General features: G+C 70.1%; 54 protein-coding genes and 5 pseudogenes (2 of these 59 only partly in view). 17 read left to right on the forward strand and 42 right to left on the reverse strand.

Going from position 1 to position 56,307, the window contains the following annotated elements:
- Window positions 1-545 carry the beginning of an arabinosylfuranosidase ArfA gene (gene arfA / locus ACWCQS_RS27065; protein WP_451006854.1) on the reverse strand. It extends 976 nt beyond the left edge of the window, so 545 of the gene's 1,521 nt are visible here — the first part of the coding sequence; the start codon lies at window positions 543-545; the stop codon falls past the left edge of the window.
- 398 nt (window positions 546-943) lie between these two features.
- On the opposite strand from arfA, the pseudogene ACWCQS_RS27070 reads away from it, so the two are divergent.
- The 3 genes and pseudogenes from ACWCQS_RS27070 to ACWCQS_RS27080 form a co-directional block, all read left to right on the forward strand.
- Window positions 944-1,540, forward strand: a pseudogene (locus ACWCQS_RS27070) (toxin-antitoxin system, toxin component family protein); the annotation flags it as partial.
- A 125-nt stretch (window positions 1,541-1,665) separates the two neighbouring features.
- Window positions 1,666-2,889 (forward strand): MAB_1171c family putative transporter, encoded by a 1,224-nt coding sequence (locus ACWCQS_RS27075; RefSeq protein WP_451006855.1) that lies wholly within the window; start codon window positions 1,666-1,668, stop codon window positions 2,887-2,889.
- Window positions 2,882-4,282: an FAD-dependent oxidoreductase gene (locus ACWCQS_RS27080; protein ID WP_451006856.1), complete on the forward strand. Its 1,401-nt coding sequence runs from the start codon at window positions 2,882-2,884 to the stop codon at window positions 4,280-4,282. The genes ACWCQS_RS27075 and ACWCQS_RS27080 overlap by 8 nt, the downstream gene beginning before the upstream one ends.
- A gap of 44 nt (window positions 4,283-4,326) precedes the next feature.
- On the opposite strand, the gene ACWCQS_RS27085 is transcribed toward ACWCQS_RS27080, so the two are convergent.
- Together ACWCQS_RS27085 and ACWCQS_RS27090 are read right to left on the reverse strand one after the other, a co-directional pair.
- Window positions 4,327-5,175: an SMP-30/gluconolactonase/LRE family protein gene (locus ACWCQS_RS27085; RefSeq protein ID WP_451006857.1), complete on the reverse strand. Its 849-nt coding sequence runs from the start codon at window positions 5,173-5,175 to the stop codon at window positions 4,327-4,329.
- Window positions 5,172-5,945, reverse strand: a complete 774-nt coding sequence (locus ACWCQS_RS27090; protein WP_451006858.1) for an IclR family transcriptional regulator — start codon at window positions 5,943-5,945, stop codon at window positions 5,172-5,174. Before ACWCQS_RS27090 ends, ACWCQS_RS27085 begins: the two co-directional genes overlap by 4 nt.
- A gap of 152 nt (window positions 5,946-6,097) precedes the next feature.
- Between ACWCQS_RS27090 and ACWCQS_RS27095 the strand changes: the two genes are divergently transcribed.
- Complete coding sequence (locus tag ACWCQS_RS27095) at window positions 6,098-6,655, forward strand: hypothetical protein (protein ID WP_451006859.1); 558 nt, start codon at window positions 6,098-6,100, stop codon at window positions 6,653-6,655.
- A 1-nt stretch (window position 6,656) separates the two neighbouring features.
- Here ACWCQS_RS27095 and ACWCQS_RS27100 read toward each other — a convergent pair whose 3' ends face one another.
- Window positions 6,657-7,487, reverse strand: a complete 831-nt coding sequence (locus ACWCQS_RS27100; RefSeq protein ID WP_451006860.1) for an oxidoreductase — start codon at window positions 7,485-7,487, stop codon at window positions 6,657-6,659.
- 94 nt (window positions 7,488-7,581) lie between these two features.
- Between ACWCQS_RS27100 and ACWCQS_RS27105 the strand changes: the two are divergent.
- Window positions 7,582-8,466 (forward strand): annotated as a pseudogene (locus ACWCQS_RS27105) (LysR family transcriptional regulator); the annotation flags it as partial.
- Here ACWCQS_RS27105 and ACWCQS_RS27110 read toward each other — a convergent pair.
- Window positions 8,360-9,352 (reverse strand): ATP-grasp domain-containing protein, encoded by a 993-nt coding sequence (locus ACWCQS_RS27110; protein WP_451006861.1) that lies wholly within the window; start codon window positions 9,350-9,352, stop codon window positions 8,360-8,362. The pseudogene ACWCQS_RS27105 and the gene ACWCQS_RS27110 sit on opposite strands and share 107 nt — an antisense overlap.
- A 137-nt stretch (window positions 9,353-9,489) precedes the next feature.
- Between ACWCQS_RS27110 and ACWCQS_RS27115 the strand changes: the two genes are divergently transcribed.
- Genes ACWCQS_RS27115 through ACWCQS_RS27125 form a run of 3 tightly spaced genes read left to right on the forward strand, consistent with a single transcriptional unit; the run spans window position 9,490 to window position 13,380 of the window.
- A complete protein-coding gene (locus tag ACWCQS_RS27115; protein ID WP_451006921.1) occupies window positions 9,490-10,512 on the forward strand; it encodes a MerR family transcriptional regulator in 1,023 nt (340 codons plus the stop codon).
- Between the two features lie 44 nt (window positions 10,513-10,556).
- The gene (locus ACWCQS_RS27120) at window positions 10,557-12,044 is read left to right on the forward strand and encodes an acyl-CoA synthetase (RefSeq protein WP_451006862.1); all 1,488 of its coding nucleotides are present in this window, start codon (window positions 10,557-10,559) and stop codon (window positions 12,042-12,044) included.
- Entirely contained in the window at window positions 12,037-13,380 is a 1,344-nt protein-coding gene (locus tag ACWCQS_RS27125) for a carboxyl transferase domain-containing protein (protein ID WP_451006863.1), read from the forward strand. The genes ACWCQS_RS27120 and ACWCQS_RS27125 overlap by 8 nt, the downstream gene beginning before the upstream one ends.
- A 1-nt stretch (window position 13,381) precedes the next feature.
- Here the strand turns inward: ACWCQS_RS27125 and ACWCQS_RS27130 are convergent, their stop codons facing one another.
- The gene (locus tag ACWCQS_RS27130; RefSeq protein WP_451006864.1) at window positions 13,382-17,008 is read right to left on the reverse strand and encodes a S8 family serine peptidase; all 3,627 of its coding nucleotides are present in this window, start codon (window positions 17,006-17,008) and stop codon (window positions 13,382-13,384) included.
- A gap of 212 nt (window positions 17,009-17,220) precedes the next feature.
- On the opposite strand from ACWCQS_RS27130, the gene ACWCQS_RS27135 reads away from it, so the two are divergent.
- The 4 genes from ACWCQS_RS27135 to ACWCQS_RS27150 all read left to right on the forward strand — a co-directional run bounded on the left by ACWCQS_RS27135 (window position 17,221) and on the right by ACWCQS_RS27150 (window position 20,566).
- Complete coding sequence (locus tag ACWCQS_RS27135; RefSeq protein ID WP_451006865.1) at window positions 17,221-17,652, forward strand: CU044_2847 family protein; 432 nt, start codon at window positions 17,221-17,223, stop codon at window positions 17,650-17,652.
- Window positions 17,653-17,713: 61 nt separating this feature from the next.
- Entirely contained in the window at window positions 17,714-18,988 is a 1,275-nt protein-coding gene (locus ACWCQS_RS27140) for a hypothetical protein (protein ID WP_451006866.1), read from the forward strand.
- Window positions 18,989-19,151: 163 nt separating this feature from the next.
- Window positions 19,152-20,189, forward strand: a complete 1,038-nt coding sequence (locus ACWCQS_RS27145) for a rod shape-determining protein (RefSeq protein WP_451006867.1) — start codon at window positions 19,152-19,154, stop codon at window positions 20,187-20,189.
- Between the two features lie 74 nt (window positions 20,190-20,263).
- Complete coding sequence (locus tag ACWCQS_RS27150; RefSeq protein WP_451006868.1) at window positions 20,264-20,566, forward strand: hypothetical protein; 303 nt, start codon at window positions 20,264-20,266, stop codon at window positions 20,564-20,566.
- 400 nt (window positions 20,567-20,966) lie between these two features.
- Here ACWCQS_RS27150 and ACWCQS_RS27155 read toward each other — a convergent pair whose 3' ends face one another.
- On the reverse strand, window positions 20,967-21,749 hold the full coding sequence (locus tag ACWCQS_RS27155; RefSeq protein WP_451006922.1) for a DUF2397 family protein: 783 nt from the start codon (window positions 21,747-21,749) through the stop codon (window positions 20,967-20,969).
- 135 nt (window positions 21,750-21,884) lie between these two features.
- On the opposite strand from ACWCQS_RS27155, the gene ACWCQS_RS27160 reads away from it, so the two are divergent.
- Together ACWCQS_RS27160 and ACWCQS_RS27165 are read left to right on the forward strand one after the other, a co-directional pair.
- Window positions 21,885-22,139, forward strand: coding sequence for a type II toxin-antitoxin system VapB family antitoxin (locus tag ACWCQS_RS27160; protein WP_451006869.1), 255 nt, complete (start codon window positions 21,885-21,887; stop codon window positions 22,137-22,139).
- On the forward strand, window positions 22,136-22,549 hold the full coding sequence (locus ACWCQS_RS27165; protein WP_451006870.1) for a PIN domain-containing protein: 414 nt from the start codon (window positions 22,136-22,138) through the stop codon (window positions 22,547-22,549). Before ACWCQS_RS27160 ends, ACWCQS_RS27165 begins: the two co-directional genes overlap by 4 nt.
- A gap of 64 nt (window positions 22,550-22,613) precedes the next feature.
- Here ACWCQS_RS27165 and ACWCQS_RS27170 read toward each other — a convergent pair whose 3' ends face one another.
- On the reverse strand, window positions 22,614-24,296 hold the full coding sequence (locus ACWCQS_RS27170) for an SWIM zinc finger family protein (RefSeq protein WP_451006871.1): 1,683 nt from the start codon (window positions 24,294-24,296) through the stop codon (window positions 22,614-22,616).
- Window positions 24,297-25,302: 1,006 nt separating this feature from the next.
- Here ACWCQS_RS27170 and ACWCQS_RS27175 point away from each other — a divergent pair.
- A complete protein-coding gene (locus ACWCQS_RS27175; RefSeq protein ID WP_451006872.1) occupies window positions 25,303-29,142 on the forward strand; it encodes an alpha/beta fold hydrolase in 3,840 nt (1,279 codons plus the stop codon).
- Between the two features lie 76 nt (window positions 29,143-29,218).
- Here ACWCQS_RS27175 and ACWCQS_RS27180 read toward each other — a convergent pair.
- Window positions 29,219-29,374: pseudogene (locus ACWCQS_RS27180) on the reverse strand (IS256 family transposase); the annotation flags it as partial.
- A 203-nt stretch (window positions 29,375-29,577) separates the two neighbouring features.
- Here ACWCQS_RS27180 and ACWCQS_RS27185 point away from each other — a divergent pair.
- The gene (locus ACWCQS_RS27185) at window positions 29,578-31,065 is read left to right on the forward strand and encodes a hypothetical protein (protein ID WP_451006873.1); all 1,488 of its coding nucleotides are present in this window, start codon (window positions 29,578-29,580) and stop codon (window positions 31,063-31,065) included.
- Window positions 31,066-31,209: 144 nt separating this feature from the next.
- Here ACWCQS_RS27185 and ACWCQS_RS27190 read toward each other — a convergent pair whose 3' ends face one another.
- From ACWCQS_RS27190 to ACWCQS_RS27320, 27 genes and pseudogenes are all read right to left on the reverse strand, one after another.
- A complete protein-coding gene (locus ACWCQS_RS27190; RefSeq protein ID WP_451006874.1) occupies window positions 31,210-31,683 on the reverse strand; it encodes a hypothetical protein in 474 nt (157 codons plus the stop codon).
- A gap of 169 nt (window positions 31,684-31,852) precedes the next feature.
- Complete coding sequence (locus ACWCQS_RS27195) at window positions 31,853-32,935, reverse strand: DUF4192 domain-containing protein (protein WP_451006875.1); 1,083 nt, start codon at window positions 32,933-32,935, stop codon at window positions 31,853-31,855.
- A complete protein-coding gene (locus ACWCQS_RS27200) occupies window positions 32,932-33,444 on the reverse strand; it encodes a hypothetical protein (RefSeq protein ID WP_451006876.1) in 513 nt (170 codons plus the stop codon). Before ACWCQS_RS27200 ends, ACWCQS_RS27195 begins: the two co-directional genes overlap by 4 nt.
- Window positions 33,441-34,451, reverse strand: a complete 1,011-nt coding sequence (locus ACWCQS_RS27205; protein WP_451006877.1) for an N-6 DNA methylase — start codon at window positions 34,449-34,451, stop codon at window positions 33,441-33,443. Before ACWCQS_RS27205 ends, ACWCQS_RS27200 begins: the two co-directional genes overlap by 4 nt.
- Window positions 34,452-34,541: 90 nt before the next feature.
- A complete protein-coding gene (locus tag ACWCQS_RS27210) occupies window positions 34,542-34,844 on the reverse strand; it encodes a hypothetical protein (RefSeq protein WP_451006878.1) in 303 nt (100 codons plus the stop codon).
- Between the two features lie 60 nt (window positions 34,845-34,904).
- A complete protein-coding gene (locus ACWCQS_RS27215) occupies window positions 34,905-35,543 on the reverse strand; it encodes a hypothetical protein (protein WP_451006879.1) in 639 nt (212 codons plus the stop codon).
- 297 nt (window positions 35,544-35,840) lie between these two features.
- Complete coding sequence (locus ACWCQS_RS27220) at window positions 35,841-36,026, reverse strand: hypothetical protein (protein WP_451006880.1); 186 nt, start codon at window positions 36,024-36,026, stop codon at window positions 35,841-35,843.
- A 36-nt stretch (window positions 36,027-36,062) separates the two neighbouring features.
- Window positions 36,063-36,470 carry a hypothetical protein gene (locus ACWCQS_RS27225; protein ID WP_451006881.1) on the reverse strand — a complete coding sequence of 136 codons (408 nt, stop codon included), beginning with the start codon at window positions 36,468-36,470 and terminating at the stop codon, window positions 36,063-36,065.
- Between the two features lie 37 nt (window positions 36,471-36,507).
- On the reverse strand, window positions 36,508-37,002 hold the full coding sequence (locus tag ACWCQS_RS27230; RefSeq protein ID WP_451006882.1) for a hypothetical protein: 495 nt from the start codon (window positions 37,000-37,002) through the stop codon (window positions 36,508-36,510).
- A 59-nt stretch (window positions 37,003-37,061) separates the two neighbouring features.
- Window positions 37,062-37,394: an HU family DNA-binding protein gene (locus ACWCQS_RS27235; RefSeq protein WP_451006883.1), complete on the reverse strand. Its 333-nt coding sequence runs from the start codon at window positions 37,392-37,394 to the stop codon at window positions 37,062-37,064.
- 149 nt (window positions 37,395-37,543) lie between these two features.
- The gene (locus tag ACWCQS_RS27240; protein ID WP_451006884.1) at window positions 37,544-37,963 is read right to left on the reverse strand and encodes a hypothetical protein; all 420 of its coding nucleotides are present in this window, start codon (window positions 37,961-37,963) and stop codon (window positions 37,544-37,546) included.
- A 19-nt stretch (window positions 37,964-37,982) separates the two neighbouring features.
- Complete coding sequence (locus ACWCQS_RS27245) at window positions 37,983-38,708, reverse strand: hypothetical protein (RefSeq protein ID WP_451006885.1); 726 nt, start codon at window positions 38,706-38,708, stop codon at window positions 37,983-37,985.
- 27 nt (window positions 38,709-38,735) lie between these two features.
- Window positions 38,736-38,891 carry a DNA cytosine methyltransferase gene (locus ACWCQS_RS27250; RefSeq protein WP_451006886.1) on the reverse strand — a complete coding sequence of 52 codons (156 nt, stop codon included), beginning with the start codon at window positions 38,889-38,891 and terminating at the stop codon, window positions 38,736-38,738.
- A gap of 830 nt (window positions 38,892-39,721) precedes the next feature.
- Window positions 39,722-40,225 (reverse strand): annotated as a pseudogene (locus ACWCQS_RS27255) (DNA cytosine methyltransferase); the annotation flags it as partial.
- Window positions 40,226-40,283: 58 nt separating this feature from the next.
- On the reverse strand, window positions 40,284-40,427 hold the full coding sequence (locus tag ACWCQS_RS27260) for a hypothetical protein (protein ID WP_451006887.1): 144 nt from the start codon (window positions 40,425-40,427) through the stop codon (window positions 40,284-40,286).
- Window positions 40,428-40,433: 6 nt separating this feature from the next.
- A complete protein-coding gene (locus ACWCQS_RS27265; RefSeq protein WP_451006888.1) occupies window positions 40,434-41,054 on the reverse strand; it encodes a hypothetical protein in 621 nt (206 codons plus the stop codon).
- A gap of 89 nt (window positions 41,055-41,143) precedes the next feature.
- Complete coding sequence (locus ACWCQS_RS27270) at window positions 41,144-41,422, reverse strand: hypothetical protein (RefSeq protein WP_451006889.1); 279 nt, start codon at window positions 41,420-41,422, stop codon at window positions 41,144-41,146.
- Between the two features lie 76 nt (window positions 41,423-41,498).
- Entirely contained in the window at window positions 41,499-42,440 is a 942-nt protein-coding gene (locus ACWCQS_RS27275; RefSeq protein WP_451006890.1) for a helix-turn-helix domain-containing protein, read from the reverse strand.
- A gap of 88 nt (window positions 42,441-42,528) precedes the next feature.
- Window positions 42,529-43,671: a PD-(D/E)XK nuclease family protein gene (locus ACWCQS_RS27280; RefSeq protein ID WP_451006891.1), complete on the reverse strand. Its 1,143-nt coding sequence runs from the start codon at window positions 43,669-43,671 to the stop codon at window positions 42,529-42,531.
- Window positions 43,672-43,730: 59 nt separating this feature from the next.
- Complete coding sequence (locus ACWCQS_RS27285) at window positions 43,731-44,711, reverse strand: recombinase RecT (RefSeq protein WP_451006892.1); 981 nt, start codon at window positions 44,709-44,711, stop codon at window positions 43,731-43,733.
- A 16-nt stretch (window positions 44,712-44,727) separates the two neighbouring features.
- Entirely contained in the window at window positions 44,728-45,072 is a 345-nt protein-coding gene (locus tag ACWCQS_RS27290; RefSeq protein WP_275560772.1) for a hypothetical protein, read from the reverse strand.
- 106 nt (window positions 45,073-45,178) lie between these two features.
- Window positions 45,179-45,382: a hypothetical protein gene (locus tag ACWCQS_RS27295; RefSeq protein WP_275560771.1), complete on the reverse strand. Its 204-nt coding sequence runs from the start codon at window positions 45,380-45,382 to the stop codon at window positions 45,179-45,181.
- Window positions 45,383-45,471: 89 nt separating this feature from the next.
- A complete protein-coding gene (locus ACWCQS_RS27300) occupies window positions 45,472-46,044 on the reverse strand; it encodes a hypothetical protein (protein ID WP_451006893.1) in 573 nt (190 codons plus the stop codon).
- 156 nt (window positions 46,045-46,200) lie between these two features.
- On the reverse strand, window positions 46,201-46,332 hold the full coding sequence (locus tag ACWCQS_RS27305; protein ID WP_451006894.1) for a hypothetical protein: 132 nt from the start codon (window positions 46,330-46,332) through the stop codon (window positions 46,201-46,203).
- A gap of 33 nt (window positions 46,333-46,365) precedes the next feature.
- Complete coding sequence (locus ACWCQS_RS27310; RefSeq protein ID WP_451006895.1) at window positions 46,366-48,780, reverse strand: NACHT domain-containing protein; 2,415 nt, start codon at window positions 48,778-48,780, stop codon at window positions 46,366-46,368.
- The gene (locus tag ACWCQS_RS27315) at window positions 48,777-49,133 is read right to left on the reverse strand and encodes a trypco2 family protein (RefSeq protein ID WP_275560767.1); all 357 of its coding nucleotides are present in this window, start codon (window positions 49,131-49,133) and stop codon (window positions 48,777-48,779) included. Before ACWCQS_RS27315 ends, ACWCQS_RS27310 begins: the two co-directional genes overlap by 4 nt.
- A gap of 340 nt (window positions 49,134-49,473) precedes the next feature.
- A complete protein-coding gene (locus tag ACWCQS_RS27320) occupies window positions 49,474-49,926 on the reverse strand; it encodes a hypothetical protein (RefSeq protein WP_359586453.1) in 453 nt (150 codons plus the stop codon).
- A gap of 80 nt (window positions 49,927-50,006) precedes the next feature.
- Here ACWCQS_RS27320 and ACWCQS_RS27325 point away from each other — a divergent pair, with 80 nt between their 5' ends.
- Complete coding sequence (locus tag ACWCQS_RS27325) at window positions 50,007-51,125, forward strand: DUF4062 domain-containing protein (RefSeq protein WP_451006896.1); 1,119 nt, start codon at window positions 50,007-50,009, stop codon at window positions 51,123-51,125.
- A gap of 192 nt (window positions 51,126-51,317) precedes the next feature.
- On the opposite strand, the gene ACWCQS_RS27330 is transcribed toward ACWCQS_RS27325, so the two are convergent.
- From ACWCQS_RS27330 to ACWCQS_RS27355, 6 genes and pseudogenes are all read right to left on the reverse strand, one after another.
- Window positions 51,318-51,563 (reverse strand): hypothetical protein, encoded by a 246-nt coding sequence (locus tag ACWCQS_RS27330; RefSeq protein WP_451006897.1) that lies wholly within the window; start codon window positions 51,561-51,563, stop codon window positions 51,318-51,320.
- Window positions 51,564-51,899: 336 nt separating this feature from the next.
- A pseudogene (locus tag ACWCQS_RS27335) lies at window positions 51,900-52,790 on the reverse strand (peptidoglycan-binding protein); the annotation flags it as partial.
- Between the two features lie 146 nt (window positions 52,791-52,936).
- The gene (locus tag ACWCQS_RS27340; RefSeq protein WP_451006898.1) at window positions 52,937-53,374 is read right to left on the reverse strand and encodes a hypothetical protein; all 438 of its coding nucleotides are present in this window, start codon (window positions 53,372-53,374) and stop codon (window positions 52,937-52,939) included.
- Window positions 53,375-54,478 carry a hypothetical protein gene (locus ACWCQS_RS27345; RefSeq protein ID WP_451006899.1) on the reverse strand — a complete coding sequence of 368 codons (1,104 nt, stop codon included), beginning with the start codon at window positions 54,476-54,478 and terminating at the stop codon, window positions 53,375-53,377.
- Window positions 54,479-54,480: 2 nt separating this feature from the next.
- Entirely contained in the window at window positions 54,481-55,407 is a 927-nt protein-coding gene (locus tag ACWCQS_RS27350; RefSeq protein WP_451006900.1) for a hypothetical protein, read from the reverse strand.
- Between the two features lie 13 nt (window positions 55,408-55,420).
- Window positions 55,421-56,307: the 3' portion of a hypothetical protein gene (locus ACWCQS_RS27355; protein ID WP_451006901.1), read on the reverse strand. 70 nt of this gene lie beyond the right edge of the window; 887 of the gene's 957 nt are visible here — the last part of the coding sequence; its start codon lies off the right edge, out of view; its stop codon occupies window positions 55,421-55,423.

Here is a 56,307-nt window from a genome sequence, read left to right on the forward strand (position 1 = left end):
CAGGGGCCGTCCATCTCGTTGCCGAGGCACCACAGCTTGATGCCGAAGGGTTCCTTGTCGCCGTGTGCCGCGCGGAGGTCGGAAAGGGCGGTCCCGGCGGGGTGGTTGGCGTACTCCTGGAGTTCGAGGGCTTCGGCGACGCCACGGGTGCCGAGATTCACCGCCATCATCGGCTCGGCCTCGGGCCCGAGCTTCTTCAGGAACGCGATGAATTCGGACAGGCCGAACCGGTTCGTCTCGGTGGAGTGCCAGGCGAGGTCCAGCCGGCGGGGGCGGTCCTCGACGGGGCCGACGGAGTCCTCCCACTTGTATCCGGAGACGAAGTTGCCGCCGGGGTAGCGGACGGCGGTGACGCCGAGTTCGCGTACGAGGTCGAGGACGTCGGTGCGCAGGCCCAGGGCGTCTGCCGTGGGGTGGTCCGGCTCGTAGATGCCGGTGTAGACGCAGCGGCCCAGGTGTTCCACGAAGGACCCGAAGATCCGGGCGTTGACCTGGCCGACGGTGAAGGCGGGGTCGAGGGTGAAGCGGGCGGTGCGCTTGCTCATGGGGTCCTTTCGAGTCACTTCGGAACAGGCCAGTCGGAACGCCGGCTCAGTTGGTTCCGGCCCGGTTTCGGGGTGCCGTTGTCGGCCGCGTCGTAGTAGTGGTAGGCCAGCCACGTCTTGCCGTGCGTCCGGCCGTGGGATTTCTTCGCCTCCTCAAGCCAGGTTGTCCCATACCTTGCCCCCGCCGTCCCAGTTGTTCGGCATGGTTTGCTCGGCTCGCTGGTTCGATATTTCGAATGTCGCCCGTAACTTCGAACGGGACCGTAGATTCGAAGCGCTTCCGCGTCAATGGGTGGGACACAAGCTCATAGGTGGTTTTCCCTTCGACCACGGTCACTGCATCCCATGACGGGGACACGCCGAGACGCGTAGGCTCTGCCCAGCGGAAGGGGGAGGCGATGGGCATCGCGGGAGCGCGTGAGCAGGCGACACGCCTGGCCGCACGGCTGCGGCGCGCCCGCCCGGGCTCGGCGATGCGCTCGCTGGCCCGCGACCTCGCCGCCGCCGTCCACGCCCGCCCCGAAACGCCCGGCGGCGTACGGGAGTTGTGCCGGGCGCTGGGCGAGGAGATGAGCGGACTGCGCGGCGGACGGCCGATCGAGGTGCGCTTCGAGCGCTTCCCGGACGAGATCGAGGTCACCGGGCTGTGGCTGGAGTTCGCCGAGTTCGACCTGGTGATCGTGGAGGAGCGGGCCGAGGCCGTGCAGCAACTGGTGATCCTGGGCCATGAGTTGTGGCATCTGCAGAACGGGCACCGGCATTCCCACCTGGCCGGGGACGCGGCGGCGCGGGCGCTCGCCGACGCACCCGGCTGGCGGGGCATGCCCCTCACGGTGGCCGCCCGCAACGGCTCCCGGGCGGCCGACGAGGCCGAGGCCGACGACTTCGGGCACCGCCTGGCCGCCCTGTTCCGGCCGCACCTCACCGGCTCCCGCGCTGTCCTCGGCCCGGCGGGGCGGTCCCTCAGCCCGGTGCAGCGGACCCTCGGCTATCGACGCGACCGGGCGAGTGACCCGAAGGGGCGCGGGCGCGTGAGCGGCCTCCCGGCACCGGCGGCCGGCGCCCCGGAGGTGAGCCGGGTGCCGGACGACCGAGCGCCGAAAGAGGGGGGAGCCGCGCGGTGACCCTGGCGTTCGATCTCTCCGGACTCCTCGACGAGGTCTCCGTCTCCTTCTGGATCCCCACGGCCGTCCTGACCGCCGCCCTGGCCATCAAGCTGCCCAGCATCATCAAGCTGTGGCGGGACCCGCTGCTGCGCGCCGTCGGCGGTCTGCTGCTGTTCGCCTGCGCGGTGTTCGTCTTCGCGGCCCCGCGGACCATCGCCTGGACCAACCGGGTCACCGGGGTGCCGAACATCTCGGCGCCCTGGGTGTACTCCCTGATCACCGCGCTGTGCGCGTCCTGGCTGCTGCTGATCATCGCCTGGCGCAACGGCCGCTCCGACTCGGCCCAGACCCGCCGGGTGACCCGCTGGGTCGTGGCCGTCTACGCGGGCGTGGTCGTCGCTCTGTGGGTGCTCTTCGCGCTCGCGGACGTGCCCGTGGAGCGGCTGCGGGACCTGGACACGTACTACGCCAACACCCCCTTCATGCGCGAGGAGATCCTGCTCTACCTCGTCGCGCACACCGTGGCCTGCTCGATCACGGCCCGGCTGATCTGGAACTGGATCCGCACCGACGGCCTCGACGCCTGGCTGCGCTGGGGGCTCAGGCTGCTGGGCGTCGGCTATGCCACGAACCTGTTCTTCGACGCGGCCAAGCTCACCGCCGTCGTGGCCCGGTGGACCGGCCACGACCTGGACTGGCTGAGCACCAATGTGGCGCCGGCGGGCGCGTGTGTCTCCGCGACCCTGGTCGCGGTGGGCTTCATCGTCCCGCACGTCGGCCAGTATCTGCACGAGCGCTGGCACGTCCGGCTGCGCCACCGCGCTCTCGGCCCCCTCTACCGGCTGACGCGGACCGTCACGGGCGAGCGCGAGCCCTTCGCCCCGCACGCCCCCGCCGAACTGCGCCTGATCCGCCGCGAGACCTTCATCCGCGACGCCCTGCTGCAACTCTCCCGGCATCTGGACGAGGACCTGCGCGAACGGTCGTACCGGGCCGCCCTCGCCCTCGGCTTCGAGTCCTGCCGGGCCAGGGCCCTCGCCGCCGCCGTGACACTGCTGGACGCGGCCGGCGGCGGGCGGCCGCGGGCCGACGGCACCGGCTCCCCGTCCGGTCCCGACACGGCATACCTGCTCCAGGAGATCCAGGCCGTGTCCGAGGCCCTCCGTCGTCCCGACGAGATCACGGCGGTTCGCGCCCGTGCGGCCGCCCCGGCAGAGAGCGTGCCCGCGCATGAGTGACCGCCCCTCCCCCGCCAGAACCGCCGTCGTGCTGGGGGGATCCCACACCGGCATGCTCGCGGCGCGGGCGCTCGCCGAGTTCGCCGACCGGGTCGTCGTCGTCGAGCGCGACGCCCTGCCCGGCGGCCCCGAACCCCGCAAGGGGCTGCCACAGGCCCGGCACGCCCATATGCTCTGGTCGGGCGGGGTGCGGGCGGTGGAGGAGCTGCTGCCGGGCAGCACGGACGCGCTGAAGGCCGCCGGGGGCCGCCGGCATCCGTTCACCACCGGCGTGGTCGCCCTCTCCGCACAGGGCTGGTTCCGGCGCTGGCCCGAGTCCCACCATGTGATCCTGGCCGGCCGCGACCTGCTGGACGCGACGATCCGCGCACAGGTCCTCGCCGACCAGCGCATCGAACTCCTCGACGGCACCGAGGCGCTCGGCCTCACCGGCACCGGCGCCGCGGTCACCGGCGTACGCGTCCGGACGCGGGACGGCGCCGAGCACACCCTCCCGGCCGGCCTCGTGGTCGACGCCACCGGGCGCGGCTCCCGGGCCGCGCGCTGGCTCGCGGACCTGGGGCTGCCCGCGCCGCAGAGCCGCGAGGTCGACCCCGGCCTGGTCTACGCGAGCCGGCTCTTCCTCGCCCCCGAGGCGGCCCGGGAGGGCTTCCCGGTGGTCAATGTGCAACCCGATCCGCGCGGCGACGGGCCGGGCCGCTCCGGCTTCCTGCTCCCCATCGAGCACGGCCGCTGGATCGTCACCCTCGCCGGCACACGCGGCGGCGAACCCACCGCCGGGAACGAGGACTTCATCCCCTTCGCCCGCGAGAAGCTGCGGCATCCGCTGATCGGCGAACTGCTGGACCGCGCCGAGCCGCTGTCCGACGTCACCCTCACCCGTTCCACCGTCAACCGCCGGCACTTCTACGAGCGGATGCCGGCCTGGCCCGAGAACTTCACCGTCCTCGGCGACGCGCTCGCCGTGTTCAACCCGGTCTACGGCCATGGGCTGGCCGTCGCCGCCCAGAGCGCGGTGGGGCTGCGCGAGGTGATACGGCGGCACGGCTGGAGCACGCCGGGGCTGGCCCGCCGTGTGCAGCGGGCGGTGGCCCGTCCAGTGCGTGCGGCATGGGATCTGGCGCTGGGTCAGGACGTGTTCTACCCCGGCGCGACGGAAGCCGGTCCCACCCTGCGGGACCGGCTCCTTTCCGCGTACGTCGGCCGGCTGATGCACACCGCGACGGGGAACGGGCGCGTGGCCCGCCGGGTGACCGACGTGACGTCACTGGAGCGGAGGGCCGAGGTGTTGCTGGCACCGAGCGTGCTGCTGGCGGCGGCGGTCGGACCGCTTCGGCCGCCGCTGGCGGCTCCGCCGATGACCGCGCAGGAGCGGAAGGTGGCGGGCGTCTAGCCGGCTTCCGGGTGCGGGTGCGTGGTGGGTCGCCCGCCGCCGGTTCAGCCCTCGAACGCCGGTTGGGGCAAGCCCTTCCCCGCGTCCGGAATCACCAGCACCGAGCCCGAGAGCGGGTGCGGCGCCGGCAGTCCCGTCCGCGCCGTGGTGATGTACAGGTCGGTCAGGTCGGCGCCGCCGAACGCGCAGGCCGTCGTGCGTGGGGTCGGCAGCGGGATCACCCGGTCCAGGACACCGGCCGGCGTATAGCGCCGTACCGCTCCCCCGTCCCACAACGCCACCCACACACAGCCCTCCGCGTCGACCGTCAGGCCGTCCGGGAGGCCCGCGCCCTCCTCGATCTCCACGAACGGGCGGCGGCCCTGGACGCGCTCGCCGTCGTGGTCGAAGACGTCCACCCGGCGGGTCGGGGTGTCGACGTAGTACATGAGGCGACCGTCGGGGCTCCAGCCCGTGCCGTTGCTGACCGTGGCGTCGGACAGGACCGTCCGAACCGTGCCGTCGCCGGTCAGCCGGGTCAGCGTGCCGCCGCCCGGCGCCTCGTCGTACCGCATGGTGCCCGCCCACAACGAGCCGTCGGGCGCCACCGCGGCGTCGTTCGCGCGGCGGCCCGGGACCGGCTCGTGGTGCAGCCAGCGGAACGTGTCGTCGGGGTCCAGCAGGCCCACGCCGTCCCGCAGGTTGAGGACCAGGCCGCCGCCCGCGCGGGGCTTCACCGCGCCCACGTGCTGCTCCGTCGTCCGCACCGTGCGCCGGCCCGTGACCGGGTCGTAGGTGTTGACGCGCATGCCCAGGATGTCGAGCCAGATCAGCCGGCCCGTCGCCGGATCCCAGGTCGGGCCCTCGCCCAGCTCCGCCTCCGCCCGTACGGCGACCTCGTATCCGGCGCTCACGCCGCGCTCCGGTGGCCCAGCCGCTCCGACAGCTCGGCCGCGCCCTTCGCCGACAGCTGCTCCAGCTCGGCCCGGCGCTCGTCGCTCCAGCGGATCATGGGGACCGAGATGGACAGGGCCGCGACCACCTGGCCCGTGCGGTCGCGCACGGGGGCGGCCACACAGCTCACGTCCGGGTTGGACTCGCGGCTCTCCACCGCGATGCCCCGCTGCCGGATCTCCGCGAGCGCCTCGCGCAGCGCGGTGGGGTCGGTGATGCTGTTGGGGGTCATCGCGGTCAACTGGGCGTCGTCCGGGATCCGTGCCGCGAGCTCCTGCTCGGGCAGCGAGGCCAGCAGCATCTTGCCGACCGAGGTGCAGTGGGCGGGCAGCCGGCGGCCGGCGGCGGAGACCATGCGGACGGCGTGCGTGGAGTCGACCTTGGCGATGTAGATGACGTCGGTGCCTTCGAGGATCGCCACGTGGACCGTCTCGTCGCAGGTCTCGGCGACCGAGCGGGCCACCTGCTGGCCCTCGGCGGCGAGGTCGAGCTGCTCGGCGTAGCGGCTGCCGAGCTGGTACGGGCGTACGCCGAGCCGGTAGCGTCCGGGCTGTCCCGGCACGGGCACGATGTACGACCGTGCGGCGAGCGTGGTGACCAGCTCATGCACGGTGGTGCGCGGCAGCTGGAGCTTGCGCACGATGTCGGGGGCGGAGAGCGTCCCGTCCCCGTCGAGGAACAGCTCAAGAATGTCCAGAGCCCGGGTCACGGCAGGCACGAGGCGTCCCACGTCCGGCCCCCTCCCTTGGGTCTAAGCGCCCGTTCGACACCTCGCCACCGAGATGTTCGAGATATCAACAGGCGATCGGCATGACGAACACAGGCTAGTCATGGAGGGTTGCGCGGGCAATGGCCCGGAAGCAGACCGTGCACCATGGGGGCATGGATCTCGACTTCCAGCTGGTCCTGCTGCGCCGCATGGCCGACCACAACCCGGATCTGGTCGAGGATGCCCGGCACCGGCTCGGGGTGTCCATCGCCGAGATGCGGGAGACCAACAAGCGCTGGCAGGCGATGGTCCGCTCGCCGAGGGCCCGCTCCGCCGCCGCCCGGTACCGCTCGGTCCTGGGCGAGCCGGAATCCGTCCTCCCCCGCCGGCTCGGCGACGTCGACTGCGAGGCCCGGCACTGGGCCCTGCCGCTCTGGCCCGACCTGCGCTTCGAGGTGCTGGTCGGGCCGGACGGGGCGGTGTGGAACGAGTGGCTGGTGCGGGCGCCCGGCGCCCCGGCGCCCCGGCTGGAGACCCTGGACGACCTCGTTCCCTGGTCCTGCACGGTGGACGAGGCCGCCGGCGCCTTCGCTCCGGCCCGCCCGCTGGAGGGCACCGCGCCGACCCGGTGGGGCCTCGCCTTCACCGCGCCCGGCCCGGACGGCGTACCGCACGAGGTGGTCGCCGAGTTCACCTGGGGGCTGCTCCAGCGGACGGCCGTACTGACTTAGCTCAAGCGTCGAAAGCGGTGGCCCGGGTCCGCTTCTCCCAGGCGGTGACCTCCTCGCGGACCTGGTCGAGGTGGCCCAGGACCGCGCTCACTCCGTCGTCGCCGAGCGGCAGCCGCAGCGGGGTGTCGTCGGCCTCCAGCGCGGCCAGGATCAGGGCGGCCGCCTTGGCCGGGTCGCCGGGCTGGCTGCCGTGGCCGCCGGCGACGGCGCCGCGGGTCTCGCCGACCTTGGCGTACACCCCGCTGTCGGAGCCGGCTCCGGCCCGGCCGGCCTCGAACAGCGAGGTCCGGAACGCGCCCGGCTCGACGATCAGCACCTTGACGCCGTACTCCCGCACCTCGTCCGCGAGCGCCTCGGACAGGCCCTCCAGGGCGAACTTCGTCGCGCTGTACGCCCCGAAGCCTGCGAAGGACATCTGGCCGCCCATGCTGCTCATCTGCACGATCGCGCCCGAGCGCCGCTCCCGCAGGTGCGGCAGCGCCGCCCGGACGAGCGCCGCCGGGCCGAAGAAGTGCAGGTCGAACAGGTCGCGCAGCTCGGCGTCGGTGGTCTCCTCGACGGCGCCGACGTAGGTGCGGCCCGCGTTGTTGACCAGCACGTCGATCCGCCCGTGCCGGGCCACGACATCCCGGACCGCCTCCTCGGCCGCGGCCACGTCGGTGACGTCCAGCCGCAGCGCCTCCACCTGGTCGGGATGGGCGGCCACCAGGTCGTCCAGGGCCTCCGGGCGCCGGGCGGCGCCGACCACGACATCACCGGCGGCGACGGCCGCCTCGGTGATCGCCCGCCCGAAACCGCTGCTCGCCCCGGTCACCAGCCAGACCTTGTTCATCACGACTCTCCGTAGCTCTCGTCGGGTTCGACACGAACAACACTGCGGCCGCGTGCCGTTGCCCGTCCAAGACCCTCGGTGATAACCAACGGCTATGACGATGGACGTCCACGCCCGCGATCTGCGCTACTTCGTCGCGGTCGCCGAGGAGTTGCACTTCACCCGCGCCGCCGAGCGGCTGTACGTCTCACAGCCCGCGCTGAGCAAGCAGATCCGGGCGCTGGAGCGGCAGTTGGGGGCGGAGCTGTTCCGGCGCGACCGGCACGGGGTGGCGCTGACGGGCGCGGGCGAGGCGCTGCTGCCGCACGCGCGCGGGGTGCTGGCCGCGTGGGAGGCGGGCGCGGCGGCCGTGGAGGCGGCCAAGGCGGCCGGGCGCAGCACGCTGGTCGTGGGCATGAGCACCAGTCCGGGCCGGGGCGGGCTGCTGCCGGCCATCCGCTCCCGCTTCACCGCCGCGCATCCGGAGACGATGGTCCGGCTGCGCCAGATGAGCTGGGACGATCCGACGGCGGGCCTGGCGGACGGCAGCGTGGACGTCGCGTTCGTATGGCTCCCGCTGCCCGAGGAGGAGCGCTACGCCTGGACGGTGGTCGCCGAGGAACCCCGGCTGCTGGCCCTGCCCGAGTCCCACCCCCTCGCCGCCCGTCCCGAGATCGACTTCGCCGACCTGCTGGACGAGCCGTTCCTGGCCCTGCCCAGGAGTGCGGGCCGACTGCGCGACCACTGGCTCGCCCTGGACGCCCGCGCCGGCCGTCCGCCCCGGATCGGCGCGGAGGTCTCCGGGGCGGAGGAGACGTACGAGGCCCTGGTCGCGGGCCTGGGCATCTGCCTGGTGGCAGCGGGCAACGCCCCGCTGATCAGCCTGGGCGGCGTCACCACCCGCCGGGTCCGGGGCATCGGCCCGAGCCGCTATGTGCTGGCCTGGCGGAGGGAGGACGGACACCGCCCGCTGGTGCGGGCGTATGCGGAGGCATGCCGAGAGACGGTGCGCTGAGCTGGGCCACGGCCGCCAGCACCGCCTCCACAACCCGCTCCAGCGACCCCGGATGCAGCCACAGAAACAGATTCGGCTCCACCAACTCGAGCTCCATCAGCCGGGGTTCCCCCTCCTCCCCGTCCACGAGATCCACCCGCGCGTACAGCAACTCGGAACCACCGGGCACCACGCCCAACGCCTTCTCGGCGACCGCCAGTTCGGCCTCCGTGGGCCGCCAGCGCTCCAGGTCGGGATGCGCCACCTTGTCCGCGTCGTACGGCGTCCCGGGCGCGAGCACCGCGCCCTTGCGGCTGGCGTGCAGCAGCCGGCCGCCGAAGAACTGCAGGGCCCGCTCTCCGCCGGCGTCGATGCCGCGCATGTACGGCTGGACCATCGCGGTGAAGCCCTCGGCGTGCATCCGGGCGAGCTGCCGTACCGCCGTCTCGCGCTGGTCGGGGGTGTAGCGGGCGGCGAACCGGGCGCCGGCGCCCGAGGTCGGCTTGATCACGTACTCGTGGTCGCCGGGCAGGTCGGCCGGCTCGCCCGGTGCGAGGTAGCGGGTGGGGACGGTGGGCACGCCGGCCGCCGCCAGCTCGCCGAGGTAGCGCTTGTCGGTGTTCCAGCGCACCACGGGCGCCGGATTGGCGAGCCGGGTCAGCGCGCCGACCCGGTCCACCCAGGCCCCGAACTCCGCGGCCCGCCAGCTGTAGTCCCAGGTGGAGCGTATGACGACGAGGTCGTAGCGGCCCCAGTCGGCGTCCGGGTCGTCCCAGTACCGGGCCTCCGCCTCGGCCCCCGCGTCCTTGAGCGCCCGCACCAGCTCCGGCAGATCGGTGTCCTTGCCGGGCTCGGCGCCGGGGTCGTAGGTGGCGAGGGCGATGCGGGGCACGGCGGACTCCCTGTCGTACGACGGTTCGGATCAGCAGCGAGGCTAACAACCGGCCGGGAACCGTAGCACCGCGGTTGACCTTCACCTTCGGGGAAGCCCCAGCATCGGTGGCGAAGGACGAGGAACGCGAGGTGCTCATGGAGCTGCTGACGATCGGCGCCTTCGCGAGGGCGAGCCGGCTCTCGCCGAAGGCGTTGCGGCTGTACGACGAGCTGGAGCTGCTGCGGCCCGCCCGGGTCGACCCGGACACCGGCTACCGCTACTACGCCGTCGAGCAGATGCGGCAGGCCCGGCTCGTGGCGTGGCTACGGCGGCTGGGCATGCCGCTGGCCGAGATCCGCGCGGTGTGCGCCCTGGACCCGGGGGATGCCGCGCGGGCGATCCGGGCCTACTGGGCGCGGGTCGAGGCGGAGACGGCCGTACGGCGGGATCTCGCCGCGTTCCTCGTGGACCAGCTGGCCGACCAGTCGAGAAGGGACCACACCATCATGCTGGAACTGCGCTGTTCCGCCCACTCCGACCGCGGGCTCGTCCGTCCCGCCAATCAGGACACCGTGTACGCGGGCCGCAGGCTGTTCGCCGTGGCCGACGGTTTCGGCCCGGCGGGGGCGCCGGCGAGCGGGGCGGCCGTCGAGGCGCTGAGGTTCCTGGACGAGGCGGAGGAACTGCCCGCGGACAGTGTGCTGAGCGTGCTGGAGGACGCGGTGCGCTCCGCGGGCGAGGCGGTGTGCGACGTGGCCGAGGGCACCCAGGAGATCGGCACCACGCTGACGGCACTGCTGTGGACGGGTGCGCGGTTGGCGCTGGCCCACATCGGGGACTCACGGGCGTATCTACTGCGGGACGGGGAGTTGATCCGCATGACGCAGGATCACCGGGTGGAGCCGGAGTCGTTGCTCCTGCTCAAGGCGCTGGCCGGCGGGATGGATCCGGTACCGGACGTGCGGCTGCAGGAGGTCCGGGAGGGGGACCGGTATCTGCTGTGCTCCGACGGGCTGACCGAGGCGGTGCCCGAGGAGCGGATCAAGGAGCTGCTCGGCACGGAGGGTGCGGCGCGGGCTCTGGTGGAGGAGGCCAATGCGGCGGGCGGTCCCGACAACGTGAGCTGTGTCGTGGCCGACGTCGTTCTGGCCAGCCATGCGCCGGTGAGTGTCGGCTGATAGGAAGGGTGGCGACGGTCGACCGACAGTTAGGAGTGCGCCGCGTGTCCTCCCTCTTCCCCGCTCTGGCGGACGGTCCGGGCGAGCGCAGCGAGATGGGGGTCCCCCCGGACGAAGTCTGGGGCAGGATCGCCCTGCGGTTCGGCGAACGGTCGTTGACGTACGGCGAGCTGGCCGGGGCCGCCGGTGCGCTCGCCGCCCGGCTGCGCGGTGCCCGCCGGGTGGCCGTGTGGGCCACGCCGGAGCTGGAGACCGCCGTCGCCGTGACGGGCGTGCTGCTCGCCGGGGCGGCCGCGGTGCCGCTGAACCCGAAGTCGGGCGAGAAGGAACTCGCGCACATCCTCTCCGACAGCGCACCGGAGCTGGTCCTGGCGGCGCCGGGCGCCCAGCTCCCTGCCGCATTGGGTGCGTTGGAGCGGATCGACGTCGACGCGTCCGCCGCGTCCGGCGCCGTACCCGAGGACTCCGCCACCGACGAGGACCCGGCGCTGATCGTCTACACCTCCGGCACCACCGGCCCGCCCAAGGGGGCCGTCCTGCCCCGCCGGGCCCTCGCCACCACCCTGGACGCGCTCGCCGACGCCTGGCAGTGGACGGAGGCGGATGTGCTGGTGCAGGGGCTGCCGCTGTTCCATGTGCACGGGCTCGTGCTGGGCATCCTCGGCCCGCTGCGGCGCGGCGGCAGCGTGCGGCACCTGGGGCGGTTCGGCACCGAGGGCGTGACACGGGAGCTGAACGCCGGCGCGACCATGCTGTTCGGGGTGCCGACGATGTACCACCGCATCGCCGAGGCCCTTCCCGGGGACCCCGAGCTGGCCAAGGCGCTCAGCAGGGCCCGGCTGCTGGTCTCCGGCTCGGCCGCGCTGCCCGTGCACGACCACGAGCGGATCGCGGCGGCTACCGGTCGGCGGGTGATCGAGCGGTACGGCATGACGGAAACGCTGATGAACACCAGTGTGCGGGCCGACGGGGAGCCGCGCGCCGGCACCGTGGGCGTGCCGCTGCCCGGTGTCGAGCTGCGGCTCGTGGAGGAGGACGGGACGCCGATCACCGCGTACGACGGGGAGAGCGTCGGCGAGATCCAGGTGCGCGGCCCGAACCTGTTCACCGAGTATCTGAACCGCCCCGACGCCACGGCTGCCGCGTTCACCGCCGACGGGTTCTTCCGCACCGGTGACATGGCCGTCCGCGAGCCCGACGGCTATGTGCGGATCGTCGGGCGCAAGGCCACCGACCTGATCAAGAGCGGCGGGTACAAGATCGGGGCCGGTGAGATCGAGAACGCGCTGCTGGAGCACCCGGGCGTGCGGGAGGCAGCCGTCACCGGGGAGCCCGACGCGGACCTGGGCGAGCGGATCGTCGCCTGGATCGTCCCGGCGGACCCGGGGGCGCCGCCCGCAGCCGAGGAGTTGGCGGACCACGTGGCCCGTCGCCTCGCCCCGCACAAGCGCCCTCGCGTGGTCCGCTACCTGGACGCGCTCCCCCGCAACGACATGGGCAAGATCATGAAGCGGGCGCTGGCCGATGGCTGAGCGCCGCTCGGCCCGGAAGGTCCTGGCCCTGGTCGCGGACCCGGAAAGCTTCAGCGAACTCGCCCCTCCGGCGGGGAGGCCGAAGCCGGACGGCCCCCTCGGCTGGCAGGGCTACGATGCCTCGCGCGCCCGTGCCGCCGAACGCACCGGCGAGGAGGAGTCGGTCGTCTGCGGCACCGCGAGCGTCGCGGGCACCCCGGCCGTGCTGATCGCCTTCGAGTTCGGCTTCCTGGGCGGCTCGCTGGGCGAGCGCACCGGAGACCGGCTGGAGGCGGCGTACGCCCATGCCCGGGCGCACCGGTTGCCGGTCGTGCCGTTGATCGCGACCGGTGGCAGCCGGATGCAGGAGGGCATGCTCGCCCTGAGCCAACTCCAGCGCGTGGCCCGGCAGTCCGTGCTCACCCGGGAGGCGGGCCTGCCGCAGATCGCGGTGCTGCGGGACCCGACGACCGGCGGCGGATGGGCCACGCTCGGCGCCGGTGCGGACGTCGTCCTGGCCCTGCCGGGCGCCCAGGTGGGCTTCGCCGGCTCCCGGGTCCGGCCCGCGGACGCCGACCCCGCGGCCTACACCGCCGAGGGGCAGGTGGCGGTCGGGTCGGCGGACGCGGTGGTACGGCCCGAGGAGCTGCGGGAGACGCTGGGACAGTGGCTCCGGCTGCTCACCACCCCCGCCCAGGAAGCCCCCGCGCCGGCGGCCCTCGGCACCCCGGACCTGCCCGCCACCGGCTGGGCGGCCGTCCGCCGGGCACGCTCCCCCGAACGCCCGCGCGCACGGGCCTACCTGGATGCCTACTTCACCCAGCGCCGCGAGATCAGCGGGGACCGGTGCGGGGGTACGGACACCGACGGCATGCTGTGCGGCTTCGGTGCGCGGAACGGCCGTACCGTCGCGTTCGCCGCGCAGACCGGAACCGCGACCCGGCCCGCCGGGTACCGCACCGCCGCCCGGCTGATCCGGCTCGCCGACCGGCTCGACATCCCGGTGCTGACGCTGGTGGACACTCCGGGCGCGGCCAATGACGCCGAGGCGGAGCGGCAGGGGGCCGGCGCGGCGATCGCGGAGGTCTTCGGGGCGGTGGCCTCCGCCCGGGTCCCGATCACCACGCTCGTCATCGGCGAGGGCGGCTCCGGCGGGGCCCTGGCATTGTCCGCACCGGACAACACCTGGGCCACGCCGGACAGTTACTTCTCGGTGATCGCCCCGGAGCTCGCGGCCGCCATACTCAAACGGCGGGAGGAGGACGTGGAGGCGACCGCCGAGCAGCTGCGGATCCGGCCGCAGGATCTGGTGGAGCTGGGGGTGATCAGAGGGATCGTGCACCACCCCCGGCCGTAGCTCACCTCACCTCCACCGCCCCGATGATCTCCTGCGTCACCGCCCCGCCCTTGTCGTCGTGGGCCGAGGCCCGCAGCGAGACGGAGGACGCACCGCGCGGCACGGTCAGCGTGCCGTGCCAGGAGGTGTCTGCGCCGTTGAGCGGGACGGACGTCCAGGTGCCGCCGTCGTCGTACGACACCTCCAGCCGGCCCCCACCCAAGGTGCCGGTCCCCGCGGCCTGCGCCACATACGACGCCCCGAGCCCCACCGGAATCCGCTGCCCGCCCCGCACGGTCCCCGCGAGGTCGGTCTCGATGTCGTACGCGAGGTTGATCAGCGGCAGGTAGGTCCAGTGGTCCTCCGCGGTGGCGGCCGACAGGAACGTCCACTCGGAGTGCCCCCGCGAGCCCAGCGGCCAGCGCGCCGAGTCGAGCGCGGTGTCGGTGACGACCTTGTAGGTGTGCTCGTCGGCGGGCGCGTCCCAGACGTACGCGGCGGAGCTGTTGCCCTTGTCGACGAGTGTGCCGTCGAGGTACACGGCGGTGGTCTGGCTCATGCCGCTGTCCGTGCTCCACACGTCGCCGAACCCGGTGTGGTCGGGCCCGGAGTCGCCCCAGCCGGGGGTGTTCAACTGGATCTGGTTCCCGGCGCGTTGCTGCCCCCAGCCGAGCCCGGTGCCGAGCCACGGGTGCCACACGGGCCGGAACCAGTTCAGCGCCGGATGCGAACCGCCCTCGTACCGCACCAGTCCGCTGCGCTCCTCCAGGGTGCCGTCGCCGATCGCGACGGACTCGTGCCACAGCTGGCCGGGGCCGGTGGAGACGTGGTCGGTGCGCTCGGCGGGCAGGTGGACCCGCTCCTGGAAGCCCAGGCCGATCGGGAAGGTGTCGGTGAGGGAGTAGCGGAACTCGCCGCCGTCCGTCGGCCGGGCCGCGTGGAACTTCACGTGGACGGCGGCCAGTTGGCGGTCAGCCGGGCGGTAGGTGAGGTCCCGGTCCGGTATCGCGTCCCGGTGTCCCTCGGACAGGTCGTACACGTACGGGGAGTCGGCCGTGCCGGTCATGTCGACCGAGCGCATGGCACGCAGCCGGGCGGCGTCCGCCGTGCTGACCGTGGCGATCTGCAGCGGCCGGTCGGCGTTGTCCTCGGTGCCCCACCAGGCCATCAGGCGACCGGGGGTGTCGTCGGTGACGAACAGCGCCCTGGCGCCGGCGTCCTGCGCGGCCTGGGCAAGCGCGGCCGGGTCGGCGCCGGCGGCGAGGTGCGCGAGGACCGCCTTGCCGGAGACTCCGGTGAGGGGTCCGTCGCCGGAGTCCACGAGCGGCAGCCTGGTCCGGCCCTCGATCAGGGTGCCGCCCGGCTGGACGGTGGCCTCGCCGACGCCCTTGACCTCCAGCTCCGGCTCGGCCAGCCGCCACACGGTGCGGTACTCGAAGCCGCCCTGGGTGATCTTGGGCGTGGGTGCGGCGAAGACGCTGTCGTAGGTGAGGGGCACCTGGACGGCGTCGAAGAGGTCGGCGCCGTTCGCCTGCCGGTCGTACTCCATGAGGAGCTGGTGGGTCTCGGTGCGGCGGTGGACGTCGGCCCTGATCTCGCGCAACCGCCGTCCGTCCAGGGTGACGTCCTGGTCGTGGTCGAGGGTGATCTCGGGTGCCGCGAGAAAGCCGAGGCCGAGGGAGTCGGTGCCGTGGCTGCCGCGCACGTCGAGGAAGGTGGCGAGGGAGTAGGTGCCGGGCTTGAGGCGCAGCCGGAGCGTGCCGGAGTCGCCGACGTGGGCCGGCTGGGCGTCCTCGCCCGCCGCGAGCCGCTGCAGGGTGAGGTCGGCGGCGGTGGGCGTGCCGGAGCGGTCCTTGACGTGGACGGTGAGCGTGTACCGCTCGTCCTCCTTGACCAGCCCGAACGCGGTGTGCGCGACGACATCGCCGGAGAGGCTCGTGGCCACGATCTGCCCGCTGGTCTCACCGACCGGCGCCTTGGCGCCGTCCCCGGTGACCGTGGTGGAGGCGGTGCCGTGGGCCGGGACGGTGAGGGAGGTGTCGGCGAGGGTGGCGACTCCGTCCGGGGCGCCGGTCACGGACAGCTTCAACTCGACCGGGGTGCCGGAGGAGTTGGTGTAGGCGACGGTCCGGGTGACGGGCTTGTCCTGGTCGTACGGCCAGCTGTGGAAGCCGAGGTCGGTGCTTCCGGTGGCGGTGACCCGGGCCCTGACGGCGTCCGGCACGCTGACCCGGCCCGCGCCCAGCAGGTAGGCGGACGCGTCGAGTTGTTCGGAGCTGGACATCAGCGCGTCCTTCAACCGGGCGCCGGTCCAGTCGGGGTGCTCCTGGGCGAGCAGGGCGGCGACCCCGGCGACGTGCGGGGTCGCCATGGACGTACCGCTCATGGAGGTGTAGTAGCCGCTGCCGCCGGTGAGTTGGGAGCGGGCGGCGAGGATGTCGACACCGGGGGCCGATATGTCGGGCTTGAGGGCGTTGTCGCCGTAGCGGGGTCCGGCGCTGGTGAAGTAGGCCGGCTGGTCGGCGGAGTCGACCGCGCCGACGGTGAGGGCGGCGTCGGCGGCACCGGGCGAGCCGATGGAGGACGGGGCGCCGGTGTTGCCGGCGGCGACGACGAAGAGCGCGCCGGTCTCCTTGGAGAGGGTGTTCACCGCCTCGGCCATCGGGTCGGTGCCGTCGCTGGCCTCCGTCGATCCCAGGCTCATGGACACGATCCGGGCGTGCACGTCCCGTGCCGCCCACTCCATCCCGGCGATGATCTGCGACTCGCTGCCCGAGCCCTGGTCGCTGAGCACCTTGCCGACGGCGAGCGTGGCCTCGGGCGCGACCCCCTTCTCCGTGCCGTCGGAGGCGGCGCCGCTGCCGCCGACGGTGGAGGTCACATGCGTCCCGTGCCCGTTGCGGTCGGCGACCTCCTCGCCGTCGACGAAGCTCTTGGTGGTGCTGACCCGGTCCTTGAGGTCGGGGTGGCTCAGGTCGACTCCCGTGTCGAGTACGGCGACGGTGACCCCCTTGCCCGTCAGCCCGGCGTCCCAGGCCGCCCGGGTGCCGATCTGGGCGTTGCTCTCGGCCATGTCGGCCTTCACCCTGCCGTCCAGCCACACCTTGTCGACGCCGTCGCGGTGGGTGAACGACCGCCAGAAGGTGCGCCCTTTGCCGGCCTCGACCGCAGCGCCGCGCAGGCTGGGCAGGCTCCGGGTCTGCTCGGTCCCGGCCGGGGCCGCGGCCCGCGCGCTCCTGCCGTAGGTCACGATCAGCGGGGTCGCGGCGGCCTTGGCGTCGGTCAGCCCCTGCCGGATCAGTCCGCTCACGTCGAACAGCCGCCGGTCCAGCGTCCCGGCCCGCAGATACGGCAGCGCCTCGTCCGGTACGACGCTGATCTCGCCGTCGCTCCGCTGCGTCCGCACGGCTCCGGTGGCCCCCTTGGGCCGCTGCACGGTGACCGCCTTCTTCCCGTGCCCGAGGTCGGTGACGGTCACCTTGTCGCCGGTGACGAGAGTGACGGTGGTGGCCGTGGTTGCGGGGGCCGGGGAGTGCGGGGCGGTGACGGGTGTCCTCGGGGCGGCGGCGGCCGGGCCGTTCGGCAGCAGGGCACCCAACAGCCCCACCGCCACCAGGGCCGCCGAGCGTCTGACTGGTCCTGTGGTCATCCACGCCTCTTCTCGTGTGGGTTCGAGCGTGTCGCGTGCTGTGACGAGTGTCATGTGTCCTGTGGTGCAGGGGTGTTGCGCGGCACTGGCGGGAAGGTGCCGTGACGGCTTCCCGCCAATTCCGGTGCCCGGCAGGGCGGGAGGAGCGGACAGGTCCGGTCTCCCTCCGTGACAATGGAGTTGGCCGATGAGGGAGAGGACGGGGGCTGGTCATGAACAGGCTGGTGGAGTTCACCACGGAGGACGGTGCCGTGGTCGTCGTGGAGACCGCGGACCCGGCGGGCGGCACCCGCCTCGTCTCACGCGGTGACGGACCGGCCGCCCAGGCCACGCGCACCTTCGAGGGCGCCCTGGACAGCGTGCGCGCGGCGGCCCACTCCGCCCTGCGCACCTTCCGCGACGGAGCCCTGCGCCCGGACTCCGTGGAGCTGGAGTTCGCCGTGAAGCTGACCGCCGAGGCGGGCGCGGTCATCGCCAAGGGCGCGGCGGAGGGGCAGCTGGTGGTGCGGCTGGGGTGGTCGGCGGAGCGTACGGCGGTGGAGCCGCGGGTGGCGTCGGTCGCGTCGGATGTGCCGGACGCGTCGGTCGCGTCGGATGTGCCGGACGCGTCGGTGAGCAGCCCGGAGCCGGCGTCACGGCCATAAGAGGTGCTTCCTGGCACGCCCGCATCGAGTGCGCGGGGCGGTGGCCGGCGCGGGTTTCCTGGTGACGCCCACCACCGTGCTGACCTGCGCGCATGTCGTGCAGGGCAGTGAGCCGGGGACGCTGACGGTGTCGTTCCCGCAGCGCCCCGACCTCGGTGGGCTGCCCGCGACGGTGGCCGTGTACGGCGGCTGGCGGGGCGGCACCACCGACCCCGGCGACCTGGCCGTCCTCCAACTGGCCCGGGACGTACCGCCGGCACCGGCCCGGTTCGCCCCCCCCCTGGACGCCGAACGGACCCTGCCGGAGCTGGCGTTGGAGGCGTACGGCTTCCCTGAGGGGTACGACGAGGGGCAGCTCGCCTGGTACGACGATCCCTACGACGGCCTCGACGACGAGCCGCCGCCCACGTACCGCACCATCGCCACCTTCGAGTTCGCCGACGGCCCCCGGCACCCGGACACCGTGGCGGCGCTCGGCCGGGCGGTCACCCGGCTGCTGACGGCGAGCGGCCTGGCCCCCGACGGGTACGAGCTGACGGCAACGGACCGCGGCTGGTCGGTGGAGACGGCGCGGGACGTGCCCGGGCTGCCGCTGCTGCATGCCACAGTGGCGCACTTCGAGAGCGAGGTCGTGCACCAGGGGGGCCGCAGATGGCTGGTGACCTTCTCCTGCGTCTCGGACGACGGCCTTACGGAGACCCCGGACCCGGTGGCCGTCCGCAGGACGCTGGACGCCTCCGAGGACCGGCGGGGCATCGTGGCCGTACCGCAGACGCTGCGGGACGAGCTGGACGAGGATCCCGACCTGGCGCCCTGGCTGCAGTCCCTGCGGCCGGGCACCGACGCGGGCTGGTACCGGCTGTGCCGGCCGGCGCACGCGCTCTTCGACGGCACGCACTCGCTTCCGCCCGTCCTCGGCCCCTACCCACTGCCCTCCGGTGACGTCTTCCCCGAGGGGACGGGCGAGACCAGGGCCGTCGTCCACCGGTCCGACGCCGGGGAAGCCGGCCTCACCCGGCGCCCGGGAGTCACCGAGTACTTCGAGGTCGACCTCACCGAGCGCCGCCTGCACCTGGACGAGACGGAGTCGTCCTTTCGGGCCACCGGCACGGCGATCTGGCGCGTCAGCGACCCACTCCAGGCCGTCGTGCACTCCGACGCCGCGTCGTTCCTCGAGCTCATCAGGGAACTCGTGCGCGGACGGCTGCGGCACCTGGCGAGCACCCGTCCGGACGCCGCGTCGGGGTCTCGCCTGTCACTCGCTCCCATGCCGGCCGACGCGGTTCCCGGCTGCACGTTCCGGTGGGACCTCACCATCACGCGGACCCGTCCCTGACCACGCGACACACCGCACCGCCCCGGAAACCCCCCATTCAGCGGCCCCCCGCCCGGCCCCCTCCAGAAGGCGTGTGCCGCCGGCCCGCGCGCAGGATGCAGTGTGAGGAAGACACCCGCCGACCGGGCGGGCGCCCAAGGCCCGTGCACTCGGAGGATCCGCCGTGACCGTCAGTCTGGAGCAGTTGCGCCGCTGCCACTTCGCCGTCGACCTGGGTGCCGCCCGCACCCGTGTGTATGTGAAGGGCGCCGGCCTCGTCGTCGACCAGCCCTCGGTCGCCGCCGTGAACACCCGTACCGGGGCGCTCATAGCCGTGGGCGAGTTCGCGGAGAAGATGACGGGACGGACGCCGGGGTACATCCGGGTCGCCCGGCCCATCTCCGGCGGCACGGTGGTCGACATCGAGATGGCCCAGCGCATGCTGCGGCAACTGCTCGGCGACAAGATGCGCCGTAGCCTGCGCCGCAATCTCCGGCTGCGCGCGGCGGCCTGCACCCCGCACGACGCCGACCCGCTGGCCCAGCGGGCGACCATCGAGACGCTGGTCGGGCTGGGGGCCAGAAGGGTGGAGCTGGTGGACACGCTGATCGCCGCCGCGGTGGGGTGCGGGCTGCCGGTGGAACGCCCAGAGGCCACGATGATCATGGTGTGCGGGGCGGCCGCCACCCAGGTGGCAGTCCTCTCGCTCGGCTCCATCGTCACCGCCGAACGGATCCCGGTGGGCGGTGAGGCGGTGGACCACGCGATCGTGCAGCTCCTGCGGCACGAGCACGAGCTGATGCTGCCCAGCCAGTCGGTACGGCCGCTGCAACTGGCTCTGTCCGGCAACGGGCTGACCGCGCAGGGCCCGGAGACCACGGAGATCCACGGCAGGGACGTGGCCACCGGGCTCGCCCGCAGCGTGCACGTCGACACCGCCGCCGTGCGGGACGCGATCCAGACCCCGCTGACCGCCGTGCTCGACGGTATCGGCAAGGTGTTGCGCGAGTGCCCGCCCGACCTGGTCGCCGACCTCGCCGACAGCGGGATCACGATGGTCGGCGGCTCGGCGCTGCTGCCCGGCTTCGACCAGATGCTGCGGGAGGCCACCGGGATGCCGGTGTACATCGCCGAGCGGCCCGACATCTGCGCAGCCGAGGGCCTCGGCGCGATGCTGGAGGGCCGGGTCGAGCCCCTGGTCCTGAACCCGCTGGCGGCCTGAGGCCGACGCCCGTCGAAACCAGCAGCACCGCGACCACCCCGACCAACGCGCCCAGCGCCGACCCTGCCTGCCGGATGCCGTTGAGCGCGCCTTGGCTCGTCGCCGCGTACTCGGCCGGCGCCGCGACGGCCACCGACGCTGCCGCCGCCGGAATGGACGGCGTGCCGGTCGCGGCCGGCGCCAGTTCCGCGGCCACGATCAGCGGCAGCGGTGGACGCCCGCCCGCCGCGCAGGCCGGCAGCGCCCCGGCGAGAACGGCGGCGGCTCGATGCCAGCTCTGCTCCGCCTCCTCGACCACGGACGCGGCATCACCCTGCTCCCCCCGCCTGACGGTCGCACGGGAGCTGACGGAGGATGAACTGGCGAACTGCCCCTGAGCGAACGCATCCGCCGGGTCGCCATCACCGCCCAGTGGCACCCCCGCCTGGCGACGCCGAACGCACCGTACGAACCCTGCTCGGCCTCGCGCACCGCGCGGTTCCGCTACCGGAGGTGACGGAGGCACAGCGCGCGTCCTGACGCACGGACGGGTCCGGCGGTCAGTACGGCAGGATGCGCCCCGACGGCGTCCTGCGGTCGATCTCCCGGTCGCGCGGGGCGATGGGGCGTCGGATGACGCGTACCCGGATGCGACGGTCCATGACGCCCTCCCTCTGCCGAAGCGGCCCGGCGGTCGACGCCGGTAGGGGGTGGGTGCCCAGGACGGGGACCGTTCAAGCATGTACGGGTCAACCAGCTGGCCGAATACCGCTGTCGGCGAACACGGGGGCCGGGACGCTATCGGGGTGCGTACCGGCCGAGGACGTGGTCGAACCGGGCCAGCCACTCGCCGAGCCGGGCCGACCGACGGGCGTTCAGCTCGCAGTCGTACACGCCGCCGCCCCACAGCCGTACGACCACGGTGAGATGGTGCCCGCGCCGGGTGCGCCCGACATGCGCGATCTCCGCCCACTCGAAGTCAGCGGCCACGCCCGCCACTTCGAGGACGATCCCGGTGGCGTTCACGACGACGCGTGACTCGCCGTCGGCGAGTTCGACCTCCGGGACGACGTACGGGACCGGCGGGCCGAACCCGGGGACGGGCTCCGCGGCGAGCACGAGCAGCGCCCGCAGGTGCGTGACGATGTCGTGCAGCGCCACCGCCTGGAGTGCTCCGCGCCGCCCCAGCGCCTCGTCGTACACGGACAGCGCCTGCTCGGCGGCTTCGCCGCCCTGGGTGAGCTGATAGATGAAGCGTCTGCGGTAGAAGTCCTCGACCGCGGTGACCCGGGAGGTGTCCGGATCCGCCCGCAGATTGCCCCATCCGACGAGGCTGTCCAGCGCCTTGACGACGGCGTCGGGGCCGGCGGGGCGGTGCTCCGGCGGCAGCGCGGCGTGCACGTCCTCGGGCCGCAGATGCACCGCGAACCGCTCCTTGGCCGTCAGGAACACGCGCATCACCTGGCGGTAGAGGGTGGCGTTGGGTGCGGTGAGGTGGGCGAAGGGGGGCGTACGGGGTCTCCGTGGAGGACCCCGCAGAGTGGGCGGCGTCGGCGGGGCCGACGCGGTCCGGTTCGACAGGGCGTGACGTCATCGTCCCGGCATTCTTCCCAATCGGTGCTTGCGACGGCAATCGCGGCCCCCGTCCTCAGCCCTCGCTCAGACATCAAGGATCATGTATATTGATATACGACTACGTATACACAGGGGGCGCCCATGAGCCGCACCGTGATCGATCTCGACGACGAGGCGCTGGAGGCCGCGGCCAAGGAACTCGGCACCACGACCAAGCGCGACACCATCAACACCGCCCTGCGGGAGGTTACGGCTCGCTACCGGCGACTGCGCGCGCTGACAGAAGCCCGCGAGCTGGTCGCCGAGGGCGCACTGGACGTGAACGTCCTCCTCGACAAGAGCGCATACCGGCCGGCCGGCGGGGCCGGTGTCCGTGACGCAGGAGCAGATGCGTGACCGTCGCCGACTACCTGATCGACACCTCCGCCCTCGCCCGCGTCCTGCTCGGCCGGACCACGGCCGAGTGGGACGACAGGATCGGCGCGGGACTCGTCGCCCTGTGCGACATCACCGAACTGGAAGTCCTCTACTCAGCCCGTTCGGCAGCGGATCGGGAGCGCGTGAAGCGCGCGCTGAACGCCCACTACACCTGGTGCCCCGTGCCCGACGGCATCTACCGGCGCGCACGCGTCGTCCAGGAACTGCTCACCGCCAAGGGCGAGCACCGCAGTGCCGGCCCCGTCGACCTGCTGGTCGCCGCTGCCGCGGAAGAGGCGGGGCTGACACTGCTCCACTACGACCGCGACTTCGAGACGATCGCCCGTACGACCGGACAGCGGGTAAGGACGATCGATCTCAAGGACTGATCGATCTCAAGGACTGACAGACGCCGTCCAGCACGCAGTGAGCGGGCGCCGGGCCCGCCCGCCTTCACAGCCCATGCCGGTCGAGGATGCTCATCAGCTTGCGCCTGCGTTTCAGTTCCGCCCGCAGGCCGGCGAGATGTGCGGTGAACGCTTCCTCGGTCCCCAGGGCACGATGGCACTCACGTGCACCCAGCAGCAGCCGTGCCAGGTGCTCGTAGGCGCGGTCCCCGGTGGGCTCCTTCGATCGATCGACCAGCCGCAGGTACACGCCGAGCGCCTCGGCCGGACGTGTCTGGCGCGACAGGTCGGCGAGCTGCTCCCACTGCCGGTCGTCGGCGCGGCCGGCGGCCTCCCGCCAGGCGGCGTCCAGGTCGCCGTCGTCGAGCAACGCGTCGATCAGCAGGGGCCCGCCGTACCGGCCGCCGCGCGCACGACGGGCGTCCTTCTCCAAGGCGGCCAGCGCCGCCGCGCGCTCAGCCTCCCAGCAGTCCGCAGCCCGGGCGGCGGAGCGCAACTGCCGGTAGGCGGCCAGGGACCGCTCGACACGGAACCGGTCCCGCCGCACCGCGACCACGTCGTCCGCCCGCCCCGCCTTCGCGTACCGGGCGCACACATGGTCGACCAGACGACCGTCGATGTGTGTTCCGGCGGCGCAGTCCCGCAGCCCCCGCTCCGCCCAGGCGAGTGCCTCGTCCGAGCGGCCCGCCGATTCCAGTTCCTCGGCGATGAGCAGATGTGTGGCGCCGGACGGGTCGAGGTCCTGAGCGTGCAGCGCGACCAGCGCGTCGGCATCGCCCTCCGCCTTGAGCAGGCGTTCCATCAGGTACCGCGCCGCCCAGCCGGACGGCCCGCGCCGGAATGCCTCGGTCGCCAGCTGCCGCATGCGGGCCAGTCCGCTCTGCCCCAGCACGTCGGCGTAGTCGAGCGGATCCAGGTCCGTCACGTCGGTACTGTCATCGAGCACCGAGCCGGCCAGCCACTCGGCCAGCCGCTTCGGATCAGGGCGGGCGACTCGGCAGGCCTCCAGATGGGCCTCGGCCACCGCGGCAGCGGCCTGCCCGACCACCCCGTCGGAGTCGTCGATCTCCCCGTACGCCTCCCCCAGCGCCCGGAGCGCCTCCTGTGCCAGACCGACCACCTGCGCCGCCTGCCCGTCGGCGGTCAGAGCGCGCAGCGCGGCCGCCGCCTCGTCCACCTGTCGCCCATATCCCGCGGCATCCGCGTACCCGACGTACCCGTACCGGGCGAACGGCCGAGGATCGATGAGCGCGATGATCCGGCCCCGGACCGCACCGAAGTCGGAACGAGCAGCGGCGGCTCGCAGCTCCAAGCGCCGACGCAGTTCCCGGTCCTCGGCGATCTGCTCCCGCACCAGCGCCAGGAGTTCGTCACGTGACAGCGCCGAAAGCCACGCCTCCAGGCCGGAAGCTCGTGCCCGCGCTTCGGCCCGCTGGCTTGGAATCACCGTCGCCCGCTGCAGCACGGTCAGCCCGACCGCAACACAGTGCTTGCAGAAGTTGCTGTCCTGCCCGTACGGGCAGTCGCACCACCCAGAGATCCCCTCGTCCCCGCCGAAGTTGAGCTCCACCTCGTAGGCGTCCGTACCGTGCACCACGGCGGTGACCGAACTCTCCCCCACCTCAAGACCGTTCACCGCGTCCAGGTAACCCAGCCCCCGCTCGAACGACCGAGCCCCGGCCAGCGCCCGCAGATCGTCCTCGCCGAACCCCACAACGTTCCGTGCCACACCGGCTATTCAACCGCGGAGCGGCACATCAGGGAGCCCAAAGACCCCGGTCGACCCGGATCGGCGGGACACCACCGTCGCCGGCTTGCCTCGGTGACGCTCTCCCGCCCCGTCGACCCCGACACGCGGGCGCCTCGCACTCCGGCTCTGAAACCCCGCGTCCCCTGCGCGTCCCCTGGCCCCGCTTCCGCGGCGACCCGCTGCCTCTGCAGCCACTGCATCACCGCAGGTCACAGCCCCAGCAGCAACTGCTGACCCAGACGCACGCCGAAGTAACACCCAACGGGGTCACTCCGTCGGGTCAGAGTCCCGAATCCGGCAGCCCCAAAGTGCATTTCCACAGGTCAGAACGTTTCTCTGACCTGCACTTGGTGGGGCGGGTGGGACTCGAACCCACGGCCGACGGATTATGAGTCCTTTTCGAATCTTCCGTGATCTTCTCGATTCTTCCTCGATGACACTGTTTCCGCAGGTCAGAAGGCCATCGCCGTTCGCCTCCCTGCGGGGGCTTCCTGGCCCTTCCTGATCCTTCCGTCCACTGCGCGTCCACTACGAGTCCACGCGCGCCCCTCCTGAAAGGCATCGGCAACTCGACCGAGAACATCGATGCAGGCTGCGGCCCCGGCGCGCCGAGAGATATGAACCCCCACGCAGCGGAGTGCCTTACCGACGAGAAAGACCTCGCCCTCTTCGCCCGAGGGTTGAGCCGCGCGGCGTTTTCGCAGGTCAGCCGCCTATGCACAGAGTAGCGCAGTCACCCCTCCAAACGACGCGGGCGTAGCAGCCTGCGATGGCGTCCCACCGAGTGGTGTAACAGCGATCTCCGTATAGCCCCTGGTCATGGGGACGGCCACCGCGCCTCGGCTCCGACGCCGAGGCGGCAGCCGTGGCGGCGGAGGAGGACTTGTTGTGGTGCCAAGCTCCAGCTCAGCGCCCATCTTCCGGCACATCCACCTCCAAGAGGGTAAGTTGTGAGGTGATGCCCCGATATGGAGGATTTTGCGATATGCCAGGCAAGCAACTCTGTGTCGTCTTCGTACATGGATTCATCTCGTCCTCCAATGTCTGGGGCCCCTTCCTGCGCTTGCTGGAGGATGACCAGGATCTCGACTTCGTCAGGCCCCTCCTCTTCACTTACGACACGCGGTTGTGGCAGCCGGACCCGAGGAAGCAGATACCAACCTTCGACACCACGGCTGACAACCTCGCGCAGTACCTGAAAAGTACGGCGGGCGACTGCGGGCGGATTGTGCTGGTTGCTCACAGCCAGGGCGGCCTAGTGGTCCAGCGTTACCTAGCCCGCATGCTGGGTAGAGGACGGGGTGAGGACCTCAGGCGTATCCGCCGGGTCATCTTGTTTGCCTGCCCGAACAATGGGGCGGAATTCGGGAAGGCGTTTCAACGCGCGTTCCTGCGTAAGAACCCTCAAGCGGACCAGTTGCGCCCGCTTGTCGAACAGGTTAGCGACACCCTGGGGATTGTTATCAACCAGGTCGTCCACGCCCAAGAAGTATCCGGCCACAGCTGTCCGATCCCGTTCACGGTCTACGCTGGGGAATCCGACAACATTGTACCGCCGGCCTCAGCAAGGAGTGTCTTCCCGGATGCCTGGACCCTTCCCGGTGACCACTCCTCCGTCGTGAAGCCCGACTCGCACGAGCACCGTGCATACGAAGCTTTGAAGCAGGAGATCTTGGACTCGGCCGACCGCGGGCCGCCCGTGGCGAAAGATTGGAAGGACCTCCCGGCGAAACCCCCGCAAGAGGTCGATGGGCTGCTGGCAGCGTTGGAGAGTATCGAAACTCTGCCGTACCACCTTTCCGGTTCCCGGTCACTGTCGGATGTCTATGTCCAGCAACAGCTTCGGTACCTCGACACCCCGTCTTTGGCCACGCTTGAAAGAGGAGAGACCGGCAAATGGGGCCCGCCTCGCCTGGCAGGATATGCCGTGGATACCCACGAGCACCTCGTAGTCGTAGGCGGATCGGGCCAGGGTAAGTCAACCCTCACTCTGAGGTTGGCCGCTGAACTCAGCGCAGCGTGGCGGAGCGAGGCCCGCCGCATTGCTCCACCAACGCGTGTCCCGGTGATACCGATACGAGTTCCTGCAGATGCTCTCCTCGCCACTCAAGGCGACTCGAAATCGGCGACCTGGACGGAGTCGCTAGTCCTTGCGTCCAACCGTGAGCTTAACTTGCGCCAAAACGCGGCACTCTCGAATGAACTGCTCAAGAAACCGATATGCGGGGCTCGTTGGCTGATTCTGGTGGACGGGCTTGACCGGATCCGTGATCCGGAGGCTCGAAGTCACTTCATTGATGTTCTTGTTCAGCATATGCAGGTAACGGATAGCCCGTATCGACTGTTGATAACAACCCAGCCTCTTTCTTTTGAGGAACTTCAGCGTCTTGAAGAGGGAGGCGCTGACTGTCTTGCCTTGGATGGATTTGAAACCGAAGGCGCATTGACGGACTTCGCCCGTCGCTGGTTCAGGCAACATGGAGGCGAGGTGGAGGCGCAGCGTTTCCTGCGAAGCATCGACACCGCTGGCCTACGCGAAGTGGTGCAAATTCCCCTGTTGGCAGCAGCTGCCGCCGTTCTATTCGATCCGCATCGACAACTACCCCACACCAAGCACGACCTCTACGACGACTTCATCAGTCGAATATGGGAACAGCAAAAACTCGACAAATCGTTCGCGCTCCTTCGGCAGCGGCTAAATGGGATCTCAGGAGGTAAATCACTCGCTGCATGGATCAAGAAGAATATGGAGCCGCTGCTCCGGCATCTTGCGCATCTCTCAGTAACGACAAACGAGCCGCTAGTTCCCGCCGCTATGGACTGGATCAGCAGAAATGGCCCAACAATCTCACGAAGGCCCCACGAGTGGAACGCGCTGATTTCAGAGATGCTGACCAGTTCTGGATTGCTTGAGCATCGCGGGTGGGATCTCCAATTCTTGCACGAAGGCATCGCAGAACACCTAGCCACCGCAGCCGCCGCGAACACCTTGCCGGCACAATTTGACCCATACCATCTCGATTGGCAGCAATGTATTCACCAAGCCCTGGGACACACCAATCCCGCACTTGCTCGCTCTGTCCTCATTCACCATGCTCGCCAAAACGAAAGCGGCGATGATTTGCTGTCGTGGCTGTCAAGAGGAAATGACCGATACCAGTGCCTTGCGCTAGAATTGCTGGCTGAGGGAATACCTGCCCAACCTGCACACCTAGACGCAATTCTCCCCCTAATAAGACACTGGATCTGCTGGGCTGACGACACCGCCAGCCGTGGCCTGCCGCTACTCGCCTCCTTTCCAGACAACTCCAAAATCCCGCCCCTCCTCCAATCGATCGCCACTGACCCGACTGTGGACGCTGCCTTCAGGATCGAGGCTGCAGACACTCTCGTACATGCTCGCCCGGACCTGAGCCCTGAAATTGCCAACGCCTTGCAGCAGCTCATCGACGAGCCAATCGCCAGCTCTGGCGCTCAGGCAACGGCGGCTCACCTCCTAGCGCAGCTCGGTCCGCAGTACGAGGGAAAAGTGGTCGAGGCGTTTCGGACCTCAGTTGCAGAGGGAATCAACTGGGAGGCAAAAAAACTAGGTCTAAAAGCACTGCGCCCCCTTGTCGCTCAGCGGCATCAGGAAGCTGCCGAGGTTCTACTAGAGTTTGCCTGCAATCGTGAAGACTACCTCGACTTTGGTGGCGTTCGCGAAGGTGCTGTGAATGCGCTTCTCCCCGTCATTGATGAAGTACATTTGGATCAAAGACGATTGGCTGCGGCCCTGATCGAGATCGGCTACTGGGAGAGTGCAAGCAACCTGCTGAGGAGGCTAGCTGAGAGTGCCACGCCTTCCTTGAGGGAGGGGCGTCCTGTAAAGCGGACCGGTGAGGTCGAGGAGCCGGGAGACGAACCACTCGCCGCTGTCTCAGATCTACTAAATGAAGCAGAGGAGGAACTCGCACCTGATTCATCCATTTCCGAGCGCAGGGTGGCTCGGGCCCTTCGAGAGGTGGTCGAGCACCACGAGACAGATGCAACTCACCTCCTCCGAGTAGCCGTACTCCTGGACAAACTGCAGGAGATTCGCCCCTCCTTCAAGGAGCTATACACTGCTCACCCTCAGCCCACCTTCGTTCAGCAGCCACCGGAAGAGCATCACCAGCGTCGTCAAGAGGTAATAAATGAGATTACACGCGAGATCGATGAGGAGATCGCCGCTGACGATTTTGTCGCCTGGCAGGCCCCTCTCCTCGAACTCGCCCATCAGGCATTGGATCGGCATGCACCGGACGGCATTATCGTCAAAGCATTTCGGCACATAACCAGACTGCATGGCGTAAGTTCGGAGATACTTCTCGAAATGGCCAAGATGTGGGCGGATCTGGGGGCAGAATATTATCTAGAGATCGTCAGCGTGGTCAGGCGAATCATTGGACGCCAAGTGGACGACCCTTACGTTCGGATAGAGGCCGCTCAGGTGCTGGCGCAGATCGGCCCCCAATACGTCGATGAGGCTGCCGCAGCGTTGCGCCAGGCCAGTCTGTCACCGCGAGTCACACCGTTTGATCGGTACAAGGCTGCAATAGAGCTCGCCTGTCTTGGGCCGCAATTCTCCGACGACGCGATTACGGCGCTATGCATGGGGATTTCTGATTCTCCCCACTTTCACGATCTCCAGTTGAACGGTGCTGTCAGAATCCTTCTCATGTGCAGTCCGGAACATCCCAAAGTGCGGTCTGAAGTTGAGAAAGGACTTCGAATGCTTGAGTCTTACCACGATTGGGGTTGGTGGGCGGCACCGCGACGTCAATATTTTTACCCCGAGTCTGCCTGATAATCAGGGGCACTTCGTGGGGTCTCAACTGTTCCCAGGGCGTGATTTCAGGATCGTGTCACATCGGGTTGTGAAGTCACTGGCCGAGCTGATTCGGTTCTGACTGTGGAGGAAGCCGGCGGTCGTCCTCGCTCGGTTTGGGGTTGAGGAGTTCTGCCAGGACCGCGGCGGCGAGCCGGTCGAGAGCGGCGGGGTTGGGGAAGACCTGGACAACGTCGGCCCGTCGTGCGGGTGACCTCCCCACGTTCAGGGAGCACTCAAGGACAGCGGGTGCACGCCTCGGGCAGACACCCGCGCATTCGCGACGCTCGACCGGCTACACGACTCGGCGGGACGCCATCCAGCCTGCCGCCTGGTGGCGCCCGGGCAACTCTTGTCGAGAGCACCGCGACGGCCGCTATTGTGAGCCACCTCATTTGCCGGTGAACTTGTGGCATGCACCGCTGGACAGCGTTGAACGACCGACAGCTCACACTCCTCAGAGACATCGCCGATGGAAAGGATCCCAGCGCCCAGGACCCGGGCATGCGGCGGTCAACCTATGCGCTGCGCGATCGAGGTCTGGTGACGGTCAGCCGTCAGGGTGGCGGTTGGCAGACGCAAGTCACCGAGGCCGGTCAGTTCTACTTGAAGCGCGGTCATCATCCCGAGCATCCGACACTCGGCGGCGATCCGGGTGAAGCGTCAAAGACGTCGGTGACCGTGGCTACGGGCACAGGCCGTGATTCCAAGACGACAACTACACCGCGCCGGCGCAGGGGCACGACCGCGCAGAAGAAGCCGCCGACGCCCTACAGCGAGAGGCCCATCCCTGCAGCGCGCCGGGCGCAGGCAACCAAGCTCGTCGAGCGATTGATCGCAGAGCGCCATATTGTCATCTCGGAGCCGGACGAAGCAGAGATCACCGAGTGGCGGCGTGTCGTCGACTTTGCCAAGCGGCATGGACTTGCTCCGCCGGGCAAGCGCATCGAGAAGCAGCGACTGTGGAATGCGGGTCGGGACCTGCAAATATCCCTGGTGGATGGCCCGCACGCCAACTCGGGCCGCAGGTCCTCAGTGGACAACCCGCGAGTTCCAGTACCTGCGCAGCTGCGCTCACCGCACCGGGTCGTGGCGGGGTTGCGAGATAGTGAGCGCCGGCTTCTCATGCCACCCGCCCTGCGACGCCGAGCTCTGCTACTGCTCCAGGGACTGGCCGCAGAGGCTGAGCGCCGGGGGTACAAGGTCCAGGAGCATCCCGCCCCAGAGCGTGACAATCGTTCAGCGCACTACTACAACGGCCGGTACTTCCCGGCGAGCTGCCGAGAAGGAGTGCTGGACATCGTCATCGATGGCTTCACCTGCAGCGTCACGATCAAGCAGGAATTTCCCCAGTCTGCTGACCCAGATCGCTCTCAGCAGCTTGCCCTGGACATCGGTTACAGCCGATCCCATAGGCAGCACCACTGGGGCGACCGCAAGCGGTCGAAACTCGAAGACGTCCTGGGGATCGTGCTTCGGGAACTGGAGAGCCGCGCGGTCGAGGAGCGGCAGAGGGAGTTGGATGAGAAGCGAGCGAAGGAAGAGCGCCGCGTCCGATGGGAAGCGGCCATGGCTGCCGCCAAAGACAAGGCTGCTCAGGCTCGTTTCGGGACGATTCTCCGTGAGCAAGCAAAGCACTGGCAGGAAGCGCAGGCGCTCCGCCGGTATTGCGACGCTCTGGAGCGCCGGCTGGATTCAGCGGCGGAAGGAGATCCAGACGTCGAGTTGGCGCGTTCCTGGTTGCGGTGGGCACGCGACTATGCGGAGGCTCTCGACCCGCTGACGCAACTGCCGACCATGCCGTCCGGGCTTGCGTTCGAGCCTGAAGACCTCAAGCCCTACCTCAAGGGGTGGAGTCCGTACGGACCAGAAACGCACACATCCCTGTGGAACTCCGTCTGACGGGAAAGGCGCGGTAACGCGAGCGTTGTCTTTACCTCAAAGCGACGGGCAGGGCTCCACCCTCTCATCCGAGAGTGGAGCCCTGCGGATTCTCGCAGGTCAGCGGCGTGTTACACGCTACTCGTTGTTGTTCCGTTCGTGTTCCTACCTCCTCCCATGTCGTGCAGCGGCGGCCACTTCTTCGGCCAGGCGCTGCTGAGCGCGCCGGAGCCGTGCTCTGTGCTTCTTCAGGGCACGGCGAGTGTTGGCAAGAGCCTTGACCTGCCGCGCTTCCAGTTCCTCGAGGCGAGCAATCTGCCGTTCGGAGTACGCGATCTCCTCGGCTCGAAGCGTTGCCGCTGCGCGGCGCGGTGCAGCAGGTCTGTTCGGGCCAGGCTTCTTGCTCAACTGGGCTCGGGCGAAGTCGAGGAACTCGGCGCGCGGGACGTACTTCACGCGCCGATCACCGATGCCCGTGAGAAGGGCGATCTTGGGGAAATTCGAGTGGCGCTTGGCCCAGTTGCTGACAGCCGAGCGACTGACGCCGACGAGGGCTGCTCCTGCAGCGAGGTTGATCAGCTCGTCCTCGCGGCCCTTGTACTCAGGGCGGAGCCATGTGACGGCCTTGGGGTCGCTCACATTTCCTCGCTCTCGTCTGCCGCGGGCAGCGTCTGGCTGATTACTCTTCGAGACTCCGTCCTCGGGTAGATGGTCTGTCGGGCGATAGCGCCGCGCGGTTCGTTCGTGTGGATCACGGTTCGTTTCGGGTCGGGGCGGCTCCGGCGTACGGGCCGGGCCACGGTGGCGGTCAGAGGGTGCGTAGCGCGGCTTCGTCTTCGGCTTGGTCCTGGACGGCCGTGGTGCGGAAGACCTCGAGGAAGCGGTCTACCGGCACGTCCTGGTTGAGTCCTTGGTGGAGGTGCTGGGCCAGCAGGTAGTTGCTGTCGATGGTCATGGCCTCGCGGAGGGCAAGGCGTGCGGTCGGGGTGTCGTCCTGTCGCCAGGCGACCCAGGCGAGGAGGGTGAGGAGGGCGGGGGCGAGTTTGGTGTAGGGCGGCACGCAGCGGCGTGCGAGGTCTGCCCAGAGCTGCCGCTCGTACGGCAAGTCCTCTTCCGGTCCCCAGGAGAGGGCGCGGTCGCGGGCGCGCCGGTCCTGGAGGCCGAGGATGATGCGGGCGGCGGGCTCGTCGGTGATGGGAGTGCCGTTGCGCAGGTCCTTCAAGGCCCCGTCGATGATGTTGAGAGTGCCTTGCCGGGCGATGAGTCGGCCACGGGGAGTGCGGCTGTTGGTGAGGAAGTCGGTGCTGGCCTCATCGAGGGCTCGCCGGTAGCGGGCCGCGTTGGTGTGGGTGGGCCGGTACTCGCTGGCGATCTCGCTGCTGGGGCGGCCGGGTATGCGGCCGTGGGCGCGGAGTTGGGCGGTGACGCTCTCGGGGTGGTCGCCGGCGGGCAGGGGGTCACCTTCACAGCAGCCGGGCCAGTGGCAGGTGTAGTCCCACCACTGGTTGCCGACGATGCCGAGGACGAGCTTGACCGGTGCGTGGCCGAGGTCGACGAAGGCGTCGATCATCCAGTCGGCCATGTGGCCGAGGAGGTGTGCGGTCGCTTCCGGGCTCTGTCCGGGCTGGGGCGTGCGGTAGAGGCAGACGACGACGTCAAGGATGTCGATTCCGCGGTCTCGGGTGGAGTGGATGAATTCGGGGGCGACGGCTTCTGCGATGAGGCGCCATTGTGTGGGGTCTTCGGGGAGCGGCAGCGCCATGACGGGTCCGGCGAGGCCGACGTTGGTGATGCCGTGCGCCACGAGGGCGTTCTCCGGGGTGTAGCCGAGGAGGAACGGCATCAGTTCGAGGAAGTCGCTGGGGCTGGCGATGCGCAGCGGCTCGGTCATGTCGTGGGTCCTTCGGTTGCGGTGTCAGCCTTCTGCTCGTCGGTGGTTGTGCTGACGTGCTTGGGCTTGCGGGTGAGTGCTGGAAGCAGGTGGTCGCGGACGAGCGCGGCGAGGTCGGCGGCCAGGTCCTTGCTGCGGCGTGTGGCGAGGACGGCGTGCCAGGTGCGGCCGGGCTGGAGCCGGGCGTCGTTCGCGGCTTGGGCTTTGGCCTGCTCGATGTCGGTGCCGTCGGGGATCGGCGGCAGGTCGGGGCCTGCGGTGATCCAGGTCTGGATGGCGAGGCCGCGGGGCTGGATGCGGAGGCCGAGGCGGTGGCCGTCGGGGTGGTGGTAGCTGGCGGTGCGGTCGGGTGTGTGGGTGTCCTCCTTGTGCCAGGGGGGTTCGAGGGCGGGGGTGATCTGGTCGAGGGGTGGCGCGTCGATCTCGTCGGTGGGCGCGGCGAAGGACGGGCGCCGACGGCGTGGTGCCGGTGTCGTGCTGGGTCGGGCGAAGTCGTCGGGTTCGGTCACGCGGCTGTCTCTTTGCTGGGCATGAGCTGGTCGAGGAGAGCGAGGGCGCGGCGGTGGGCGACGATCGTGGTGGCGGTTTCCATGTACCGGTCGCGCTGCTCGAAGGCTTCGGCGGCTTCGGCGCGGGCCTTGGCGTAGTCGTCTTCCGGTGCGAGGGAGTCGGCGCAGCCGATGAGGCAGCCGGGGCCGAGGTCCCAGATGATCGCGTTGACGGCGGCGCACCCGGCGGACAGGGAGTCGACGTCGTTGCCGTACCAGTGGAAGTCGTGGGGGTTGAGGCCGAGGTCGCGCAGGCGCTGGGCGACGGAGCGGAACATGCCGCCCGATCCGATGGCGGGTTCCCGGAAGGACATGCCGGGCTGGGCGAATTCCTTGGCCAGCGTCATGTTGGCCATCAGGTCGGTGAGGCACGCCGGCGTGTGGTACTCGCCGCGCCACTTCTTGTCGCTCTTGTGCCGCAGGCCGGTGAGCAGGGGGCTGAGGACGTCGGCCTCGGCGCGTTGTCCGGGGTCGTCGTGGCCGGTGAGGTCGAGTAGGCCGGTGTTGATGGCGGCGTGGGTGACGGCGTGGACGGCGCGGAGCTGCTGGCGGTCGGGGGCGGGGTTCCAGGCCCAGTCGTGGAGGCGCGTCGCGCGGTTGATCAGGTCGGGGCGCTTGATCCAGTGGCCGAGGTAGATCTCCTTGAGCAGCTGCGGGAGTTGTTCGGGCTGAAGGTTGAGCAGCCAGTCCGCCAGGCCGGGGACGTTGCGCAGCAGGCAGAGCCCGGCGACCGTGCCGAGGGGTACGTCGATGCTGCTGCCGCCGAAGGACTGGTACCAGGCGTCGAGGACGTTCTCCGCGATCTTGCGGGCGTGCTCGTGCGGGTCGCGCGGGGCAGCGTAGCGGCGGGCGGTGATCTTTCCGGTGGGGCGCGCCTTCGACTTGGGCGGGGGCTTCTTCACCCACGAGGGCGCGGGCCGCGCGGCGGTGGCCGGAGCTGCCGCGCGGGGCAAGAAGTCGTCGGACATGCGGGGCGGAATCCTTTCTGCGGGCGCGCATGGGGCCGCCCCGGTGCGCGGTGCGCAGCCGGGGCGGCGTGGGCGGGTGGAGGGGTTGGTTCAGCTGGTCTGCTGGAGGGAGCGGAGCGTGGCGAAGATGCCGCGGACTTCGACCGCGTAGGCGGCTTCGGGGTGTCCGGCCTGGCGCAGGCCGCTGATGAGGAACATCAGGGCCGCCTCGTCGGCGTCCATGTCGCCGGTGAGCTGTTCGAAGCTCACGTCACGGAGTTCCTCGGGCCGGTTGTCGTAGCCGACGCGGAGGGTCTGCTCGATGTCGGCGAGGGTCGCGGCGGCCTGTTCCTCGGTGAGGCCGAGGAGAGCGGACCAGGAGGCGAGGGTGGCTTCGTCGACGGGGAGTATCACGAGTTGTGCCTTTCAAGAGGGGGTGTGCCCGGCTGCAGGTGCGGCCGGGCACGGACGGGGTCAGGAGGCCGGGGTGGCGGGGAAGGGGTTGCCGCGCTGGTCGGGGTGGCAGGCGGCGTACAGGTCGCCGGGGAGGCGTTCGGGGATGACGCCCCATCCGGCCCAGCGCATGACGGCGAGGTAGCCGAGGTCACCGCCCGCGAAGCCGGTGCGCGCCTTGGCGCCTGGATCGGGCTTGATGAACACCCAGCCGGGGAAGTGGCCGGTGTCGTCCGGCATGACCTGGAAGCCGGGGCGCAGTTCGTGGACGCCGTCGGTGTGGATAGGCGGCATTCCAGCGGCGGTCAGGATGCGCACGGCCTCCTGGACCTGCGGGTGGCCGTGGTACTCGGGCAGGGTGCCGACGCCGGTGTGCGGGGGCTGCTCGTAGGGGAGGCGTCCGGCGGCGGCCTTGTAGACGTCCATGAGGAGTTGGGCGTCGTCGCGGCGGCCGGCGTGACGCATGGCGATGTTCGCGACGATCGCGAGGGAGTGCCGGTCCTGGGTGAACAGGCGGCGGAACTGTTCGAGGCTCATGCCGGTGGTCACCTGCACGCGGGCGAAGGTGCGTGAGGCGACGCGGACGGCGTGTGCGACGTGTTCGGGGCCGAGTCCTATTTCGTGGGCCAGTTGGCGTACTCCGGGTGAGTAGTCGGTCATCGGGTTCTCCAAGAGGCGCTTGCGCGTATGGGTGCGCCCCCGGCGTTGGCCGGGGGCGCGGGATGTTGGTGGGGTTCGGGGATGGTTAGCGGCGTCCGCCGCATCCGGCGTGGCCGCAGCCGCCGCAGAAGCCGCCGCTGTTGCACTCACAGCCGCATCCGTGGTTCTGGGTTTCCATTCCAATTCCCCTTCCTCTTCGGGCATTTCCCGAATTCGTTACTTATATCTTAATGGCAAATACCCCAAAAGCAAGGTACACGCAAACGAATGTGCACTTAGTTTCCGCAATTCAATTCCCTAATTTGCGGCCACGGGAATGAGATCTGGCCAGCGCACCGCTTCCAGGGCCCGCCGGTGGCTGTCCGGCACCGGAACGGTGGGATAGCCGAGCCAGTCCAGTCCCATCGCGGCAAGGATCGTGGCGTCCACCTGGTCGTAGCGGCCCGGCCCTTCGCACTCCACGCCGTACCGCTCGACCGCCACCGCCCGCACCATGCCCTTTGCGATCCGCGCCCGGTCCTAGCGCGGGTAGTCCTGGGCCGGGTTCGCCCGACCGGTCGCGTAGATCGTGCGCCCGTGCGGCGTGACGACGGCGTACGGGATGCGGTTGCGCCACAGGTGCTGGGTGATCAGCCACCACAGTCCGGCCAGCTCGTGGTGGCCGGCCTGACCGCCCTGGGCGTACGCGGCGCCCTCGACCACCACCAGGTCCGCGCCGTCCCGCACGCTCAGCGCGACGGCCGTCAGGAGCCAGTCCAGGCGCTCGTGGCTGCGGCGGCGTCCGGGCCGGTAGGCGCGCGCCCAGTCGGTTCCCGCGATGCCGGTCGAGGTCAGCGACAGGTCGAGGCCGATGACGCGCGGTTGCCACTCCCCCGAGTCCTGGATGCTGGGCAGGGTCACGGGGGCGCTCTGCAGCTCGGCGGTCACGCGGCACCTCCCGCCGGCCGGATGACCTCGATCATCATCACCGGCCGCCCCCGCCGGTCGCCGCGCGGTGCTTGGTGATCAGCCGGTCGGCCTCGGTCATGGCCGGGCGCTTGTTGCGGTGGGCCCACTCGCCGTCGTAGCTGCCGAGCGGTCCCCACAGGTACCAGCCGGTGTCGTGGTAGCCGTCCTTCGGGTTCCGGCGGCGGTAGCTCAGCTCCCACCAGCCGTCGCGCCAGCGCCACAGGCGCTTGGCGGACGCGTCGCTCACCCAGCCGGCCCGCTCGGCCAGGGACTGGAAGCGGGCCAGCTCCGTGCGCAGCATCGCCGCTTCGGCCGCGGCGTCCAGGTCCCGGGTGCGTTCAGCACCGCCCCGCGTGTACGCGGGCGAGGTGGGGCGAAGGCCGAGCTGCCGCACCGCATCGTCCCTCTGGCGGGCAACGCGCCGCAGCAGGGCGGCAGCGCCGGCTACGCCGCGCTCCTCCAGCCACCTCACGGTGGCGTCGATCTCGACCCCCACAGAACGGTCGTTCATCTGTCGATCTCCTTCGGTGGGCCGCCCGGCACACGACGACGGCCCGTGGTGTGCGGCGGTTACGGGCGGGCGGCCTTGGGGTCCTTCTGGATGCAGTTGCCCGAGGCGGGCATGGCACGGCGGCCTGCGACGAGGTCCTGGAAGCGGACGCCGGGGCGGAACTTCACCACGCGGCGGGCGGCGATGTGCACCGGCTGGCCGGTCTGCGGGTTGCGGCCGGTGCGGGCCACGCGCACCGCGGGGGTGAGGCTGCCGAAGCCGGTGATGGAGACGGCTTCACCGGCGGCGACGGCGCGGACCATGGTGTCGAAGGTGGTCTCCACGGCCAGCGTCGCCTGGGCGCGGCTCCCGAGCACCTCGGCCACGACCTTGATGAGCTGGGCCTTGTTCACTGCGTCTTCCTTTCGATTCGCGGGCTGCGCCGCAGGAGTTGAGTGCGGGCGCGCCAGGCGGCAGGCAGGGGCCTCAGCGCGAAGCCACATTCCTCCTCGCCCTCACACGCCTTGACTGGGGAGGCTTCTTCGCTTTTCACAGATGTCATCTATTTCTTGTCCGTGGGGTTGGCACGCTTGCGGGCGCGGCGCGTTTGCTGGGCGAGCCGTCCGGCTTCCCGGCACAGGGAGCAGGCGGGCTCTCCGCGTCTGTTGTGGGCACGGGCTCCGGCTTCGGTGCCGTGGGTGATCGGGCGGCGCCCACGTTCCCGCAACTCTCCGGGCCGTGCGCCCTCGCAGGCGGCGAGAACCTGTCCGTTACGCCAGAGCCGCCCGCCGCACACGCCGTCGAAGAGGCTCTGGCTGGGCAGAACCAAGTCGATGCACTGCGATCGGAACGGGCAGACCTGGCAGACCGAGAGGAGCTGGAGGACCAGCGGCTGTGTCGGGGCTCCGGCCGCCGTCTCCTCAGACGTGAAGCGGGAGTCCCCGGCGCAGGGGGCCTCAACGACCCACCCGTTGCCGCTCATCTGCTCCTCCTCCCGTGCGCTAGGCGGTCGGCGGCAGCGGCATCAGGCGCACCTGATCGCTGGTGCCAACGCCGTGCGGGTGGGCGTAGTCGCCGGGCAGGGGCATCAGGTGCCGGTCGGCCAGAGCCGGGAGGGCGAGCACCTGTCCGAGGAGCCGGGTCAGGGCGGTGTCGCAGGCGGCCGACCACTTCGGGCGCGGCGCACGGCCCGGCGTGCCGTCGTCGACGACGCCTTCGAAGACCTCGATGATCCGGCCTCCCCTGCGGCCGTCGATGGCGGCGGCGGTGGCCTCGGGGTGGTGCTCGCGTACCAGCTGAGCGATGCGCGCGGCCCGGTCGAGCGGGGGGAGCTCGTTCAGCCAGACGTTTCCGTCGCTGGCGCTGTTGCGCCGCACGGTGGCCCAGGCCGGGGAGTCGTAGGGCTCCAGGGCGGTCTCGACGTCGGATTCGATCTCTTCGGCGAGCTCCGCGAGGGGGTGCTCTTCATGGCTGGCCTCCCAGAGCCAGGGCAGGCCGCCGAGCGGACTGGTCCGCTCGCCGAGCACGCCCAGCAGGTCCAGCTCCCGCGTCTTGCCGTCGTAGGCGACGCCGATGTAAGCGGACTCGGGGCACGCCTGGCGGACCTTGGCCGCTACGTGGTCGAGGACGGTCAGGCAGTACGCCTTCTGGATGCGGCGTCGCTCGGCGTCCAGCTCCGCGCGCTGTTGCGCGAAGACGGCTATCTGATCGGAGGTGACAGGGGTCATGACGGTGTATTCCTTCTTCTTGGTGGGTCAGGTCAGGACGGGCTTGAGGCGCTCGCCGATCCAGCGGGCGACGTTCACCGACACGGCGTTGCCGGCCTGCTGGGTCTGGGCGGCCTTGGAGCCGACGACTTCGTAGGTCCCGGGGAACCGCTGGGCCGACAGCTGCTCGCGTGGCTGGAGCATCCGGAAGTAGCAGTCCTCGATGGCGGGCGCGCTGCGTAGGACGGCCGCCGAGTCGCGGGTGGACAGGGTGTGCAGCGGCTCGGCCGCCGTCTTCGGCGCGGCCTTCCGGTATGGGATGACCAGCGTGTTGCGCGCCCGCGAGCGGATGTCACCGTCGGGCACGACCAGGCCGTGATGGCGGGCCGTGGCGATGGTGCTGAATGGAGCGTCGATCGACGCAGCGTCGCAGTTGTTGCGGACTCCACGATGAACGGGTCCACCGTGACCTGGGCTTCGCTCTCGCGGGTGGTGCGAGTACGCATCGGCTCCGCGGCCGAGGAGGCGGTGTCGTTCCACGAGCCGCCAACCGGTACCAGGAGGGCTTCGCCGAGCTTGGCCGTGCGGGTGGGCAGCGGCCGGGTGTGCGGGGCGAAGGCCCGGTCGGTGCCGTCCTTGCCGTGGGTGAGGGTGACGACAGACGGGTCGTAGGGGAACTTCGCCAGCCCGGCCTCGATCCGCCGCATGGTGTTGGGCACCAGCGGCTTGGCGCGATCCCCGATCCGCTGGCCGATGTCGTCCCACGTGATCACGTCGGAGGCGGGCCGGACGTACGGCTCCACGAGCGCGTGGCCGCAACGGGTGTTCGGGCAGCGGTAGTCGTACTGGACGCCGTACTTGCCGACCTTCACCCGCGGGTCCCGCCAGCTCTGGCGCGCCTTGACGTCCCGCCCGCACTCGACGCAGTACGCCAGCGGTCGCGGCGCGAGGTCGGGGCGGCGCACGCCCGTGAGGGTGAAGACCAGGTACACGCGGTCGCGCCACTGCGGGGCGTACGGATTGGTCTCCGAGCCGATGTGCGCGGAGGACGCGGAGACGATCTGGACCCGGTAGCCGAGCTTCTTCATGGCGCGGATCCACTCGGGGAACAGGATCCAGTCCGTGACGAACTCGACCACGTTCTCCACGACGACGCAGGGGAACTGCTTGGCCTCGGCGGCGCGCAGCACACACCAGGCGGTCACCCGAGTCATCTCGAAGGCTTCCGGTGGAAGTTGGCGCCACTGCTCCTCTTCTTCGAAGAGGGCGTCCTGCACGGGATCGGGGCGCTTCTTGCCGCCGGCGGGGCTGATCTCGGTGCAGATGACGCTGGCCCACAGCACGAGGGCCTTGGGGAGCCAGCGCATGGGGTAGTTCTGGATGTCGGCGCAGCGCGCGGCTGCGGTGGGGTGGTTGAGCTCGAAGGTGTCGACGGCGGTCTGCCAGTGGTTGATGCCCAGGATGGGTTCGAATCCGGCTTCGAGCAGGCCGGTTGCGTCTCCGCCCGCTCCGCAGAGCAGGTGGATGGATCGGGGCACGGGGTGGGTCTCCAAGAGGCGGGGCCGCCCGGCCCGGCTGGGCCGGGCGGCCTTTCGGTCAGGACTGGTCTCGGGCGCGTAATGCGCGGTGGTGGCGGCTGTCCTCGATGCCGAGGGCGGTGAACCCCAGCAGGACGAGGGCGCACACGATCAGCAGCCAGATCACCGGTCCGCGCCCCCGGTGGGGCGCGGTGCGCGGCACGGCCGGTCAGCCATCGCTGGCGGTGACGCGAACGGTTGTGATGTGTCCGGCGCTCTCGAACAGAGCCAGCGGGTAGCCGTCGTGTTCGGACCGCTGCCAGACGCGGCGGTAGCCCTCGTGGTCGGTGAGCCGCTTCGACCACTCCGAGAAGCGGGCGATGGCGGTGGCCGGGCCCTCGATTCCGGCGGTCTGGTTGTGGTTCGCGCCGTACGGCGAGGTGTGCGTGGCCGAGACGATCAGCTGGGGTGCGCGGCGGGGAGCGTCGATGCCGTCGATGCGGGCGAACAGCGGGATGAAGGCGTTGCCGTGGTGGCGCTGCGGCCCGTTAGGCGTGGAGTCGTACAGGACGGTGTGGCGGTCGGGGTTCTGCGTGTGCTGCCGCAGGGCGTGCCAGCCGTTCACTTCGGCGGGGTCGGCGGGGAGGCCGTCGGTGGAGGCGATGATCAGCTCAGTGCCGTCGCCGAGGTCGGCGCGGACGTGGTACTGACCGCCGCAAGTCTCCAGGTCGGTGACCCAGCCCGCGTACCGCAGAGGGGTGATGACGTGCCGGTAGGCGTGGAACAGCCGCTGCCACAGCGGGTCGCTGAGGAGGTTGTGGTCGGGCAGGGCCGCGATGGTGGTGGTCATGGTCTGGCCTCCAAGAGTGTGTGCACGACGGGCAAGCAGGCAGCCAACCCGTCATTGAGAAATGTCACCTATCTCAGGTGAAGTGCATTTCAGACGGCGGGCAGTTCACTGCTGGCGAGGATCTGCACTACCCACATCCGGCCACCGCGCGTGACGACGCATCCGATCGCGCGGCCCCGGTAGGGCAGGACGAAGCCACTGCCACCCTCCTCCTTGCTCAGGTCGCCGACGAGTTCGCGGACGCCGTGTTCGGCACACTCGGCCGAGCAGTACAGGCCGCTGCCGAGCCGGGGAGCGACGCGGGCGCCGTGGATGACTTCGGCGACCACGACGTAGGCGTCGGGGGCCGGGGTGAGCGTGTCGGTCACTAATGGTCTCCAAGAGGTCGAAGAGTCCGGCGAGTTCCGAACTTATACTTATATCTTAATAGCAGTCACCGGGGCGTCAATGTTGCTGTTCTTGTGAAGCCCCTTGTCTGTGACGGGAGTTGGCCGTCTTCTCCCGTCCCATGCGAGCCAGTTCCCGTGTCCGCTGGCGGGCCATCTCCAGCGCCTGTGGGTCCGTCTGGGCCACACGGCGCTCCTGTTCGGCGAAGAACTCCCGCAGCCATTCCTGCTGCTCGCGGTGCTCGCGGTCGGCCGCCTCGCGGCGCGCCTCCTCCCGCCCGGCACGCGGATTCGTACCGCACCCCCGGCAGTTACTCACCGGCTCGGCGTGCTTGGGACAGCGCGCCCGCTGCTGCTCCCCTTGCGGTGCGCCCGGCTCCCCTGCGGCGTCAGCCGTGGGGGTAGGGGGGTGAGGAAGATAAGAGGAAGAAGGGGGAAGAGAAGGGGTTTCCCCCGGGCAACCCGCTCGGTTTCCCTGCGGCAACCCACTGGGTTCCCCTGGGGCAACCCTGTCCTCGGACTCATGAGGGTTCCCCTGGGGAAACCCTGGTCCCGTCTCGGCGCCCTCCCTCGCTCGCGCCTCCTCACGAGCGACGACGTCCTGCTGCGTGCGGGCCGTCGAGGACGGTTTACGGCGTGACGCTTTCCGGGCCAGCCGAGGGTTCTTCGGCGCGCTCTGCGCTGCACGGCGCCGCTCGATCAGCTCCTCGGTGGACGGGATGGGCGGCACCCCGTACGGGAACACCCGGTACTCGGCTCGGCGGCCGACACGCCCGACCGAGACCCGCTCGACCAGGCCGAGGCCGACGAGCTGCGTGACGACCGTGATGACTTGCTTCTCTCCAACGCCGGCCCAGGCCATCATCCGCTCCAGGCCCGGCCGGGCCAGTCTGGTCTGGTCGTCGGCCGAGTCCGCGATCTTCATGAGGACCAACTTCTGTGTCGTGTTGATCACCTCCTTCGGCAGGTAGGCGGCCACCACCATCAGCTGGATGCTCACCGGCACCTCTCCGTGTTCCGTCTGTGTCCCGCCGCGCTGGAGCGCGGGCGGGGCGCACGTCGGCCCCGCCCCCCGCCAAGTGGCGCGATCAGGGCTGCTTGCGCGCTGTGACGTTGATGCTCACCGCGGTGCGCCGGTCGTGGTCGAGGCGCGTGGGCACGGGGATGCCTACCTCCTTGAGCGTCGCCTTCATCGCCGCCGCGTCCGGCACCATCGGCACCTGCAGACCAGCGCGGCGATACAGCGCGACCATCGCCTCGACGTCATCGACCTTCGTCGGGTTGCCGCCACTCCACTTCAGGACGTTGTCGCCGTAGACGCCCGGCTCGGAGCCGTCGAGCTTGGCCCGCAGGAACTTCAGCTTCTCCCTAAGCGGCTTGATCTGCCCGGAGACCTCGGCGTACTCGGCCAGCACCTTGGCGCGTTCCTCGTCATCGTGGATGAGCTGGCTCTGCGGGGAGCGGCCGGCGACCAACGGGCCCCAGCACGCCGTGCGGAACGGGCAGTGGTCGCAGATCGCGGAGATGCCCGGCCCCTGGAAGGTGCGCGGCAGTTCCTCCGGGGAGGCGGCGGCCCGAACCTGTTGGACCCACCAGCGGGCCCGGCGGGCACGCTCGGCGTCGTAGGCGATCTCCTGCACGTGGTCGTCGCCGTTGTCGCGGTTGATGAACCTGAAGCGGATGCGGGTGACCAGTACAGGTCCGAGGCGGGCGAGCTGCCGCTGACCCCGGACGCCGGCGAATCCTTCGGTGCGCAGCAGATCCGCGTACAGGTAGACCTGCCGCAGCTCGGCTTCGCTCGCGCCGTACCGCAGGACGTTGTCCCACTGGTAGGTGCTCTTGGTCTTCACGTCTTCGACCGTCGTCTCCTCGGCCGGGAGGGCGGGACGCAGCCGCTTCGGCAGCCGGGCCGCGGTCGTGCTGTCGAGCTGGACGGCATCGATGTGGCCGCGGACGGTGTGGTCCTCGACCTGGCGCTCGACGAGCCAGCCGTACTCCTCGCGGGCCGCTTCGAGTATCCCGGCGTGCAGCCAGGTGCCGAGGATGGCCTTGCGCTTCTCGCCGGTGTCGGTCGGGGGTCGGCCGTGCAGGAGGTATCCGGCACGGCGTGCGCACACGGTGTCGCTGGCGCCCAGTTTCGTTTGCTGGGAGCGGGGACGGCGTGCGTCCGCCGCGTGGGCGGCTGGCCACAGGCTGACGGGCCGCTCGGGCGTGATGGACAGGGTGGTCACGAACTTCTCCAAGAGGATGGGGGTGCCCGCTGGCCGCGGCGGCACTCGGTGTCGCAGGGTCAAGAGGCGGCGCGGCGGTTCGCGGCGGCCCGCTTTCGCGGCGCGCGCTTCGCCGGTGCCGGGGCCTCGCCGGAATCAACGTCGGCGTCCTGCGATGGCGCCGCAGCCGACTTCTTCGCGGGACGCGCCCTCTTCTTCGGCGCGGGCTTCGCCGCGCTCGCGTCCTGTGCCGCGGCCGCCGATCCGTCGGCCGACTCGTCCTTGCCGTCGCCGTCGCCCGCTTCGAGACCGGCGGCCTCACGCAGGCGCCGCGTGGCCTCCTCCGCCTCACGCACGACGGCTTCGGCATCGGCCCGCTCCATCTCCTCGTCCACATACACGCCGGACAGGTCCTGCGGCGCGGCCATGCGCAGCGACCCGGCCTCTGCGCACTTGCGCAGCATGTGGGCGGGCATCTGCTGCCACATCTTCGCCACGACGTAGGCGCCCTGCTTGCGGTCGTAGTACGTCGGGGCGAACTCGTCCCAGCGCGCGATGAACGGGAAGCGCGCGGTGCCGCGCACGACGGTGACCTTCACCGCGGCCGGGTACGCCTTGGACAGCCAGACGTCGTGGGCGTTGCCCTCGGAGTCGTAGTAGACGGTGTCCTCATAGGAGATGGACTCCCCGGCCCTCGCCGCCGCCCGGTGGGCGACGGTGCGGAAGCCGTCGATGCCGGTCTGGATGGTCCAGGTCTTCTCGGGCTCGTCCGGGTTGTCGGCCGCCTTCCAATTGGTGCGGCCGATCATGTAGATCTGCCGCGCGAACGGGTCGAGGCCGGTGCGGACGCAGTAGTGGAAGAACATGGCCAGGTGGCCGCGCGGGGCGCTGGCCAGGCCGGGGCTGATCAGGTTCAGCGTCGAGAGCTGCTTGTGGTCGAACTCTTCCTGATCGGCCCGCAGGACGATGGCGCTCGGCCGCACGACGGGATGCGCCGCCGTCTCCGTTTCGACCACCGCACCCTCCACGGTGGCAGGCTCGGCGGGTTGTTCGTCGCTCACTCTTCACTCCAAAAAGTCAGTCGGTCCGCAAGCTGCGGACCTCGAAGGCGCCCGCCCACTCGGGGTGGCGCTCGATGAGGAGCCGGACGTACCGGCTGCGGAAGTTGTTGTTGAGGCGGAACTCGTCGCCCTCGGTCGCCGTGACGTATCGCCAGCGCAGAACCTCGAAGAGCATCCCGATGCCGATGCGGCTCGCGCCGCGCTTGAGGTAGTCGGCTGTCAGGGCCTCCAGCGCACGGAGCACCCAGGGGTTGAGCTGGTGGAACGTCTCGAACTGGGCCTGAATCGACGGTGCTTGGCCTTCGGGCTGCCGCACGGTGTGGATGACCAGGCCCGGTATCTCGTCCTGGACGGCTGCCATACCCACCCCCTGATGACCTGTATCAAGAATGTCATCTATCTTGCGGGTTGGCGTGTAGATGATCAACCCCACCGAGGGCAAGGGCGACTTCACACCTCGACTCAGGTCAGCAGCAGGCGCTTTCGGCCGCGTCGTCCATCCGCGCCTCGCGGGCCTCGTTCAGCCGCGAGAAGTCCCGCAGGGCGTCGATGGCAATGTTGGAGTGGGGATGCTTCATGACATAGAGCGAGAGGGCACCTTCGACAATGAGCGCCTCGCTGGCATCCATGATGGCAACCTCGTCACCGCCCGATGTGGTGATGAACTGCACTACTGGGCTCCTCGGTGAATTGCGGACCCCGTAAAGGGATTACTTATATCTTATTCGCAATTGGGAGCTAAGTACAGTGTCTGCGCAGGTCAGAGCGGCTTGCGGGCGTGACGGCCACGGGTGAAGACACGACTTCCAGGGCCGTCGTAGGTGCCGTCCCGCAGGGAGGCGACGACCGCCTCGTCTACCTCCCACGGCAAGCTCCGCGCGCTGTCGCGCAGCATCGGCGCGGCGTCCAGCACGGTGTCCAGCAGCCAGAGCATCGACCCGGACAGCAGCCAGTCGGGCTCCGGGAACCGCCCTGTCGAGATGGTCGTCGCCAAGTTGCCCTGCGCGGGCAGGCGGAACAACTCGATGATCTCCTGCTGGCCGACGATCGGCGGCAGCTCATCCCCCAGGTCCGGCTCCCAGCCCTCGCCCTGCTCTGCGATGATCCGCGCCTTCACTTCCAGGTCGATTTGGCGGAACCGCGCGGTGGTCGCACCCCACCCGGCCGCGAAGCCGAGCGGCCAATACCGCACCCCACTGACGATGATGGCGGTCTCCGGATCCAGCACGCTGCCGCGGCTCGGCGACAGCCACTGCGCGACCTGCTTTGGATCGACGCGGTACAGCGCGGCGAACTCCTGGTGCCCGACCAGATACGGCTTGCGCCGACTCATCCCCGTCCTCCGGTGTCTGCCGTGAATGCAGAGGTCAGCGTAGCCGTACGCACACGCCGGCGTACGCGACGGTCGCTGCTATGGTGGCGACGGTCTTTTCTCCAAGAGGCCAAACGGCCCCCGCTTTGGCGGGGGCCCTGTGCGTTGCCGCGCTCTCTACGCGGTCTTGCCCTCGGGCTGGTCGGCGGTGAAGCTGAGCCGGGTCGGGCCCTGCTCCTTCCTCTGTCGTGTGAACCGCAGGGCGTGGATGGTGCGCCCGCCGGTCACCTCGCGGAAGGCGGTCGCCACCTCGCCTTGGTCAGCCCTTTGACGACAGGGCTTCTAGGCCCTGCCGTTCGCGGCACCGCCCGGCGCCCCTCCGATGCGGTTGCGTCCCCAGCGCACCCGCTCACGCACCGCGGGATCGGCATGTCCTTGGAAGAGTTCCAGGACAGCCGCCGCAGCGGGCCCTCCGATCTTGCAGGCCGTCAGGACCACAGCCCGCGCTTCCTCCACAGTGAGGCCGTCCAGACCAGGTAGCAGGTCGAGTACCGCCGCCCCTGCATCCGCCAGTACATTGGCCGCCGCGTCGTCACGGGGCGGGACGAGCGCCTCGGCTCGGCGAAGCACTTCCTTGCGGACCTCCGGGTCGACCCGCGTCGCGTACTCAAGGGAGGCCGTCGCCAGCAAGTGGATCCGCGTGCGGGGTTCCGGCTCGCGGTCACCACGTTTGACGAGCGCCAGCAGCAGCCGACTGGCTTCGCGCTCGCGGCAGTGGCCGACGGCCATGCGCACGACGTCTTCGTACTGTGGGTCGTGCGCGTGATTGATCAGGAAGCCGAAGTGGCCCCTGTCCACAAGCGCGTGGGCGGCGAAGAAGTCCTGGAAGGTGCTGTGCTGAAACGTGATGGTGCTGTCCATCTCGCGCAGGACTCCGCTGCGGATTAGCAGATGGCGCAGCGCCGACTCCGCCTTCGCCGGGTGTACGTCGAGCTGGGCCAGGTCCGCTGCGACGATACGGGACGCACGGCTCCTGCTGATCTCGGTCGCCCCGTTGAAGGTCATCCACAGCGCGAGGGCCCCGAGGAGATGCTCCTGTGGTTCCTGGCCCAGGGTGATTCCCTCGGTGGAGGCGATTGCACGTTGTATGTCGCGTCGGCCGAGCAGGAGGTTGAGGGCCGCTCGGTGCAGCGACATGGGGTCGTCGGGCAGGTACCCCCGCCTTTCCAGCCACACCGCGCAGATCAGCGTACAGAGGCGGGGATTCGCTGCCATCTCCATCAGAGACGCCCTGGTGTCAAGCGCGGCCCGCAGGGCTCTGCGGTAGTCCACCGCTTCGTGACTGAACCAGCTCCAGTCCTCGCTCTCCCGCAAGGCGGCGAACCAGCGGTCGATGAAGGTGCCTACGTCCGCCGGGCTCATCGGCAGCACGCTGAAGGCGGTGAAGCCGTACCCGGCGAGCCAGTCGCCCGGCACGGCGGACGGGCGCGACGTCGCCACCACAGCGGTGTCGGGGTAGAGGGAGAGGAGCCCTTCCAGCCAGGAACGCACCCGTGGGCGCTGGTCGTGCTGGACCTCGTCGATACCGTCGACCAGGAGCAGGCCCCGCCCCCGGTCCAACACCCGCGTCAACCAGCCGGCGGGCTGGTTGTCCGCCGCTGGATACTGCAATTCGCCGAGCAACCGCCCCACTTGAGGAAGCCCTTGCGAACCGGTGAGGGCGCGCAGCGGGACCACGAACGGCACCCTGTTCTGCAACTGGCCCAGTTCGGAAGGCAAATCCCCCTGGGCAGCCCGCACCGCGAGCCAGTGCATGAGCGTGGTCTTTCCGGAACCGGCTGCGCCCTGGAGGAGGATCCGGCTTCGTCCTTGCAGCGCGGCCTGCACGCGTTTGCCGGTCGCCACCTCAACGGCGGAGCGGTCGGGGTTGCGGCGGAGTGCCGTCTCGGCAAGTTCGAGGGCCAGGAAAGCAGTGTCGAGGGGCCATACGATCCTGCCCAGTGCTGAGCCGTGGCCCATCGTCTCGACCTGACCGTAGCGGTGCGCGACATAACCCCGGTACCGCACCTCGAACTCGTGGTCCTCGCGCTCCCGGTCGGACAGTTCGTCTAGGGCCTCCACAGCGACGTCCGCGCCGCAGTGCCTGCCGAGGGCCTCCCGGAATCCCGGATCGTCGGCGATCACCCGCACCGGTATCGCCTCCACGCGCCCGTTATGCCAGCCGGTCGGTGCTGTGATGACCACGCCGATCAGGGCACCCTGGCAGAACAGACCGGCCCCCGATAGGCCCGACCAGGGCGACCGGTGCGGCGTCGGCTCTGGTGGGGTGCCGCTGCTCTCCAGCACGTACCGCCCGCCCAGGATCGAGGACCCCGGCTTGACCCGGCCCGAGAGTTGCTCGCTGTCGAGGTTGCCCCGCTCGTCGCGCTGGACCAGAGGGAAGCCGATAGCCTGACAGTTCTCCTGGGTGTCGAGGCGAATCAGCTCGCCCCAGCGCAGCGGGGCGAATCTGTCCGACACGTCATCCGGCACGACAGGGGCACGGGCCACTAGCAGTGCCGCGTCGCATGCGTCGTCCTTGCGTCTCCACACGACATCGCAGATCGCCTCACCAACGCCGCCGAACACCACTGCTTCGGCAGTGTCCTTCTCCCCCACGACGTGCGCGGCCGTAAGTACCAGCCGTGGCCCAAGGAGGTAGCCGCTGCCCTGCCGCGCGCCGAAGACGGCCGCGACACGCGAGTGGTGCGGATTCACGACCCGTCACCCGATGGCTGCGTGGTTCGTGTGAAGCCGGCCGTGCCGCCACGGTCGGTGTTGCCGATCTCCAGGGCGCGTCCCGTCGCCGCATCCTTGGGGCTCAGCATGAGCTTCACCCGGTGCGTGTCGACCCGGCCGCGCGACAGATCGGCTCCGGCGGTGACCACCCACGCCTTGACGCCGGCCCTGCCCCTGACGTCCTTGCGTAGCTCGACCGTGAACTCCAACTCGATGGAGTCCACCGCGAAGCGGACCGCTTGATCGGCGCCCCGCGCCGCTGCTTCTAGCAGTTCGTCGCGCAACGACTGGACGGCCTTCGCCAGTTCGACGCCTTCAAGATCCTGGCCCATCGTTCCCCCGTGCACACGGTCGCGCGTTAACACGGGCGGAGAGTGACCGCCCGAAGGCCGAGCGTAGCGCCTCGATCTCGGACTCGTCAGGTAATCGGCAGCCGCTACGAGAAGACGGCCACCCCAGCCGGACCTCCATCGCGAGGATCTTCCTCGGGTCCGCCCGCTGAGCCAAACCGGATGTTAAGACATTAACTCGTTTCGTGAGTCTGGGGTGGCAGATGAGCGTGCAGGCGACGTTGGTGAAGGCGACAAACTACCCGGCTTTGCACTCTGGCGGCGGTGCGGTCGGCGGCATCATGTGCAGGCCGGGCTCAGTTGGCAGCCCTCCAGACGAACATCAGGCCACGGCCACACACACACTGAAGAGGCACAGTCCGTACAGGGCGATGGCAAGGTGCAGAATCACCCACAGGCGATGAAGGCGAATGCGATGCAGCCGAGGAAAACGACGGTAATGATCGGCTCTCGCACGTACCAGTCCTTCGTCGGAGCCCAGCACACCCAGCTCCACCAAGTCCTTGGTCAATGCCCGCGCCTGAGAGAGGTGGTAGGAAGCCCGTTCGAAGTACTTGGAGACTGCCACCGCCCCATACCCTCCGGTCATCGCCACGAAAAGGCACAGAGGCATGACGTACGTCGAGAACTTCTGCTGGACAATGAGAGCACTCAAGGCAGCCGTGATGACGAGCAGGAGGTTGGTCAGTGCCGAGCGTTGGGTCTCACACTGTCGTAGCTGCTCCCGGTGCTCCTTCCAGTAGGCGCGTATCGCCTCTTCCGAGACCTCAGCCATGAAGAACCCCCCGCATCCGCGGCACTCGCCAGTCATCCGGTTCGCTTCTACGAACCCCTCAGCAGTGGAGACACCGTAGCGTGAGAATCTTCATCAGCAGCGTCCGCAAGGGACTGGAAGAGGAGCGCGACGCGCTGCCTGGACTCATTCACGCGCTGGGGCACACCCCGGTCCTGTTCGAGGACTTCTCCGCGCAGACCACACCCAGCCGGCAGGCGTGTCTGGCAGCTCTCGACTCTGCGGATGTCTGCGTCTTCCTGCTCGGGCCGTCCTACGGTCACGTATTCCGCGAGACAGGGCAGTCGGCAACACACGATGAGTGGATCGCGGCCAAAACAGCGGGCAAGCCGCGCTGGGTGTATCGCAAGCTGGGCGTCACATTCGAGGACACCCAGCAGGATTTCGCCCGAACCGTGGAGGCCTACCCCACAGGGGTGTTCCGTGACTCGTTCCACGACACCGCCGAACTGATGACCAAATTGGTGCGCAAGGTCAAGGAACTGGAGTCAGGCCCGTCCCCGCTCTCCTTCGCGCCCCTGGCGCAGCCCGTTCCACTACGCTGGAGCCTCGACGAGGCTGGTGTCGAAGGCGGCGTCAGCCTTCCCCTGCTGGAACTGCATGTTTTTCCGGTGGGGTTCGCCAGCTACTCGGCAAGGGAACTGGAGGAGGTGGGCACCTCGCTGGCGGACCGGATCCGCCGGACCGGGGCAGTCAAGAACGATGTTGCCCTGATGTCGTCCAGTTCCCACGAGCATGCAATCGTCAGCATCCCCGTCAGCCGGCCCCGTACGTGGGATGCGCCTCGGCCTGGGGAACTGGTGGAAGTTCGCTTGCACAAGTCGGGCCAGGTCTCCCTGCGGGCCACACTCCCCCGAGACAACATGGGCTCCATCCTCGATCACGAGGCGCTGCCCCAACAAGTCACCTCCCTGCTGAGGTTCAACGGCGCACTGGATCTGATCCAGCACGAACGGATCGTCGTGGCGATCGGTGTGTCAAACCCCAAGCTGACCCAAGTCGACAGGTTCAACCCGCATCAGTCACGTACGCGTGCTGAACTCAGCGCCTACATGCGCTCGTTCACGCTGCGAACCGAACCGGATGAGTCCACCAGCCAGGCCGCGCTGGACGCGGGTGCCGAGGAAGTCGCTGGCATCCTGTCGCGAGCCCTGATCAAACAGCACCCCTCAGCCCCCTAAGAGGCCTTCTGCGAGCTCTAGTTGCCACACGGTGCGGACGGCCAGCGGTACCGTCAGGTCCGCCAGCACGGTGTCCACCTCCAAGTCGGTGACGAGCAAGCCTGTCGTATCCATGACCCCAACTGCAGGAACAAGTGCGCCATCACCATGCGCGCTGTCGGACAACACCGTTTGATGGCAGAGGGGTTCCTCTCAACCGCGAGCCAGGCTGAAGACGGTGAGCACCACCGCGGTGACGCTGGCCAGCACGGCGATGGTCGGCAGCGGCCACCGCGTATTCTCCAGGGCACTCACCCGTTCCTCCAGCTCCTCAAGGGCCTTGTCCGTCTGGTCGCTGCGCTGGACCAGCAGCGCGAGCTGACCGTCGATGCGTGCGAACCCCACCTCCAGCGCCGACCGGAGCTCGGCCAGGGCCAGCGCGACCTGTCCCTCGGGCACGGCCTCCTCCTTCCCCTTTGTCACAGACAGTCAGTACTTCGGGGTGGCCGGGTCGTGCTTCGCCGGCAGCCAGGAGGCTGTGCCCTGCCTGCCCAGGGCGGTGCCGAGGGTGGACTTCATTGCGCTGAGCGCGGCGGGTATCGAGGCGACGGCCGCGGCCTGCCACGCCGACAGGGAGACCATGTCGGTCGTGCTGGAGGCGGCCATCAGGCCCAGTAGCGCCTGGAGGTAGGTGGCAAGGGTGCGCTCGGCGATGTCGGCGAGGGACTGCGGCATCGGGTCGTGCTCCTGGTGCTGGGTGGTGGGGGTCGGTTCGGTGGTGCCGGCCTGGTGCGAGACGCGCAGGTCCGCCCAGGTCTCGGGCCCGGGGATGCCGTTGGCGTCGGCGCCGTGGAAGCCGCGCTTGATCTGGTAGGCGGCGTACGAGCGGCGGTGCCCCTCATTCCAGACCGGGCCGGGTGGCGTGTCGTAGGAGTCGCAGCCTTCAGCGATCAGGCGCTTGGCCATCGCCGCGATCAGCGGCGAGGAGCGGCCCTCACGGAAGAACTGGGCACCCGGGTACGCCGCGTACTTCGGCGTCGGCTTGGGCTTGGGGTGTGGCGTGGGCTTCGGGTGCGGCTTCGGCTTGTCGCCACCGCCTTTGAGGTGCCGGGCGACGCGGGCACGGAAGTCGTCCATGTCGATGCCGCCCGGGTCCGGCTTGCCCGGCTGCCACTCCTTGTGGCCGATGACGCTGTGCTCGTTCCAGCCGTGCGCTTGGCAGATCGCCGCAGCCGCGCGCGCCATGGCATCCAGCTGGGCGGCCGGCCACGGCTGGCTGCCGGTGTTGATGCACTCGAAGCCGTAGAAGTGCCGGTTGCCGTCGGTGTCGGCCTCGTTGTCGCGCGGGAGGGTGGCCTTCTCCGCGATGACGGCGAGCAGGACGTCGGTGTCGCCCATCCCGGCGTGATTGCAGCGCCCGTAGCCGATCAGATGCACGGTGCCGGAGCGGTCGATCACTCCCTGGCACAGGGGGCCGGGCAGGTCTTGGTAGCCGGTCCGGCACAGCTCCACCATGTCCTTCTCGGAGCTGTACGGGCCGGTGTGGTGGATCATGACCCCGTTGACCGGGCCCCAGTTGCCGTGGGTGTTGCGGTTGTGGGTGCGCCAGTTGCCGTGCTCGACCACGCCGAGCCCAGCGCCCTTCAGCACGGACAAGAACCTGTCCGCGCCCAGCGGTGTAGCCACGCGCTTCGTCCTTCTCCCCTGCGCCGGATGGCAGTCGGCCGTGGCCGCCGTGGCGGTCCGGTCCCTCGGGGTTGCGAAGCGGGTGGAGGGTCACCCGGGCGTCATGCTACCGGCGGCGCCCGGCCGGTGGCCGGGGCGCGCGCTGGTCAAGCCTCATCGTGGTCGGTCCGGAACGAGGTGCTGTCGAGGCTGACCCAGGTCGCGCGGACGCTGCCCCCGCCCTGCACACGCAGCCGCACCAAGCCCTTGGGGGCGATGTCGAGCTGGAGGTTGCGGCGGGCCGCGTCGGAGGCGACGTCGACCGTACGCGGTGCCTCCGGCCAGTAGCCCTCGGGCAGCAGCGCGACCAACTGTTCGTCGGTGGCCCGCCCGCCGGCCAGCCCGATGCGACCGGAGAACTCGGTGGTGTCCCAGGGGTTGGCGCGGAACTGCGGCGGCTGCTCCGGGTCCGGGACAGTGGTGTCGCCGGTCAGGGGGAGGTCGTGCCACTCCGGGTAGGGCGCGCGGCTGGCACGTTCCAGGGTGGTGACCCGCTTCTCCAGGCGGGCCAGTCGGCGGCCGAGGGCGGCGATGGTGTCCGGCATCTACTGCTCCTCTCCCTCGCCCGTCTCGTCCTCGGGCTTGTTGGTGCGCTCCAGCTTCAGCGTCACGCGCTCGGCGGTCTCGCCCTCGCCGGGCCGTACGGTCCAGCCGACGATCCGGCACCAGCCGTCGAACTCGGTGTGCGGCTCGAACAGGCGAATACGCACGTCGTCGCCGATGCTCAGCGCCTCGATCGGGGCGGCCGGGTGGTCGATGATCTCCAGTTCGGTCAGCGTGGGCAGGACCTGACGGGCCAGGCGCTCGCGGCGGGCGCGCCGCTTCAGCTTGGCCTCGTCCTTCTCGCTCGTCTCCATCCGGTGCTCCAGGCGCAGGCGTCCGTTGCGTGCGCCGTCCACGACGACCTTGCGCTTCTTGCCCTCACCCGCGCCGAGCCCGATGACCCACTGGGCATAGGAGTCGGCGTCCTTGATGACGTGCGGCGCGCCGACGACGTTGGCGCCGGTGGTGAACGTCAGGTCCTCCCGGCGCTGTCCGAGACGGGGTGCGCCAAGGATGATGCGCCGCTCGGCGCGCCGCCCGCGCCATGCCACGGTCTCCGACCACTCCAGGCCGTCATGGATGTCGGCCATCTCGTCCACCATGTCGCCAAGGTTGCGCGGGTCGGTCTTGGAGGTGGTGTACGGGTCCTTCGCGGTGCCGGTCTTCGCCTGAGACTTGGTGTCGTCCACGACCACGCCGAGGTCGCCGTCCGGCTGGGCCTGGGCGTAGGCCCACACGTCGCGGATGACCTGGCACGGGTCGGCGTCGATGTAGGGGCCGCGGCCGTCGAGGTTGCCGTGCAGGTCGAAGCGCCGGTGGAGGTAGCTGCCGAAGCCGGAGGCTTCGATGGGCAGGGTGTTGCCCTCCGGTTCGGCGCGCCACAGCAGCCCGCCCCAGTCCAGGCGGGCGTTGCGCTCGACGAGGAGCACCGCGTCGCCGGCGTCGAGCGTGTCGCTGAGCGAGCGGCGAAAAGAGGTCGGCAGGGAGGCTTTCAGCGAGCCGGGCCCGGAGATCTCCGGGCCGTACTCCACTTCGCTCAGCGGCAGGTTCCAGTGCAGGACATCGCCGGTCGCGGCCCGCGCGACGATGTAGCGGTAGTCGGCCATCCTCACACGGGTCCTTCCGTGAAGGCGACGTCGAGGGTGGCCGTCGTGCCCTTGGCGACGGTCAGGTCCCCGTCCCCGTACTTGTCGTTCTGGTTGATCTCGACGGCCAGGCGCTGGCGGGTGCCCCGATAGGCCGGCGGCACGGCGAGGGTGTCGGCCAGGGTGACACTGGCGCGGCGGGTGGTTGTCCCGTCGTCGTCTACGACGGTCGGCTTCGCGGCGCGCTCCCCCAGCCGCGTGCGCAGCTCGGCGTAGACCGGCCCCGCCTCGGCACGCAGGCCGGACAGGGTGACGACGATGGCGGCCTCCGTCGCCCATGCGGGGACGTCGAGATCCCAGGCGGCATCCTTGGGCCATGCCGCCCAATGGCCGTGCTTGCCCGGCACCTTCTCCGTGGTCTCGGGGTGCACGGTGCGCAGCGTGCGCTCGGTGCGCGGGTTGGCCAGCCGTCGCAGGTCGCTGATCATCTCGGCGGTGATCGTCGCGGTGTTCCGGGGGATGGTGAGGCGGGCCAGCGGGATCGCCGTCATCTCCCGCAGCGCAGTGGTGTCCTGCTTGCCGATGTTCTGGATGAGGTGGAAGTAGCCGATCTCCTGGCGGCGCGGGTCGCGGTCGCCTTCGAACTCCGGGTCCTCGATGCGCAGCACGAGCAGGTCGGTGCGGGCGACCGGCCCGGTCGGCGGCACGTCGACCACGGCGTCGCCGATGTTGGACTGGGTGTAGGCCCCTTGCCACGGCCGGGCACCGTGGATGAGAGCGGAGCCGTCGCCGACGCGGACGCCGGGGCCCGGTGTCTCCAGGGGGCGGACCTTCAGGTCCTCACCACCCGCGACACCCTGCCGGCCTCGGGCCAGGTCGCGGATCATCAGGCGCATCGCGCGGGCGGAGTGGTCGGCCCCGCGCACCATCATCGGGGGTTGCAGCGTCACGAGTGCTCTCCGTTCACAAGGTGGTGTACGCGGACCGCCACGCCACCTCGAGGCGCGCGGTGCCGGACGGGTCGTTCGCGCTCCAGGCGATCTCGGACCGTCTGGGCGGGAGGGTGAACAGGTCGAGACGGGAGGCGGGGCTGAGGTCGTTGGCGACATTGACGGTGCCGTTGCGCAGGGCCCAGCAGGTCCCGGGTCGGGTCTCCATCTCCACCCACTCGCCCTCGCGTAGCGACAGGCCGAGTTCGAGGACGCGGCGGGTGGCGGTGTTCCAGATCCGCGGGTTGGTGACCGGCCCGTGTACGCGCAGGCTCGGGTGAGTGGGCACGTCGCCGTGGTTGGTGACCCACCCGGGCCTCTCGTCGGCCGGGTGATGCTCCGACTCGGGCGGCCGGCGGCACGCGGCGGGGCGGCCCATCCCCTCGTCGACGGTGCGGTCAGCGCGGTCTGTGCGGGCCGCCTGGTCGAGGCCGAGCGTCAGCCTGGACAGCTCGTCGTCGTACCAGCGCGGGTCATCCAGGCCGACGAACTCGATGTCCAGGGGGATCCAGCCGTGCACGGCGTTGGCCGTGCTGGTCGCCTCCATACGGCGAAGTCGCCCGTACATGCGGCGGGTGGCGTGCCCTGGCCACCGTCCGCGCAGGACGTGGCGGCCGTCTGGGCTGGTGCGGGCGTCTGGAGTGTCCAGGGCTCGCTCCAGCCGAGCAAGGATGTCGGCAGCCTTCACCGGGTCGCCGGGCGTCTTGATGCCAGCCTCGAAGCGCAGGGAGCGGGGGCCGTAGAAGTCCCGGCCCGGGGTGGTGCCGTCGCTGTTGGCGTTGTCGGCGTCCTGCGGCCGGGTGGCGGGCGACCCGAGCCCTTCGACGTTGCCGACCGGGACGTAGGTGCCGGTGCCGAGGA

The organism is Streptomyces sp. NPDC002076 (assembly GCF_053593835.1).

What these genes read in the sequence shown, in the direction of transcription:
- ACWCQS_RS27215 (WP_451006879.1), bottom strand. Translation starts at nt 35,543, where the DNA reads ATGACCGACTACTCACCCGGAGTACGCCAACTGGCCCACGAAATAGGA.
- ACWCQS_RS27095 (WP_451006859.1), top strand. Translation starts at nt 6,098, where the DNA reads ATGGATCTCGACTTCCAGCTGGTCCTGCTGCGCCGCATGGCCGACCAC.
- ACWCQS_RS27125 (WP_451006863.1), top strand. Translation starts at nt 12,037, where the DNA reads ATGGCTGAGCGCCGCTCGGCCCGGAAGGTCCTGGCCCTGGTCGCGGAC.
- ACWCQS_RS27290 (WP_275560772.1), bottom strand. Translation starts at nt 45,072, where the DNA reads ATGGCAGCCGTCCAGGACGAGATACCGGGCCTGGTCATCCACACCGTG.
- ACWCQS_RS27245 (WP_451006885.1), bottom strand. Translation starts at nt 38,708, where the DNA reads ATGACCCCTGTCACCTCCGATCAGATAGCCGTCTTCGCGCAACAGCGC.
- ACWCQS_RS27080 (WP_451006856.1), top strand. Translation starts at nt 2,882, where the DNA reads ATGAGTGACCGCCCCTCCCCCGCCAGAACCGCCGTCGTGCTGGGGGGA.
- ACWCQS_RS27185 (WP_451006873.1), top strand. Translation starts at nt 29,578, where the DNA reads ATGCACCGCTGGACAGCGTTGAACGACCGACAGCTCACACTCCTCAGA.
- ACWCQS_RS27320 (WP_359586453.1), bottom strand. Translation starts at nt 49,926, where the DNA reads ATGGCTGAGGTCTCGGAAGAGGCGATACGCGCCTACTGGAAGGAGCAC.
- ACWCQS_RS27240 (WP_451006884.1), bottom strand. Translation starts at nt 37,963, where the DNA reads ATGAGCGGCAACGGGTGGGTCGTTGAGGCCCCCTGCGCCGGGGACTCC.
- ACWCQS_RS27115 (WP_451006921.1), top strand. Translation starts at nt 9,490, where the DNA reads ATGGAGCTGCTGACGATCGGCGCCTTCGCGAGGGCGAGCCGGCTCTCG.
- ACWCQS_RS27345 (WP_451006899.1), bottom strand. Translation starts at nt 54,478, where the DNA reads ATGGCCGACTACCGCTACATCGTCGCGCGGGCCGCGACCGGCGATGTC.
- ACWCQS_RS27250 (WP_451006886.1), bottom strand. Translation starts at nt 38,891, where the DNA reads ATGCTCCAGCCACGCGAGCAGCTGTCGGCCCAGCGGTTCCCCGGGACC.
- ACWCQS_RS27175 (WP_451006872.1), top strand. Translation starts at nt 25,303, where the DNA reads ATGCCAGGCAAGCAACTCTGTGTCGTCTTCGTACATGGATTCATCTCG.
- ACWCQS_RS27135 (WP_451006865.1), top strand. Translation starts at nt 17,221, where the DNA reads ATGAACAGGCTGGTGGAGTTCACCACGGAGGACGGTGCCGTGGTCGTC.
- ACWCQS_RS27205 (WP_451006877.1), bottom strand. Translation starts at nt 34,451, where the DNA reads ATGTCCGACGACTTCTTGCCCCGCGCGGCAGCTCCGGCCACCGCCGCG.
- ACWCQS_RS27100 (WP_451006860.1), bottom strand. Translation starts at nt 7,487, where the DNA reads ATGAACAAGGTCTGGCTGGTGACCGGGGCGAGCAGCGGTTTCGGGCGG.
- ACWCQS_RS27150 (WP_451006868.1), top strand. Translation starts at nt 20,264, where the DNA reads ATGCCGTTGAGCGCGCCTTGGCTCGTCGCCGCGTACTCGGCCGGCGCC.
- ACWCQS_RS27195 (WP_451006875.1), bottom strand. Translation starts at nt 32,935, where the DNA reads ATGACCGAGCCGCTGCGCATCGCCAGCCCCAGCGACTTCCTCGAACTG.
- ACWCQS_RS27340 (WP_451006898.1), bottom strand. Translation starts at nt 53,374, where the DNA reads ATGCCGGACACCATCGCCGCCCTCGGCCGCCGACTGGCCCGCCTGGAG.
- ACWCQS_RS27130 (WP_451006864.1), bottom strand. Translation starts at nt 17,008, where the DNA reads ATGACCACAGGACCAGTCAGACGCTCGGCGGCCCTGGTGGCGGTGGGG.
- ACWCQS_RS27300 (WP_451006893.1), bottom strand. Translation starts at nt 46,044, where the DNA reads ATGAGTCGGCGCAAGCCGTATCTGGTCGGGCACCAGGAGTTCGCCGCG.
- ACWCQS_RS27315 (WP_275560767.1), bottom strand. Translation starts at nt 49,133, where the DNA reads ATGGGCCAGGATCTTGAAGGCGTCGAACTGGCGAAGGCCGTCCAGTCG.
- ACWCQS_RS27160 (WP_451006869.1), top strand. Translation starts at nt 21,885, where the DNA reads ATGAGCCGCACCGTGATCGATCTCGACGACGAGGCGCTGGAGGCCGCG.
- ACWCQS_RS27230 (WP_451006882.1), bottom strand. Translation starts at nt 37,002, where the DNA reads ATGAACGACCGTTCTGTGGGGGTCGAGATCGACGCCACCGTGAGGTGG.
- ACWCQS_RS27265 (WP_451006888.1), bottom strand. Translation starts at nt 41,054, where the DNA reads ATGACCACCACCATCGCGGCCCTGCCCGACCACAACCTCCTCAGCGAC.